The following is a 56767-nucleotide window of genomic DNA, read 5'->3' as shown; positions in this document are numbered from 1 at the left end:
GATTCCGGACGCGTCCAGCTACTTTGCTTGATTTCGAAGATCCTTGACGTATTGCTTGAAAGTGGATGCGCCGGCGTCCGGGTTCCTTGGCCTGAAGTCGGTGCCCAGATCAGGATGGTTTGGATCGCGGATTACAACGGTTCTGTCTTATGGTCAATGTATGCAGTTCGCTCGTCCGGTAAGGCAATGGCTCTTTCGTCGGTCTCCTGGGCTGCTTGAATTACGCCGTCAATGAACTGAGGAAGGTTCTCCGCTCCGATATCAATTTCCTCGAAATCTTCGGCGTGTTTGTCTTGAGCATGCCCGTTTCCGATAGTCTCTCCCAAGGTGGGAGTTGCCCCTCTCCACTGCCTTCGGACAAGCACGGCATGACCTTGGCTGCGATATAGGCAGTGGTGAAGTATAGAATGGATAGGAGCCGTGTTGAGGGCGGCGGGCTGGTGAGGAGGGGCCAAGAAGGGCCGCTGGAGGGTGACACGCAGGCTGTGCGCCGGGCTGGAGCAGAGGCTGTGCCAACCCCTCGGGGCACATGCCGCCCAAGCGGCCCATTCAGACGGCAGGCCGCAGGGGCGTGGGCTTCCAGGTGACTGTGGGTGCTTGGGCTCAACACCACGCGCTCTGGGGTGGACGCTGTGCCGGGGCCAGCTTCGCAGGCCGGGAGGGCAATGCCAGGTGCTCCAGAATGGCGCGCCCCCACCGGGGGCCATCAGGTATGCCAGCACCCGGCTGCGGCCTCCACACCAAGAGCAGTCGAAGGCATCCAGCGCGAACGTCCGGCGCAGCAGGCCCACCCAATCCAATCGCGGCGTGCGCTCCCTCGTCGACTCCACCGTCGCAGCCTAAATCAAGGATCGTGATTCTCGAACGGCTCCCTACGACAGGCTGCTCGCTCGCTACCGTGCCGACCGGCACCAGTACCTAGAATCCCCCTCGGAGAGGCTGTCTCCGCTGGGGCTCGGGGAGCTAACTGCCCGGAACCACTACAGAGCTTGGCTGATCGAGAATCGTGAACTTTGGTTTAGACCGGGCTCTCCTCCTCCAGCCCCAGCTCCGCCCCCCGCTTGAGGGAGCAGAAATGGCCGCACTTTCGCTCCTGGAGCGAAGATGCCGTGGAACCTTGTGAGGTTTGTCCGAGGCGGAGGCCCCAGCGACGCCAGACGACGGAGGAGGTCCAGCCCGGTGAAGAAGAGGAGCGTGGTGCCATCGGGCAGCGGATGCGTCATCCGATACGCGAGGCGGCCATCCTCCATCCGCGACAGTCGCTCCAGCGCCAGCGCGCCACGCGCCCCATCGCGGCACAGCCGCTCCAACCCCTGCCTTCGTTGGCATGGAGGTGCGCTTGCGTGGGAGGGCGGCAACGCCTCGAAGCGCAGGCCGTCCTCCCCTGGCAAGAAGACGCCGTCCGGCACCAGCGAGTGGAAGTGCGGCGTCACCTGCAAGGCCGAGCCGAAGAACTGGATGAAAGAGACGGCCCCGACCTGCCCATGACGGATGCCCTGCCTCCGCGCTCGCCGACGTTGTAGGGCGAACACCGCGCGCAGGAAGACGGTGAGGACGTCCGACGAGAAGGCGACGAGCAGTTCGTCCTTACAACGCTCGCAGCGCACCCGCGCGAAGCCGTGTGCCAGGACTCCGCATTCCAGGAGTGGCGGGGACACTACCGCTGGGGCGTGGTCTGCACGCCTCTGCAGTGCGCCGTGCTTTTCCGCTTTTCCTCGGGCTAGGCTGCCCATGCAGCTTGCTTAGGAAAGGTGGTTTCGCATGCGTGGTTCACTGAAGCGGTTCGCGCTTCACGGTGCCGTGTTGCTGGCCGTCGCAGGGCTCACGGGCTGTGGCGTGGTGGACGAAGAAGGCGCGGCGTCCGACAGCGTGAGCGAAGCGGCGGCGCTCAATACGGGGTGCTGCACGGCGCTGCCGGGGACGACCCAGGCCTTCTGTGACTCGATTCCCCAGACGCCGGGGCGCTGTAATGAAGTCAACCAGGGCAGCTCCTGCATCTGGACGTGCACGGGCTGCTGCCAGGCGCTTCCGGGGACGGCGCAGAGCTTCTGCGACTCGATTCCCCAGACGGAAGGGCGCTGCAACGAGGTGTGGGGCGGCACGGCCTGTACCTGGACCTGCTGAGTCGCCGCGCAGCACCACATCCACCGCCGCGCCAGTGTCCGGGCGGCGGTGGATGCAGGCCTCACGCGGCTACTGCGGCTTGGGCGCCGCGACCTTCTTCGCCGGGGGCTGGTACTTCATGCCCAGGGCGTTGAACACGAACGAGTACACGTCCACTTCCTCCTCGATGCGCGCGTTCAGCGGCGTGCCGGCGCCGTGGCCCGTCTCCGCGTTGGCGCGCAGCAGGATGGGGTTCTTCGCCTTGGTGGCCTCCTGCATCCGGGCCACCATCTTCCGCGAGTGGAACGGGTCAACGCGCGGATCGTTCGCGCCGGACGTGAAGAGCACGGAGGGGTAGGCCGTGCCGTCCTTCACGTTGTGGAGCGGCGAGTACGCGTGCAGCGCCTTGAACTGCTCCGGGTTCTTCACGGTGCCGTACTCGGTGATGTTGAACTGCCCGTTGGGCGTCAGCTCCACCCGGAGCATGTCGTAGATGCCCACGCGCGCCACGACGGCGCCGTACATCTCCGGGTGCTGGGTGACGGCCGCGCCCATCAGGAGGCCGCCGTTGCTGCCTCCCTGGATGGCCAGCTTCTTCGGCTGCGTGTACTTCTGGTCCACCAGCAGCTTCGCGACGGCGTAGAAGTCGTCGAAGACGTTCTGCTTGTTCGTGAGCGAGCCCTCGGCGTGCCACTTCTCACCGAACTCCGAGCCGCCGCGCAGGTTGGCCACCGCGAACACGCCGCCCTGTTCCAGCCAGAAACCGGCCAGCGTGTTGTAGCTCGGGCTGATGGAGATGTTGAAGCCGCCGTAGCCCGTCAGCAGCGCCGGGTTGTTGCCGTTGAGCCTGGTGCCCTTCTTCTTGAGGATGCTGACGGGAACCTTGGTGCCGTCCTTGGACGTGGCGAACGCGCGCACCACCTCCACGTCGCTCAGGTCCAGCGGCGACGTGCGGGCCAGCGCCGTCTTCTTCACCGTGTTGTCCTTCGCCGAGTACCGGTACCAGGCCATTGGCTGGGTGAAGCTGGTGTTGATGAAGAGCACGTCGTCATCGCCCTGGCTCACGAGCCCGCCCACGGAGGACACGGGCAGGGTGGGCACCATCCCCAGCGCCTTGCCCTTCAGGTCCACCATGCGCAGCTGCGAAGGCCCGCCGAGCTGCTCGCTCACGTAGAGCCGCGACTTCGTGGGGAAGAAGCCCTGGATGCTGGCCTCGCCCTCCGGCACCACCACCGTGGCCTTGTCCAGCGTGGGCGTGGCCAGCGGCAGCCGAAGCACCTTGCCGCGCGGCGCGTCCTTGCGGCTGAGCAGGTACAGGGCGCCGTCGTGGCCGAAGCGCGCGCGGATGACCTTGTCCTCGAACTTCGACACCTGCGACCACTTCCCGGCGGCGTCGCGCAGGTACACCATGTACTCGCCGCCGTCGCCGTTGGCCACGACGGCGGAGATGTGCTGGCCGTCGTGAGACGTGTCCAGCTCCGTCATCGCGATGCGCGGGAAGTCCTTGCCCAGCACATACGTGTCCTTCTCCGTGGGCGTGCCGAGCTGGTGGAAGTAGACCTGTTGGAAGAAGTCGCGGTCCACCTCGGGACGCTCATCGCCGCGCGGGTAGCGCGTGTAGAAGTAGCCCTTGCCGTCCGCCGTCCACGTCAGGCTGCCACCCGCGGTGCCACCATTCACGCGGGGCACGGTCTCATTCGGCAGCGGCTTGCCGGTGGCCACGTCATAGACGGTGACGTCACCGCTCTCGGTGCCGTTCTTCGACATCGACACGGCGACCTTCTTGCCGTCCAGCGTGGGGACGTACCAGTCGATGGTGGTGTGGCCCGAGGGGTCCACCACCATGGGGTCCACCAGCACGCGCTCCTTGGACGTGTCATCCACCGAGCCGAGCACGACCAGGAAGGCCTGCTGCTTGGGCGGCTGGGCCTTCATGGCGAACAACGTGCCGCCGGCCTCGTGCAGCCCGCCGTAGCCAGGGGACTTCCAGCTCAGCAGCTCGGAGACGCGCTGGCGGATGGCCTCGCGTCCGGGCAGCTTGTCCAGGAGGGCGCGGGTGTACGCATTCTGCGCGTCGTTCCACTGCTTCACCTGCGCGTCGGACGAGTCCTCCAGCCACTGGTACGGGTCCTTCACCGCCGTGCCGTGGTAGGTATCCACCGTCTCCTTCTTCGGCGACGCGGGCGCCTTGGTGGCGGCCTTGCGGGGCGCCGTCGCGGCCGGCGCGGGGGCGGGGGCGGCTGGCGCAGCCAGCGGCAGGGTCAGCACCGCCGCCGTCAATGCGGTCTTCAGCTTCACGGTTCACCTCGGGGTTGGAAAACGCGCACGCAGCCTGCCACGTCCCTTGGGACGGGAAACGGCTTCGTTGCGTTGGGAATGCCGCCGTGCGCCGGGTGTTCGCCCGCACCTCCGCCGTGCAATCGTTGGGAATGAGACGGTGCGTCCTGGCCGTCAGCGCAGCGGCAGTGTGACCAGCCCCGCGGCGAACCGGTCGAACGCCTCATTGGCGGGCAGGGCGGTGCCGTCGTCCATGTTCCCCAGCATCAGCGCGAAGACGACGCGTGGGTGCTGTGCGTCGCCCGGCCGGTCCACCACCCCCACGAAGCACCGCTGACCGGACAGCGTGCCCGTCTTCGCGCGGATGTGGCCCGCGGTGTCGGCGGTGACGGGGCGGGCGGCGAGCGTGCCGTCCTGGCCGGCCACGGGCAGGCTGTCCAGCAGCGCGGTGCCGTAGGCTTCACGCAGGCTGGTGAAGATGACGCGCACCAGTCCCCGCGCGGTGGCCAGGTTGTACCGGGACAGGCCACTGCCATCCACCGGGCGCAAGTCTCGCGAGGGGATGCCTCGGCGGGTCAGCTCCTCCGTCAGCGCGGTGCGCAGGGCGCCATAGCTCTCCGTGCCCGTGAGCTCGCGCGCGAAGCGCAGGCCCAGGCGCTCCGCGTACAGGTTGAGGGATTCCTTGTTCGTCACCTTCACCAACTCGGACAGCGGCGGGCTGACCAGGGTGACCAGGGGCGCGGGCACGGCGGGTTGCCGTGGCGTGGGCGCCTCCAGCGTCACGGGCAGCCGGGGGATGCCGCGCGCGAGCAGGGCCGCCTCCACGCAGGCGGAGAAGAGCTGCTCGGGTTCGTCCACCGACAGCCTCACCGCGGCGGAGCGGGGGCAGGTGTCCGCGGTGGAGCGCCACAGGCAGCGCACGCCGGGCCCGCCACGCTGGCGCACGCAGGCCAGTGAGGGGCGCTCCGCGTTCGTGTCCACGCCCACCACGGCCGTCAGCGTCGCGAAGGCGGGGGTCACCTGGAGGGTGGGGGGCTGCGCGCAGTCCGCGCCCGCGGCCCGGGACAGCGCCACGTCCACCACGTTCTCCCGGAAGACGAAGGCCGTTGGCGCCGCGCTGTAGGCATAGGCGGCGTCATCCCAGGCCCAGCCGGGGCCAAAGGGGAACTCCGCCTCCTTCGCGCCGCGCACGCGCACCTGCCCGCGCCACTGGCGGATGCCGCGCGCCTGGAGGGCGTCCGCCACCTGCTCACACGCCAGCGCCGTCTCGGGGAAGCGCCACGAGCCCAGGGACGGGTCCCCCGTGGGGTCCACCACGATGTCGCCCAGGAAGAGGCCGCCATCCAGCGTGCCCTCCAGGGCCACCGGCGTCTGGAAGCGGAAGTCCGCGCCCAGCGCGGAGAGGACCGACGCGGTGGAGACGACCTTGAGCGTGGAGGCGGGCAGGAGCCGGACGTGCTCGCGGTGGGTGAAGAGCGGCTCGCCCGTCTGTGCGTCCACCACGTAGGCGCTGGCCAGGGCGCCTTCGGCCTCCAGGGTGTCGAAGAGCGCGCGGGCCAGGGAGGGAAGGGTGTCGCCCTCGGGTCGCGTCTCGCGGAAGCAGCCGGAGAGCACCAGGGGGGCCACGAGCAGCAGCGAGACGGACAGGACGCGGCGCATGTCGCCCGCCACGCTACCGCCGTGGGGCGGACCTGTCATTGGGCCGGGGACAGGCCGCCTGGAAAGGGAGCGCGGCCACGAGGAAGGCGCCGTCAGCCACACCGAGTGCCTTGACGGCACGGCGCGCGCACCCCATCCTGCCGCGCCCCATGCCTGTCCTTCGTGGTGCTGTCACGCTGTCGCGCTTCCGGGTCGAACCGGCGAAGGAAGCGCCTTCGGATGTCAAACGCTGGCTGACGCGCGGCCTCAAGGCGCACGCGTTCGAGCCCATCGACCGCCGCTCCGAAGAAGAGCGCGCCGTCGGCTTCGTGGAGCTGGAGAACGAGGAGTCCAGCGAGTTCTCCGCCGGCCGTCTCTACTATGGCGAGTACGCCCTGTTCGCCTTCCGCATCGACACCATCAAGGTGCCGGCCGCGGCGCTCAAGGCGGAGCTGGCGAAGTGGGCCGCCGCCTTCGAGAAGGAGAATGGCCGCCCGCCCAGCCGCGGCGAGAAGACGCAGAGCCGCGGTGAGATCCGCCAGATGCTCCGCAACCGCGCCACGCCCCGCACGTCGACGGTGGACGTGAGCTGGAACCTGAAGACGCAGCAGGTGCAGATCTGGTCCGCGTCGCGCAAGGTGGTGGACGAAATCACCGTCGCGCTGGAGGGCGGGCTGAACGTGAAGTTCTTCGGCATGACGCCGTCGGCCATGGCGCAGACGGCGGGCATCGATGAGTCCCTGCTGGGGCCCACCACGGAGCTGATTGGCATGGACCTGCCGGCGACGGCGGGGGAGGTGGCACATGGCGAGGCGTGACGAGGCGCGGGCCGAAGCGGCCTTCATGCGCGGTGATGTCGGCGTGGACGGCGGCGCCACCGAGGAGACGAAGGACGAGGCCGAAGTCGAAAAGGGCAAAGCGCAAGATCAGCTGCTGCGTGGCCGCGCCTATCTGGGCCGCGAGTTCCTCACGTGGCTCCTGTGGCGCACCGAGGCCGGCGGGCCGCTCGTCGAGGTGGAGGGTGAAGGCGTCAGCGTCCTCTTCATGGGTCGCGTGGTGCTGCGCGGCGTGTCCGGTGAGGTGACGGAGATGAGCGCCAAGGGCACCCTGGCGCCGTACTCCGAGCAGGTGAAGCACTCGCTGGACCGCGGGTTGCTGGTGGCCCAGGCCCGCCTGCGCTTCACCCAGGGCGAGAGGGAGTTCGAGGCCACGGTGGACTCCGAGTTCCTCGACATCCGCGCGGGCAAGCTGCCGGCGCTGATGAGCGAGGAGGAAGATGACCAGCTCTCCGAGCGGCTCTTCCTGATGGAGCAGCTGGCCGCCATGGTGGACGCGCTGGTGCAGGACTACCTGTCGGTGCGCGCCAGCAAGGGTTGGAGCAAGACGGTCGTCCCCGCGATGAAGGAGTGGATGCGCGGCGACGAGCAGGGCGCGGACGCGCTCGCCAAGGCCGCTCGCGCCCGGGGCCGTGACGCTCGCACGGCGCGGAGCTGAGCGGGCCGTCTAGCGTGTCGCCGGGTCCGGATGCGGTGGTGTCCTTCGCCGCATCCAGGCCAGCGCCAGGCCGGGCAGCAGCACCATGCCCGCGAAGAGCAGCAGGAACGACTCCAGCCGCGCGGCGCTGGCGCCCAGCGCGGCATAGGTCACCGACACGCCCAGGTTGGCCAGGGCGCTCACGGTGAGGAACGTCCGGGGGCGCATGCGGCTGGTTCCCGCGAAGAGCACGGACGTCTCCGCCAGCACCGGCACCGCGCGGAAGGCGAGCAGGAACCAGGGCCCCATCCGTTCGGCGGCGCGGGTCAGCCGGCCCAGCTCGGCGTCACCCGCCATGCGCCGCAGCGCCGCCGTTCCGGCTCGCGCGCCCAGGCCATAGCCCACCACACTGCCCGCCATCATCCCCAGCCAGGATGTGGCCGCGCCGACCCAGAACCCCAGCAGTCCCCCTGCGGCGGTGCCCACCAGGCTGGAGGGCACCGGCAGCACGGCATCACCGGCCAGCAGTCCCCCGAGCAGCAGCGCCACCTGCCAGGAGGGTGGCCGCGTGGCCAGGAAGTGTCCGGACGCCGCCTCCAGGCTGTCCCCGAACCAGGCGAAGGGCACCAGGATGGAGGCCAGCAGCAGCCCGCTGAAGGCCGCCCAGCCCATGACGGCGCGACCGGACAGCCGGCCTTCGCCCACCGCCGTCAGGCCCGGCGTGGGCTCAGCCATCCGCGATGGGGAGCCGGGACGCGGCGGCCATCAGGGATGTCTCGCGCTCAGCGGCCAGCGAGCCTTCCTCGGTGAATGCGATGCCCACCACCGCGCGCACACGGCCTGTCGCATCGAGCACCGGAATCGCCACCGCCGCGCGCGCGTCCACCGCCTTCGCGCCCGGCTTGATGTCGCTGGACGTGTCCTCCTTCAGGTTGCACGTCTGCACGGGTTGCTTGCGCACCTGGGCGAGCCCCGCCATCCCCTTGCCGTGTGGCACGTGCTGGACGGCCGCCATCAACGGCGGCGGGATGTTGAGGGCCGCCACGAGGAAGAGGTCGTCTCCCTGCTGAAGGTGGACGGTGCCCGCGGTGGCTCCGTGCTCGCTGGCGAACGACTCCAGCCAGGACTGATAGGACGCGCTCTTTTCGTTCATGGCGCGCAAAACTGTGCGCCCCGGCTTCGCCCGCAGTCAACGCGCCCGGGCCTCGAGTCGACGTTCGAACCCATCCTCCGCGAGACTGTTCAGCCCACGTCACTCTTGTGTACTGGAGGGCAACGCGTCCTCCCACCCGTGCAGGATGAGGCGCGATGCTCCGCTGGGAGGACGCAGGTCGATGAAGCCGCGCTCGCTCCGCTTCTATCTCGGGTTGCTCGCGCTCGGCCTGCTGGTGCCGCTCGTGCTCTTCGCGGCGGGGGCGGTGAACCGCTTCGCGGCGTCGCAGCGCGAAGCCCGGGCCCAGGGCATGCGCGAGACGGCCCGCGCGCTGGCGCTCGTCGTGGAGCGCGAGCTGGGCCAGTCCATCCGGGCGCTGGAGGTGCTGTCGCATTCGGCCCCGCTGGTGCAAGGCGACCTGAAGACCTTCCATTCCACCTGTCAGGCCGTGGTGGCGTCCCAGGCACAGTGGGGCTCGCTCTCCCTGCTGGATGTGGAGGGCCGGCCGATGTTCACCACGGACCAGCCCTTCGGAGCCGACCTGACGGCGCTCGTGGATGAGCGGCCCTACGTGCGCGAGGTCGTGAAGACGGGGCGCGTGGTCATCTCCGACTTTCCCTACCAGCGCTTCCAGGGGCTGCCCACCGTGGTGGTGGCGATGCCGGTGCGACGCCAGGGCGTGCTCACGGGCGTGCTGGTGGCGACGTATGCCATGCAGCACTTCGACAAGCTCTGGGATGAACAGCGTGTCCCGGGGAATTGGGTGGGCACGCTGGTGGACGAGGAGGGCGTCATCCTCTCGCGCAGCCGGGGCCGCGCCCGGTTCGTCGGAACGAAGGCCCGGCCCGAATACATCGCGAACATCCGCGCGAGCCGCGAGGGTTTCTTCGCGTCGCAGACGGTGGATGGGATGAAGTCGTTCGCGGCCTTCGCGCGTTTGCAGGTGGTGCCTTGGACGGTGTCGTTCGCGGGGCCTCGCGAGGTGTTCACCGCGTCGGTGAACCAGTCCCTGGCCGCGCTGCTCATCGCCGGGCTGGGGTGCTGTGTCATCGCCACCGCCTGGGCCGCCTGGGTGAGCCGCCGCATGACGCGTCCGCTCCGCGCCCTGGCCCGCGCGGCCCGGGAGCGTCCGGACTCGGCGGATGCCTTCACCAACGTCGGGCCCACGGGCATCACGGAACTGGAGGACCTGCGGGCGACGCTCGCGCTCACCGCGGCCATGGTGATGGAGCGCGAGGACGCGCTGCGGACGAAGATGACGGAGGCCGAGGCGGCCAACCTCGCCAAGGACCAGTTCCTGGCCATGCTGGGCCATGAGCTGCGCAACCCGCTGTCCGCCATCACCAGCGGCGTGAAGGTGCTGTCGGTGACGGAGGACGCGGCCAGCCGCGAGCGGGCGCGCGCCCTGGTGGAGCGGCAGGCCTTCCACCTGGCGCGGCTGGTGGATGACCTGCTCGATGTGGAGCGGGTGAGCAGTGGCCGCATCCAGCTCCAGAAGCGGACCATGGACTTGTCGGAGTGCGTGCGGCGCGCCGTCGCGGCGCTGGAGTCCTCCGGACGGACGCAGGCGCACCAGGTGGAGGTAGAGACCCCGCGGGCCTGGCTGGAGGGGGACGCGAGCCGCCTGGAGCAGGTCGTGACGAACCTCGTGTCCAACGCGCTCAAGTACACGCCGCCCGGCGGTCGCATCCGCGTGGTGACGCGAGAGGAGCCCGGCCACGTGTTGCTGGAGGTGTCCGACACCGGGGATGGCCTGTCACCGGAGCTCCAGGAGCGCGTGTTCGAGCTCTTCTTCCAGGCGGAGCGCACCCTGGACCGCGCGCAGGGAGGCCTGGGCATTGGCCTCACGTTGGTGAAGCGGTTGGTGGAGCTGCATGGCGGCTCCGTGTGCGCGCAGAGTGATGGGCTGAAGAAGGGCAGCACCTTCACGGTGCGGCTGCCGCGCGGCCACGTTGAACAGGTGCCTCGGCCTCAAGACGCTCCCATGGCGCCGGCCCCCGGACGCCACGTGTTACTGGTGGATGACCACGCCGACAGCCGGCAACTCGTCCGCGAGTTGCTCGAACTGGACGGGCACACCGTCAGCGAAGCGGAGGACGGTCCCTCGGGGCTCGCGCGGGCGCGCGAGCTGCGTCCCGAGGTCGTGTTGCTGGACATCGGCCTGCCCGGGCTCGACGGCTACGAGGTGGCCCGGGCGCTCCGCTCGACGGACGAGGGCCTCGAGCTGATGCTCATCGCCGTGACGGGCTACGGCCTGGAAGAGGACCGGCGCCGCGCGCTGGATGCGGGCTTCGACGAGCACCTGGTGAAGCCGGTGGACTTCACGCGTCTGCGTGAGTTGCTGCTGCCGAGGAAACGAACCGTGCCGGCTCACTCCACGTAGCCGGGACAGTTCTGGACCGCGGGCTGGCACAGCTGCAACACGCGCGCTGGGGCCGTGAAGGTCTGCTCCCGGGCCTGGAGGTAACAACCCGCGGGGTCTTCGTCGGGCGCGGCGAACTGACACAGTTGGACGGCCTGGCTTTGCGTGAGGGAGCCTTCATCCTGGGCGCGCACGAAGCAATCGGCGGGCGTGGATGACCGAGCGCCGCGGCAGAGCTGCGTGGCCAGGGAGTCGTCGAGTCCGCCGTCGGTCGCGCGCTGGTAGCAGGACACCTGGGGCACGACGTCCTGGGCGGCCGTGGCCGCTGGCACTCCCACGAGGCCGAGCACGGCGGTGAGCGCAGCGCCCGTGAACGGACGAAAGAATCGGGATGTCGTCCCACTGCCTGTCTTCATGAGGCCTCCTTTCTGAGCAATCTAGGGGCTTCCGCGCGGTGGGGCCGGCCCACGCACGGCCGTCCGCCCCAGGACAGCGCGACGAGGGAAGGGGTCGTTCCGCCGTCTGCCTTTGTCGGCGGGATTGTCAGGTGACGCGTCGTGTCCGGGGCCAGACGTCCCTCGAACGATGCCCAGGCCCACTTCACGACGACTGCCACCCACGCGGTCCGGCATCCAGCAGAGTCCGCCTCGGATGTGAGGTCCCGTCCCTGGCGTCTCGCCCCGTCGCGAACCACCACAGCATCGCCATGAAACAACGACGAACGTCTGTCCTGATGCTGCTGGGCGTGGTGGCGCTTGCTATGAGCCTGCTCGGCATCTCGCTCGCATGTCCTGGCGCTTCGGGTGACGGTGCCGGTCGCCCAGGGGATGAAGTTGAAATCACCGACCCCTCACCGGATGGGGGACCGGGTACGGACGGAGACGGGAGCGCTCCGATGGCGCCAGATGGTGGGAGCCCGGGGGCCCAGGCGCCCTTCGGGCTGGACGCGCGCCCCGCGAACCCTACGTGCGTAGCGCCTCCCCGGCCCCCGGACCCCGCGGGGGCCACCATCTCGCGCGCGTTCCCGGAGCTGAGCTTCACCCAGCCCTTGTTCGCCCTCCAGGCGCCGGGGGACAGCCGCCGCATCTACGTGGTGGAGCGAGGGGGGAGGGTGCGCGTGTTCGACAAGGACGCCACGCCGCCCGTCAGCTCCGTGTTCGTCGACATCTCCGGGCAGGTGAACGTGGAGCATGACGAGACGGGCTTGCTCGGGATGGCCTTCCACCCGGCGTTCGCCACCAATGGCCAGGTGTTCCTCTCCTATGTCGGAAACAGCGCCATGGGCGGTCTACGCTCGTTCATCGTCCGCTACCGCAGCCCGGATGGTGGGGCCACCCTGGACCCGGCGAGCGCGGAGGTCGTGCTCGAACAGGACCAGCCCTTCTCCTTCCACAACGGCGGCCACCTCGCGTTCGGACCGGATGGCTTCCTCTACTTCGCCTTCGGTGACGGTGGCGGACGCGTGGACCCGAAGCAGACGGCCCAGAATCCGGAGCTCCTGCTGGGGAAGATGCTGCGGCTCGACGTGGACAGCGCGCGGCCCTATGCCATTCCGCCCACCAACCCCTACGCCACCGCCGGCGGGCGGAAGGAAATCTACGCCACCGGCTTCCGCAACCCGTGGCGCTGGAGCTTCGACCGGAGCACCGGCGCGCTCTGGCTGGGCGACGTGGGCGAAAAGCTCCTCGAGGAAATCAACCGCGTCGAGCTGGGAGGCAACTACGGCTGGAGCATCCTGGAGGGAACCGAGTGCGCGCGCGGTAGCGGCTGCAGCACCACCGGGTTGACGCCGCCCGTGGCCGTCTATGGCCGCGCAGAAGGCGTCTCCGTCACCGGCGGCTACGTGTACCGCGGCACTGCCGTACCGGCGCTCGCGGGCAAGTACATCTTTGGCGACTTCGGCTCGGGCCGCATCTGGACGCTGCCGGGTGACGCCCTTCCCGGCGCAGCCGCGGCGCCCCAATTGCTCGTCACCACGGCGCTCAGCATCTCCTCGTTCGCCGAGCTCAACGACGGCGAGCTGCTGGTGGTGGACTTCGCGGGCGGAGGACTGCACCGCATCCACGCGTCTCTGCCCCCCGCGCCGGGTGGCGAGGCGTTCCCCACGCTGCTGTCCGCCACGGGCTGCGCGGACCCGACGAACCCGAACCTCCCCTCGGCGGGCCTCATCCCGTACGGCGTGAATGCCCCACTGTGGTCGGACGGCGCGGGGAAGGAGCGGTTCATCGGTGTGCCAGACGGGGCGGTGATGACGGTGGGGCCAGAGGGCGTGCTGGACGCGCCCCCCGGCACCGTGACGGTGAAGACGTTCCTCCTGGGCGGGAAGCGCGTGGAGACGCGCCTCTTCATGCGCCACCCGGACGGCATCTGGGCGGGCTACACGTACGAGTGGAATGAGGCGGGTACCGACGCGACGTTGCTGGAGACGGGCAAGGTGAAGACGGTGGGGGCACAGACGTGGACGTACCCCAGCCGGGGTGAATGCATGCAGTGTCACACCGCCGCCGCGGGCTTCGTGCTGGGCCTGGAGGTCGCGCAGCTCAACGGGGATTTCACATACCCGGGCGGGCGCGTCGCGTCGCAGCTCCGGACCCTGGAGCACATTGGCGTGCTGAAATTACCGGCCCCGGTGGAGCAGCTGCCCCGGATGCCTGCCTACGCCGGACCGGAGCCCGTGGAGACGCGCGCACGGGCCTACCTGCACGCCAACTGCGCCGTCTGTCACCGGCCCAATGGCCTGGGCCGCGGCGAGTTGGATCTGCGCTACTCCACGCCGCTCGCCGCAACGAAGATTTGTGGTGTGGCGCCAGAGCACGGTGAGCTGGGCGTGGCCGGAGCGATGCTGGTCGCGCCGGGAGACCCGTCGAAGTCGGTCCTGTCGCGGCGCATGCACTCGCTGTCGACGGCACGCATGCCGCCGCTGGCCAGCGCGGTGAAGGACGCCGAGGGCACGGGGCTCGTGGACGCGTGGATTACGTCCCTGCCCGCGTGTCCCGCGGGGCCCTGAGGCCTCGCGGGACGGGGGCGCCAGCATCGGTGAGGCTGGCGCCTCAGGTGGGCTGCTGGACGGTGCCGGGAGCGGGCTTGCCGTCCTTCAACCCTGGTGTCCGCACGTCGTAGTGCGCCACCACGGGTTGGTGGTCGGAGGACTCGGTGCTGCGGTCCACCTCGAAGAGGCGGGGGACCAGTCCAGGGCTGGCGTAGAGGTTGTCGAAGCGCTTGCCCGTCGCGGGCACCACGCCATTCTCATCCGGCAGCGAGGTGAGGGTGGCGCTGTCCGCGATGTCCTGGAGCCGCAGCCATTGCTCGCTGCCGCGTTGCACCCGGCCGGAGCGCAGCTCGGCGCACGCCTGCTTCGGCGTCATGAGCGAGCCATCCGGCAGGCGCACCTGTGCGGTGGTGGCATGGGCGATGGTCTCCGGCAGGCTCTGCTCCAGCACGTGGAGCTCGTGGCGCAACCGCGGGTCGGCGATGTTGCCCACCCCTTCGTCCCCCACGCTGGCGTGGGGCTCGCCGTAGCGCACCTCATATTCCTCCACCGTGTCGGTGTCGTCGTACGTCCTGAGGTGGGCCATCAGCCAGGAGCCGCCTGTCTTGATGGCGGTGTTGGCGTTGAAGTCCCCCAGCACCACCGCGTGCATGACCTCACGGTGCTGCAGCAACGCGTTGAGCTGGCGGAGGTTGCGGGCGTTGATGCCGGAGTCGCCCAGGGTGTGGTGCACGTTGTAGAGCACCACCGGGTGACCCTCCACCTCCAGGCGCACGTACAGCGCGCCCCGGTCCTCGGGAAGCTCGCAGGGGTCTCCGCCACGCCGCATGATGGCCGCGTCCCGCTCCGCGTCGGGCGTGGCGTACGTGAAGTGCGCCGCGTCCACCAGCGGGTGCCGCGTGAGGAAGGCCTTTCCGTTCACCAGCCGCGCGCCGGGGCCGCCGTCATGTCCCTGATACGCCAGGTGGAATCCATAGCGCTCCGCCAGGAGCACGGCGGTGGGGATGTTGGCCTCCTGCAGGCCCAGGACGTCCGGCAGCCGTCCGCGGGCCTCCAGGTTGTCGAAGTAGTCCAGCAGCGCCTGACGGCGCTGCCCACCGAGCAGGATGTTGTACGTCATCACCGTGAGCCCTGGCCCGCGCGGCGAGCGCACCGTGGGGTTGCGGACCACCAGCGTGCGGCCGTCGCCCAGCGCTCGCTCCGTATTGGGCAGGGACACGGCGGTGAAGTCCGGAAGCGTTACGGTGGTCTCCCGGCGCGGAAGGGCGCCCTCGGGCCCGTGCGCAATCCGGCCAATCAGGGGGCCGACCCCCGGCAGGTGCTCCAGCATCTCCGGAACCTTCATCGGGGCTCCTTCCGCGGGAGCGGCTGCGCGGGTTGAGGGCGGAAGGTGTCTTCGTGAAAGGCAACTGGCGCCACAGGTCCTCCTCGATGCCCTCAAGGTCTGTGCTCGCCCTCCCCATGACCAGGGGGCTCCCATGGGATGGAGGGCTGGCCGGGCTGCTCCGTTCGGGTGGGGGGCGGCTAGGCTTCCGGGCGCGCCGTCCCGGGCTTGGCGACCGAGGAAGCCCAGTCGCACTTGTGGTTGAATACCGGACATGCGGCGATTGGTGTTCCTGGCGGTGATGGCTCCTCTCCTGGTGGCGTGTGCCACGACCCGCCAGGTGGTGCCCCGAAGCACCTCCTGTGAGAAGGGCAGTCTGTGGGCGTGCAACGAATGGGGAGAGCAGCTCCTCCAGGACGGAGACCGGAGCCAGGCGGAGATGGCCTTCTCCAAGGCGTGTGACGGTGGCTCGACGCAGGGGTGCCTGGCCCTGGGGCGCCTGCGCATGGCGGACGGCAACCTCGCGGGCGCCGAGGCGCCGTTCGTCACGGTGTACGAGACGGACAGTGAGGAGGGCGCCCTGGCGCTCGCGGACCTCTACGACGCGCGCGGTGGCGAGGCCCACGCTCGGGCAGCGGCCAGGCTCCGGAGGGAGGCACCGGCGCTGGACAAACCGGCCTTCGACTTCGCCATGCAGTACCGGGTGGGGGCCTGGCGGCCGACGGCGGACCTCGCCCTCAACATCCAGCCCATGGTCTTCCTGGAACGGCGACTCAACATCGGCTCGAACCTGGCCTACACGAGCCGGGGCGTCTCCGAGTTCAACGGCTTCGTCGGCTACCAGCACTTCGTCAATGCCTGGGTGGTGCCCTACGGCCGGTTGATGATGGGCACGGCGACGCGCGCATCACGCGACCCGGGCTTCAACGTCGGCGCGGAGGTGGGCACGCGGCTGGCCCTGGGGTACTTCGGCCACGTCAACGTCGCGGCAGGCATGTCCCGGGCGAGCGGCAACTACATGTCCGTGGGCGTGGGCCTCAACGGCCTCTTCGTGCTGCTGATGCTGCTGCACCTCCCTTGACGTTTCAGCGCGTGGGCCGCCCGAGCACGTACGTGATGGCGGCCTTGCCCGGGGCCTTCGCCTCGCCCACCTCCCAGGTGTAGCCCTCGCGCGCCAGGGTCTCCGTCATCCGCCGGAGCTCCTCGGGCTGATGTGCCCTCAGCGCGGACACCAGTCCGTCCCAGAAGATGATGAGCGGCGCCACCGGCACCACGTAGGTGAGCAGCAGCCGCAGCGGCGTCAGCGGCTTCACCATGGGCGTGAAGAGCAGCACCAGCAGGGGCACCAGCAACATGGACAGGATGGCCGGGGGCGTGCGGCGCACCGTCTCGAACGCGGCGATGGGAACGCCGCGGGCCTGGGCGTCCTCGAGCACCGCGCGGGCCTCGTCGGGCCGGAAGTGGTGCAGGGCGTTGAAGAGCGTCCGCATGCCCCGCAGGTCCGCTGGAACCTGGAGCGCGTCCACCGAGCGTTCCAGGTACTGCGCGCCCTCTGCCCGCGCCCGCTCGGCGGCCTGGGCGTTGGGGAACTTGTCGGTGAGGACCACGCGCGCGTCGATGCCGTGCTTCTCCGCGAGCAGCTGGCGCAGGCGGGGCAGGGGGCCTCGGCCGCCGGAGGCCAGGTCCACCAGGTCCGGGCCCTGCGCCGCGTTCAGCCCACGCGCCAGGATTTCCGCCGCCGCGTCGAAGATGCCCAGGCGCGTGCTGATGGTGTGGAGGTAGTCGGTCGTCAAGTCCCTCAGCGCGTCGGGGACCCAGGTCTGGTCCGTGAACTCGAAGAGGTGCAGCCGCGGGAGCAGCGAAGGGGTGTCGTCCATCATCCAAGCGTGCAGGCCCCCCGCCGCCCGCGCACTGACGGATGGCGACAGAACGGCTTGCTGGCCGCGCCAACGCGCCGTTAGCGTCCCGTTCGTGGCGCAGCCGCCTCCGTCCTCATCCTCCGAGCCATCCCTGTCCGCGCGCATGGCGCGGCAGGCGCTCCGGCTCGCGGAGACGCTGGGCCTGCCGGTGGAGGCGCTCTGCCGGGAGGCGGGCTTCCGGATGGAGGACCTGGACGACCCGGAGCTGCGAATCCCCTACGCAGCGTTGGACGGCCTCCTGGAGCGGGCGGCGGAGCTGTCCGGGGACGCCAACCTGGGGCTGCACATCGCCCGCGTGGACGTGGTGGACCTGGATGACCCGGCCACCTTCGTCGTACTCACCTGCGCGACGCTGCGGGAAGCCATGGAGCGGGGCTGCCGCTACCAGCGCGTCTGGGGAGACGGAGAGCGCTTCCTGATGGAGGAGACGGCGCACGGCGTGCGCATGCGCTTCACGCCCGTGGGCGCGTCCCGGCCCGCGCACCGGCACCTGGTGGACGCGGCGCTGGTGCAGTTCGCCACCGGCGTGAGGGCCTTCACGGGCGTGGACGTCCGGCCGCTCGTCGTGCGCTTCACCCACACCGCGCCCGCGGACCTCCGCGAGCACGAGGCGCTCTTCGGGTGTCTCTTGGAGTTCGGCGCGCCCTTCAACGCCATCGAGTTCTCCCACGAGGACGCCCAGCGGCCCTTCATCCACGCGAACGCGTTGCTCAACGCCATGTTCCAACGGCAGGCCCAGCGCGCGTTGGAGCGGCTGCCGGACGTGTCCACGACCACCGAGCGCGTCCGGCAGCAGGTCCGGCGCGAGCTGGCCGGCGGGGACTTCTCCTTCGTGGCCGTTGCCAGGGCCCTTCGGCAGCCGCCGCGGACGCTCCAGCGGCGGCTCGCGGGCGAGGGGCAAAGCTACGCGGCCATCGTCGAAGCCCTGCGCCGCGAGCTGTCCGAGTCCTACCTCCAGCGCCGCATGTCCATCGCCGAGGTGTCCTTCCTCCTCGGCTACGCGGACCCGGTGGCCTTTCACCGCGCCTTCAAGCGCTGGTGGGGCGTGAGCCCGGAGGGCTTCCGGAGGGAGCGGCTCCAGGCTCCACGCTGAGCCTGGACCGCTGTCCATCCATCCGGGCGGCGTCTCAGGCCGCCTCGCGCCCGCCCTCCGCCGCCGCGCGCGCCCGCCGCTTCTGGATGGCGAGGAACAGCGCTTCGTGCGTGGCGGGGGAGGCCAGCTCCACCTCGCCACCGGCCTGACCGAACGCGGCCACCGCCTCACGCAGGGCCTCGCGCGCGGACATGGCCAGCATCAGGGGGGGCTCGCCCACGGCCTTGCTGCCGTGGATGGTGTTGTGCTGGTGCGCCCGCTCCAGCAGCCGCACCCGGAAGTCGATGGGCGCGTCGCTGAAGGCCGGCACCGCGTAGGTGCTGGCGGAGTGCGTGAGCAGCCGGCCATTCCCGTCCCAGCGAAGCTCCTCGCCGGTGAGCCAGCCCAGGCCCTGGACGAAGCCGCCTTCAATCTGCCCGCGGTCCACGCCGGGGTTGAGCGAATCGCCCACGTCCTCCAGCAGGTCCACGCGCAGCACGCGCTTGACGCCCGTGTGGCCGTCCACCTCCACCTCGCACACCGCCGCGCCGTAGGCGAAGTAGAGGAAGGGGCGTCCGCGGCCCTTGGCCTTGTCGTAGCCGATGCCCGGCGTCTGGTAGTAGCCCGTCGAGGACAGGCTCACCCGGGACAGGTACGCCGCCTCCACTACGTCCGCGAAGGGCAGGGAGAGCTCGGGCTCACCGCGCAGGCCCACCTTGCCGTCGCTGAACAGCAGTGCGTCCGGCGTCACGCTTCGCCCGTGTCGGTCCGACAGCAGGCGCATGGCCACCGGGGCCAGCCGCTCCCGCAGGGTGACGCAGGCCACCCGCATGGCGGCGCCGTTCAGGTCGGAGCCGCTGGAGGCCGCGGTGGCGGAGGTGTTGGGCACCTTGTCCGTCGCCGTCTTCGCCATCCGCACGGCGTCCGCCGTGACGCCCAGCTCGCGCATGACCACGCCCAGCACCTTGGTGTGCAGGCCCTGGCCCATCTCCGTGCCGCCGTGGGACACCATGACCGAGCCGTCCCGGTACACGTGCACCAACGCGCCGGCCTGATTGAGGAAGGTGGCGGTGAAGGAGATGCCGAACTTCATCGGGGTGATGGCCAGGCCCCGCTTGATGAAGGGGGACTGGGCGTTGAACGCCGCGACGTCGCGTTGCCGGCGCTCGAACTCCGACGACTTCTTGAGCTCCTCCCAGACGCGGAGGATTCGCTCGTCCTCCAGCTCCTGGCCGTAGTGCGTGGTGTTCGTCTCTCCGGTGCCGCGGTAGAGGTTGCGCTCGCGGACCTCGTCCGCCGGCAGCCCCACGGCCCGGGCCACGCGGGCCAGGACCTCCTCCGTCACCAGCATGCCCTGTGGACCCCCGAAGCCGCGGAAGGCGGTGTTGGAGACGAGGTGGGTCTTCGCCACCTGCCCGGAGTACGCCAGCGCCGGCACGTAGTACGCGTTGTCCAGGTGGAACAGCGCGCGGTCCAGGATGGACTCGGACAGGTCCAGGGACCAGCCACCGTTGGATACCAGCTGGACGCGCAGGGCCAGCAGCCGCCCCTGGTCGTCGAAGCCCACCTCGTAGGCGGCATGGAACGGGTGGCGCTTGCCCGTCACCGCCATGTCCACGTCGCGGTCCAGCATCCACCGCACCGAGCGCCCCGTGTGCCACGCGGCCAGCGCGACGAACGCGGCGGGCGCGTTGCCCTGTGTCTCCTTGCCGCCGAAGCCGCCGCCCATGCGGGGGGACTGCACCACCACGCGGCTGCGCGGCAGGTGCAGCACGTGGGAGATGATGGCCTGCACCTCGGACGGGTGCTGGGTGGAGGACACGACGGTGATGTCGCCGTCGTCACCGCGTTCGGCGAAGGCGGCCTGCGTCTCCAGGTAGAAATGCTCCTGCCCGCCAATGGCCAGCGTGCCCGACAGGCGGTGGGGGCTGCTGTCCAGCGCGGCGTCCACGTCGCCCCGGCGGATGACGTGCGGCTCGGTGTGGTAGCTGCTCCGCGCCATGGCGTCCTCCACCGTGAGGATGGCGGGCAGGGGCTCGTACTCCACCTCCACGGCGCGGGCGCCCGCGCGGCAGGCCTCCACGGACTCGCCCACGACCAGCGCGACAATCTGCCCGTGGAAGAGCACCTCGCGGTCCGCCAGCAGCGGCTCGTCGTGGCGGATGGGGCCGGTGTCGTTCATGCCGGGGATGTCCTCGGCCATGAGCACCTTCACCACGCCGGGCACCTTGCGCGCCGCGGTGGGATCTCTCTTGAGGATGCGGGCGTGCGCATGGGGCGAGCACACCGGCCAGACCTCCAGCATGGGCCGCTTCTGCGCCATGTCGTCCACGTACCGCGCGCTGCCCGTCACGTGACCCAGCGCGCTCTCGTGCCGCAGCGCGCGTCCCGCGTCCGCGGGGGCCTGGACCTCCCCCGCGTCGAAGCCCGGCGCGGCGTCCAGGGCCGGGCTGTGCGAGCCGGAGAAGAACTTCTCCAGCAGGCCCGCCACCAGTCCTCGGCGGTACTCCGCGCTGCCGCGCAGGTCGCTGATGGGCGTGATTTCTTCCGCGAGCACGGGCAGCACGCGCGCCAACGTCTCGGCCGTCCAGGGCTGCCCGGTGAGCACCGCCTCCGCGCGGCGCGCACGCACCGGCGTGGCCGCGACGCCGCCGTAGCCCAGGCGCGCCAGCTTCACCACGCCGCCCGCGTCCAGCTCCACGCGGAAGCCCGCGGCGACGATGCTGATGTCCAGCTCGCGCCGCTTGGACACCTTGAAGGAGTCGGAGAGCCGCCGGCCGCCCTCGGGCACGGCGGCGTGGGGGATGAGGATGTGGCGGACGACCTCGTCCGGTTGGAGCGCCGTCTTCCGGTAGGCGAGGAAGAAGTCGGACAACGCCACCGTGCGCTCGCCCCGCACCGAGCCCAGGACGAGCGAGGCATCCAGGGCGAGCAACACCGGCGCCATGTCGCCAATGGGCGACGCGGTCACCAGGTTGCCCGCCAGCGTGGCGCGCTGGCGAATCTGCCGGGAGGCGAAGACGTTGAGCATCTTCTTCACCTCGGGCAGCTCGTCACCCAGGGCCTCTTCCAGTGCCACCAGTGAGGCCGCGCCGCCCACGTACCAGCCATCCTCCCCACGGCGGACCGCGCGCAGGGATTCCACGCCCTCGGTGGAGATGAGGAAGGGGTAGCGGCGGGACTTCTTGGTGATGTCCACGCCCAATTCAGTGGCGCCCGCCACCAGGTGGGCCTCCGGGTGCTTCGCGCGCAGGTCGAGCAACTCCTCCCACGACGTGGGGCGCAGGAAGGTCTGTCCACCGGCCTCGTAGCGCAGCGGGGACAGGGGCTCGGCGGGACCTCCGAGCGGCGCGGAGGGGATCGCCGTGGCGGGCGCCGGTCCTTCGTCGCGCTGGGCCAGCGCCTCCATCATCGCGTCGCGAATGGGGCGGTAGCCGGTGCACCGACAGATGTTGCCACAGAGCTGGTCCGCCACGGCTGACGGGGTACAGACGTCCTTGCGGGAGTACGCCTCCGCCATGGAGACGATGAAGCCCGGCGTGCAGAAGCCACACTGTGAACCGTAGTGCTTCACCATGGCCTGCTGCACCGGGTGGGGCTTCTCGCAGCTTCCCACGCCTTCCACCGTCACCAGCTCACGGCCGGCCACCATGGGCACCAGGGCGATGCAGGCGTTGAAGGCGCGCAGGCACCGGTTGCCCTGGGCGTCCCGGTCCACCAGGGCCACGGTGCACGCGCCGCAGTCGCCCTCGGCGCAGCCCTGCTTGGTGCCGGTGAGGCCGCGGGCACGCAGGAAGTCGAGCAGCGTGGTGTTGGGGGAGACGCCATCGACGCGGACCGTCGCGCCATTGAGCTGGAACTCGAACATAGTGCTCATTCTCCTGACGAGCCCCCGCGCAGGCGGGGCGGCTCCGAGGGCGGGGCCTCGGCGGTAGTTTCGGTGTCTGCGCCCTGGTGATGGAGCTGAAGGAGTCCGGCGGCGATGCTCACCGCGACTTCCTGGGGCGACTTGCCGCCAATCTCCAGCCCGATGGGGCAGCGCACGCGGGCCAGCTGCGCCGCCGTCGCGCCCCGGGCCTCCAGGCGCTGACGGAAGCGGGCCCACTTGGTGTTGCTTCCAATGAGGCCCACGTAGCGCGCGGGCTTCTCCAAGGCGAAGGCGATGATGTCCTGGTCCAGGTCATGCCGGTGCGTCATCACCGCGATGTACGTGCGGCGCGCGTCCCAGACGGCGCGCGAGGCGAAGACGTCCCACGGCTCCTCGTGGCGGATGACCGAGGCGGGGATGCGCTCGCCGTGGACCCATTCGGGGCGCTCGTCGACGAGGTGGACCTGGAAGGGGGTGCCGTCCAACGTGCGGCACAGGGCCTGACCCACGTGGCCGGCGCCGAAGAGGTACAGGCGCGGGCCGTGGTTCACCGGCTCCATGAAGACGTCCACCACGCCGCCACAGCATTGGCCGAGCTTCGAGCCCAGCGGATACCGGTGCGCACGGGGTTCCCCTTTCTCCAGGCAGGCGCGGGCGTCCGCGAGGACGAGCTGCTCCAGGTGGCCACCGCCCACGGTGCCGTGGAACGTCCCGTCCGCGCGGACGAGCAGCTTCGCGCCAGGCTTGGCGGGGGTACTTCCCTGACACACCGTCACGGTCGCCACGGTGAACGGAACATCGTCCCGCGACCACTCCGCCAGCTGGCGGATCCAATCCCACATTGTCCCGCAGAGTCTGCCACAGGCCGGGCCGCTCACGTCACGTCCATGAAACGGAGTCCGGCTCAAAACGCGTAGCGCACCTGGCAGTCGGGCAGGCGGCGGGCCCGCATTTCCTTGAATTCAGCGACCAGGTGGCCCTTGAGTCCGGTGCGATAGCGCACGTTGTGGCCACCGGCCGCTGTTGTGCGGCGACGGGGAAGTGCTCACTGCTCGCGCAGGGAGAAACTCCAGGCCACCTCACGCTGCAGGTAGGGCCGCTGAGACTCGAGCTCCGCGACATACGTCCCGGATGATGGGGCCGTGAAGGTGTGGTCCCCCGTTTCCCACTCGTACGCCAGGGCGACCTGCGCGCCAAGGGGATCAAGGATCCGGATGGTCGTTCTGTCGCCGCTCGCGACGTAGGTTCGGCTCGCCTCCAACTCGAAGGAAAGGACGTCCACGTCCGAGCCCAACTCGAAGACGCCGGCCGCGTTCACGGGAACTGCCTGTGGCGTGGCGTGTTCGGCGTCGTCGCCGTGGTCATCCGTGCTCGCCTGGTCCAACTTGAACGTGAAATCGTAGGGGGGATTGAAACTCGAGCTGACGATGAACGTGACGAGCCCCGAAGCCGACGTATGGACGTGCCACATGCCTTCCTCGATCTTCAGCATGTAGAGGCGGGCGCCGGACGTGCGCGTCGTCAGCGTACATTCCCGGGTGCAGGACAGCAGGTAGAACACATCCGGGTCGAGCGGAACCGAGATGGCGTCCAGGTCCGTCTCCTTGTGGATGAGCCCGGTGACGGTTTCCCCCACGGCAGCGAGGGTGGCCGTCTGGGGGGTAGCGCCATGGTCATCCGTCCCCAGGTCGTCGACCCGCACCTCGATGTCGCTCCCCCAGGATGAATTCGGCAGCAGATGCACGTAGTACGTCCCTGTCGACGCCGCTTCATGGACGATTCGGTTCCACTGGGTCTCCGCCAGCGTCTTGCCGTCCGCGTCCGTGAGCCTGAAGCGCCGCTCATAGACGGCGGGGTGGAAGCGGATGTCGTAGATGTGTCCCGCGGTGGCGAAGAATGAGAAGACGTCCACGTCGTTGGGGCCATGGAGTCGTACGGCCACGGGGATGCCCGCCGCCAGCGGAGTCGCCCCTGAATCGCATTGGCGTGGTCATCCCGGCCCAGGTCGTCCAACTGGCACTGGGTGGCCAAGGTCGCGTCGAAGGTGCTGTAGACCCGGACGAACCAGGTGCTCGCGACCGGGCTCAGCTGGCCCGCGCTGACGCGTGACGAGTTCCTCGTCACCCCGCCATTCACCGCGGCGCCCTCGCCATCCATCAGGTGCACCGAGACGTTCTCGCGCTCGCAGGAGAACCGGAAGCCCTGGTTCGGTTCGGTGCGGAAGGTGAAGACATCCGCGTCGTCCTGGAACTCGATCGCGAGCGGGAAGGGGGTGTTCGTCAGCGCGAGCGGCGTTGCCGTGGCGAGCGTATCGCCGTGCGCATCCCGGCCCAGGTCCTCCAATCGGTAGGCATACGTCCCCGACGCACCGCTTCCTTCCGCAGCGGCCACGGTGATGAATCGAGGGGCCTCCTCCGTGGAGACGAACTCCACCCGGGTGCCTTCAGACGTCGTGACGGCCCGCGTTCTCACCTCACGCCCCGAGGCCTCCACGAGGCGCACGTCCACGGGGGCCAGGGTGCCCGCCCGGACGACGATGCGATAGCCATGGCCTGCCGCGGTGGGCATGGCGAAGACATCCCGGTCCGCCTTCGCTCGGAAGGGCGGGTTGATGATGCCCTCTTGGAATTCCACCGAGGGGGCCAACGCCGTGGCCGTTTCCGGGGTGTCGCCATGGTCGTCCGACTGCCGGTAACCGACGATGGCGCAGGTGAGGCCCGCGGCCTGCTCCCAGGCGCTGCAACGGCAGACGGGGGCGCTGTTTTCGGCGACGCAGCGCCCCGCGCTGCATTCCACGTCGGCACAGACGCGTGCGTCCTCTTCGGCGGAGGGGCCACCACAGGCGGCGAAGAGGCCAACGGCCACCAGCGCGAGCAGGGGCGAGAGGTTGTCGGAGCGATTTCGGGGCACTGGGAAGCCTTGGATTGACGGCGGTCGAGTGACTGTAATAACCGAACGCGTGCCCATGCAAACGCTCTCTCGTCCCGCCGCGACGACACTGGTCTTGCTGTCTTTCCTGGTGTCTTGGCCGGCCTTCGCGGAGGTGGAGCCGGAGCGGGACCCGGGCTTTCCTCGCTGGCTCGCCCTCTCCGCGCGAGGGGGCTACCTCATGCCTGGCGGGCGCATGGACGGCGCCGCCGAGCCGCTCTACTTGTATGAGATTTACAAGGGGCTCTTCGCGGCCATCGTGGAGCCCACCATCCGGATCGGCTCGCGCATCGAGGTCGGGCCCTGGGCCCAGTTCTCCCATGCGCAGATGCGCATTCGCTGCTCGGCTGAACGGACGTGCAAAGGCAGCAACCTGCGCTTCGGCCTCCAGGGGAACTACCACTGGAACCCATCGGGACCCATTGACCTCTGGTCGGGGGTGGCACTCGGCTACGATACGAGCTCGTTCTCGGTGCCCCCGGCGGAAGTCACCTACTCAGGGCCTGACGTCACGCTGCAGGCCGGGTTCGACAGGAACTTCGGCGGGAACTTCTGGGCCGGGCTCTTCGTCACCGGCACAGGGGGGCAGTACGACAAGCTGGATGTGCGGCTGCTCAACGGCTCGGGAAGCGAAACCCTCCGCGAGCGCGCCTTCCATCTTTGGATTGGCTTTGGTTTCCGGGTGAGGGTGGCTGCTCCTCACCCGGCGGTCACGAATTGACGTCGCCGAGTCGAGCCCGTCATGCCGTCGCGGGCGCGGGCGGCGTGTTGTCGGACGCGGCGCGCCGCATGGGCTGAGTCTTCCCGTACGTCAAAGAGCGCCACGCCCACTCCACCGGGCCGAAGCGGAAGCGTGACAGCCACAGGTGGCTCCACAGCACCTGGACGCAGAAGACGCCCACGCAGATGACGACACACGCGAAGGGGCCCTGCTTGCCCACCTGTCCCAGGCCATAGCCGTAGAAGATGAGCAGGCTGATGACTGTCTGCGACAGGTAGTTCGTCAGCGCCATGCGTCCCGCGGGCGCGAGCAGTCCCAGCGCTCGCTGCCACGTGGCGCGCTGGAAGAGCAGGGTGATGCCCGCCAGATACACGCCCGCGAGCCCCACCTGTGCCAGGTTGCGCAGCGGCGCCAGCACCAGGGGCAGCCACACGGGCATCGTCTCCGGCGTGAGCACCTTCTTCTGCATGAGCACCGTCACCACCACGCCGGGCACGGAGCCCACCACCGCGGCCACCAGCCCCCAGCCGAGCAGGCGGCGAAAGAAACCCAAGTGCGAGGGGACGTCCTGGAAGATGCCGCGCCGTCCCGCCCAGAGCCCGAGCGCGAAGCGGCCCAGACAGGTCAGCAGCCCGGCCAGCATCATCGTGAAGAACTCATCGCGGTAGAACCCGGCGCTGGTCTTCGTCACGTCCCACCAGCTTCCCCCGGTGATGGCCGTCAGCATCCGTGCGTGGATGGCGGAGGTCTTCTCGCGGGCCGCGGCCATGACCGCGGCACCGGCCTCGGGTGAGTCCGCCAGGAGCTGCGGCAGCCGCCAGAGGAGGTTCATGAGCAGCGGCCACACCAGGACGAGCACCGCCGCGATGATGAGCAGCGTCCGCTCCGAACGCCGCCGCAGGAGCAGCAGGCAGAAGCCCATCAGCGCATAGGAGGAAAGGATGTCGCCGTACCAGAGCAGGAACAGGTGCAGGACACCCACCACCAGCAAGACTGTCAGCCGCCTCGAATAGAGCGGGACGAAGCCGCCACCTCGCGCCTCGGCCCGGCCGAGCTGCACCGCGAAACCCAGGCCGAAGAGGAAGGCGAAGAGGGTGATGAACTTCCCGGAGACCAGCACCTCGAAGGCATACCGGGTGATGGTGTCCACGAGCGAGGCATTGGCGATGGACGCCTCGAATTGTTCCCGGGACAGGAAGACCCTGCCGCTGAACCACATCTGCACGTTGGAGATGAGAATGCCGAAGAGCGCGAAGCCACGCAGCGCGTCGATCAACTCCAGGCGTTCACCGGCCTCGACCGGACGGGCTTCGGTGCGCGGTGCGGAGGCAGCGGAGGAAGGGGCGGTGGGCATGATGGATGAACAACGTCATACCGCCACCTCGATTGCGAATTCCTCCGCTATTGATGCGCGTCTTTTCGCGTCCCAGAAGCGTACGCGAAAAGACATTCATATCCCACAGGCGGACAGGGATTGGGTTACACGCCGATACGCGGGCACACATCCTTCACGATGCAGTCGTCGCATTTCGGCTTCTTTGCGGTGCAGGTGTAACGCCCATGGAGGACGGTGGCGGGGCCGAAGAAGGTCCACTGCTCCTGGGGCACCAGCTTCATCAGGTCTTCCTCAATCGCCTCGGGTTTGTCTTTCTTCGTCAGGCCCAGGCGCTGGCTGACGCGCGCCACGTGGGTGTCGACGATGATGCCGGAGGGGAGATTGAAGGCGGTGTTGAGGACGACGTTGGCCGTCTTCCGCGCCACGCCCGGGAGCGTCACCAGTTCGTCGATGGTGCGGGGGACCTCTCCGCCGAACTTGTCGAGGAGCGCGCGGCTCATGGCCTGCACGGACTTCGTCTTCTGCTTGAAGAAGCCGGTGGGCTTGAGGTCCTCCTCCAGCGCGGCGGTGTCCGCGTCGGCGAAGGCCCGTGGACCCGGGTACTTGGGGAAGACAGTGGCGGTGACGCGGTTGACGCGCTCGTCGGTGCACTGCGCGGCCAGGATGGTGGCGACGAGCAGCTCGAAAGGCGTGGACCAGTTGAGTTCGTAGCGCGCATCCGGATGGGCTTCCCGGAGGCGCTCGAGGAAGAGGGCGGCTTTCTCGGCGGGATTCATGGTGGTGTGAGTGACCACCACCCTACTCGGAGCGTCTGACATGCGCCACGAGCGTTTGGGCGCCGCCCAGCAGCGCCGGGCAAGGCTCGCGAATTGGCGGCAGGAGATTCGGTCTCCTGCCGTATTCGCAAATCTCAGCACGCTCGGCACTTCTCGCGCCCAGGGCGCTTGGAGGTCCTCCGCCCCACGGATACCTGAGACACCGCGGGATGCGACGTCGCGCGCTATTGCTCGACCAACAGGTCGATGAAGCGCCGCACCTTGGCTGGCAGGTGACGCTTGCTCGGGTAGAACGCCATGATCCGGACGACCTCCGTCTCGCATGACGGCAGCAGCGCCTTGAGACGTCCACGCGCCAGGTCTTCGTCGACCAGAAAGCTGGGAAGAAAAGCGATGCCCAGTCCCGCGACAGCCGCGTCCCGGATGGCCTCTCCGCTGTCGAGCCGCAGGCGGCTTCGACCCTCCACCGTCACATAGGAGCCACCCTTCGGGCGCAGTCGCCAGCGCTGTCGTCGCGCGCGGCTGCTGAAGAGCAGGCAATCATGCGTCGCGAGCTCCTCCAATGTCTGGGGTTCGCCGCGCACGGCCAGGTACGAGGGGGCGGCGCAGACGAACACCCGATGTTGCGCCACGAGCCGGGACACCAGTCGTGTATCGGTGCTGGTGACATTGATGCGCACGGCCAGGTCGTAACCCTCCTCGATGATGTCCGCGACGCGATCGGTGAAGCTCACCTCCACCTGCACGTCGGGCCAGGTCTGCAGATACTTCTTCAGCGCGGGAAGGACATGCAGTCTGCCGAATGCGTCGGGCACGGTGATTCGCAAGACGCCCCGGGGCGTGCCCGTGCGATCTCCGACGCTGGCTTCCGCTTCATCCAAAGCCGCCAGGACTTGTTGGCAATGCTCATGGAAGACACGGCCATCGTCGGTGAGACTCAGGTGGCGTGTCGTGCGATTGAGCAGACGCACCCCCAGGCGGGATTCCAGCCGGGCCAGGGCCTTGCCAGCCGCCGAGCGCGTCAGCCCGATGGCCCGGCCACCGCTGACGAAACTGCCCGCATCCACGACGGCAATGAAGGCGAAGATCTCATCCAGATGGGCGCGTTTCATGGCGACCTCTCGATTGTAGCCCTCCCGTCGCTGGAGTGGGGAACGCCGTTCGTCAGTGGGCTCGGTATACGCGTCCGGCAATCGCTCCTTTCCTCAACCTCACCCATGGGAGAGCACCCGTGCCTGTCACCCTGATGAACCCCGAAGGAATGATGAAGCCTGACGTGTACCGACAGGTGGCGGTCGCCACCGGCAGCAGGCAGGTGCACATCGCAGGGCAGGTCGCGTACGACGCGGAGGGGCAGCTCGTCGCACGAGGAGACCTGGCTGGGCAGGTCGCGCAGGCCTACCGCAACGTCGCCATCGCTCTCGCGGCGGCCGGGGCGACGTTCAACGACGTCGTTCGGCTGACGATCTACGTGGTCGACTGGAAGCACGAGCGGATGCCGGACTTCCTGGCCGGCATCGAGCAGGTCTCCAAGGAGTTGAACATCGTGCCGGCGCCAGCCTCGCTGATTGGCGTCGCCGCGCTCTTCGAGCCGGGCGTCCTCGTCGAGATTGAAGCCACGGCGGTCGTGGACTGACCCACGCAGTCCCCCGCCTCGGGCGTCCCACGGTCGATGACGCGGCGGGCGCTCGATGGCGGGACTGCATCCACGACTGGCGGTGCACGACGCGACGGTCAATGGCTCGCGGCCGATGAGGGCGGCCATTGCCCGGGGCGTCGTCGCCTCCGGAGGTCACCCGCCCCGGGGCGCCAGTTGCTGAAGCAGCCGCACTGTCTCCGGCGCCGCCAGTGAGGGCGCATACGCCGTGAGCGCGACCCCGGACACCACGCGGGTGATGTTGTGGTCCACCTTGCCGGGCTGGGACCAGACGGCTCCGGGAGGCGCGGTGATATACGCGGAGAAGGTGTGGTGGCCGGTGCCGGGCCGTTCGCCAATGACGTGGATGAGGCCCCGGTGCCGGGCCGCGTCCTCCAGGCCCGCGTACAGCGCTTCGCCCACGCGGTACCCCGCGCGCACGCGACCGGACGTGAGCACCAGATGCTCTGGAGCAGGCTGGTACCCCGCGGCAATCAGCGCCGCGCGGAGTGTCTCCAGATAGGGCGCGAGCTGTCCCTCGTCCATGATGGCCAGCGCGTTGAGCCCGTCGGACACCATCAACTGCACGTCATACCGTCCCGCATGGCGTGCCCTCATCGCGCGCACCGCCTCCAGGGACGCGGCGTCGAGCTGCTCGCCCGTCTCCGGGTGGAGGATGTACTCCGTCCGGTCTTGCGACTTCGACACCAGCCGCACGCCCTCTGGCACTGCGGTGATGAAGGCGGGCGTCAGCTCCGTCCACAGGCTCTCCTTCGAGTCCGCGTAGACCCGGCGCAACTCCGCGTCCAGCGCGGGCTCCAGGTCCCACGGGTGCGTGCCGTACCCACGCGCCATGGGCACGCCGCGCGCACGAATCGCCGACAGCTGCTGCTCCGCGTCCGCCCGGATGTCCGCCTCCGGCCGGCTGTCGCCCTTCGCGCGCAGGTACTGGAGATAGACCCAGACCGGGTCACCGAAGTGGCGAGTGGGCTTGCCCTCCGCGTCGATGACGCCCAGGCGCTGGAAGAAGGCCCACATCCGGTCATCCACCTTGTAGCCGAACTGCTCGCGGATGCGTACGTGGTCCTGGAACCCGGTGGTGAGGTAGCCCAGCATCGGGTCGTTCTTCGTGGGCAGCGCCATGAGGTACGCCGGATTCGCCGGCATGATGCGCTCGATGCACCAGTCCAGGTCGTCCAGTGACACGTCCATGTGCAGCGTGGAGCAGATGTCCAGGCCAATGGTGAGCCCGTGCAGCTTGCCCATCGCGATGTCTTCCAGGCAGCAGCGCACCAACTGCTCACGGGTGCGGAACACCTCCGGGCCGATGAAGCCCGCGACGTCGTTGAGGTGCACCCATGGCGCCGCGCCCTGCCGCGCCCGGGACACACGTTGGGACAGGGCCCTCGCGAAGCCGTACTTGCGCGACTCGTGGAGGACCATGTCGTAGCCGTGGCCATGGCCGTTGGTGAAGTCCGCGCCCTGGCCTGTCTCGAAGTAGAGCCCGAAAGGCCCGGTACGCTCGTCCGCGTAGGCGAGCATCTTCTCCACGGAGATGTCGAAGGTCGCGTTGGCGCTGTCGCTGCCAGCGATGCTCTGGAACCAGACGCCCGTGGTGCCGGGCTGCCGCCGCTCCACCTCCGCCTGCACGTCGATATGGGACAGCACGCAGTGGGGCAGTACGTCCGTCAGTCCGAAGGTCACCAGCACCTCGAGCAGGGCTGACTCGATGGCGGCCACGGACTCCGGCGTGGAGGACACCGGGTTGCATCCCAGCACCACGTCACCCACCGCGTATGAGAAGCCGTCGAACACCTGCCAGCGGATGTCATCCACGTTGTCGGTGGGCGAGTTGGGCTGGATGCGCGCCCCCATGTAGCCCCGCGCGCCCACCTTGCTGCCTGGTAGCGGGTTGAACACCTTGCTTCCCAGCGCGATGAGCTCCGCGTCACTCATCAGCTTGACGACGCAGCCAATGGCATCGCTGCCCAGCCCGGGGCCGATGGCATGAATGGCCGCCTCGTCGGACTCCAGCAGGAACTTCCTCAGCCGTCCCAACGTCCAGTCCGCCGTCAGCGCCGCCGCCTGCGAGTCCTCGGCCTCCAGGCTCAGTGCGTACAACGCATCCTGGTGCAAAGGGTGTCGCCGCACGTCCGCCAGCCGCGTGTGCCCCAGGAGCCTGCGCGCATTCGCACGCGAGTTCTCATCCGCGGCGGCGACGCCCACGAGCGCGTCGCCCTCCTTGAAGGTGTTGGCCGCGCCCAGCACCTGCTTGTAGAGCGTGTCGTCGAAGCCGCCCCGGAGCCGCTGGACGTAGCCGAAGACGTCCTCGCCCGACTTCACGTCGGGGATGTAGACGCCTTCCGGCGTGGGGGTGGACGTCGGTTTTCTCCGGCAGCCCAGAACGGAGGCGGCCGCGCCTCCCACCATCGCGGTCAGCACTGCGCGTCGGTGCAGCAGGAACCTCGGGTCCAGGTGCATGGTTCTCCCTCGCTCAGGACGTGCATGGCGGAAGGGAACACCCCTCTTCCCGCCGCGCACAAGCAGGGCCCGGGTGCTGCCGCGTGTCGCTGTAGGGCACCCGACGGAGCGCTCAGGCCAGGGTCTGAGAACTTCCGCGAGGTTCGGACAGATGGCGCCCGTGCGGGCTGCGCGCGCATCCCTGGACGGGCGCTGCCGCTGCGCCTAGGGTCCGCGCGCATCCACTTCTCTCCCCCGAGTGAGAACACCATGGTCTCGGACATCTTCAATCCGGCGCGCTGGAAGGCCGTCGAGGGCTTCAAGTTCAAGGACATCACCTTCCACCGCGCGGTGGACCAGGGCACGGTCCGCATCGCGTTCAACCGCCCGGAGGTCCGCAACGCCTTCCGGCCCCGCACCGTGGATGAGCTGTCCCGCGCGCTGGAGGCCACGCGCTTCATGACGGACGTGGGGTGCGTGCTCATCACGGGCAACGGGCCGTCGCCCAAGGATGGCGGCTGGGCCTTCTGCTCCGGTGGTGACCAGCGCATCCGCGGCAAGGACGGCTACCAGTACGAGGGCGAGGAGGGTGAGTCCGACCCCGCGCGCCTGGGCCGCCTCCACATCCTGGAGGTCCAGCGGCAGATTCGCTTCCTGCCCAAGGCCGTCATCGCCGTGGTTCCGGGCTGGGCCGTGGGCGGCGGGCACAGCCTCCACGTCGTCTGTGACATGACCATCGCCAGCAAGGAGCACGCGGTGTTCAAGCAGACGGACGCGGACGTGGCGTCGTTCGACGCCGGCTACGGTTCGGCGCTGCTGGCGCGGCAGATTGGTCAGAAGCGGGCGCGGGAGATCTTCTTCGTGGGCGCCAACTACTCGGCGGAGGAGGCCTTCCAGATGGGCATGGTCAACGCCGTGGTGCCCCATGCGCAGCTGGAGGAGTTCGCGCTGGAGTGGGCGGCGGAGATCAACACGAAGAGCCCCACGGCCATCAAGATGTTGAAGTACGCGTTCAACCTGCCCGACGACGGACTGGTGGGCCAGCAGCTCTTCGCAGGCGAGGCCACGCGCCTGGCCTACGGCACCGACGAGGCGCAGGAAGGCCGCGACGCCTTCGTCCAGAAGCGCAAGCGCGACTTCAAGCGCTTCCCCTGGTCGTACTGAAACCGCGGACGCCGAGGCGGCGCGGACGCCCTGGGAATACCCATCCAGGGTGATGGTCGGTGGAAGGGGCCTCGTGTTCTAGGCCTCTTCCATGCCGAAGACGAACCTCTCCGCGTCCCTCCTCATCGTGCTCGCGAGCCTGGCAATGGGCTGCTCCAGCAGTGCCACGGGCGCAGTCAACCGCCGCGAAGCCTCCACGCCCGCCACGACGTGTCTCGACACCATCTCGTGTTGCCTCCAGCGTCATCCGGCGCAACCTGAGTTGTGCGGTCTCTCGGCCTCGGAAGCCGTCGTGTACCTGGCGGAAATCCAGGCCGTGGCGAAGGAGCGCGAGGCGAGCCGGGACGACGGCGCGAAGGCGGGATGGAAGCGGCGCTGCGTGGACACCCATGCCCGGTGCAAGGACGCGGGGCGGGGACGGTGGGCGGGAGACTGCTACGCCTGTTTCGTCCGCTGCGAGCGCGAGCGGGAATGGCCCTACGACCGCTGCCACCGGCGATAGCGCCGTCACGCCGGCATCAGGCGCCGCCCACGATGTCCAGGATGACGGCGTAGTGCACGCCCGCCGCGGCCACGACGAGCAGGTGGAAGATTTCGTGGTAGCCGAAGACGGTGGGAATCGGGTCGGGCCAGCGGCGCGCATAGATGACCGCGCCCACGGCGTAGAGCACCCCGCCCAGCACGAGCCACGCGACGCGCCCGGAGCCAATCACCTCGGGGAGCCGCAGCATCACCGGCGTGGCCACGGCGCCCAGGGCGACGTAGAGCGCGGAGCGCAGCCCTCGCGAGGTGTGCACGCCCAGGAGCGTGAGGCTCGCGCCCGTCAGCGCGGCGATCCACATCAACCAGAGCAGGTACAGGCTGGTGTCACCCGTGGTGTCCAGCGTGGCCATGGGCGTGAATGAGCCCGCGATGAGGATGTAGATGGCCGCGTGGTCGAAGCGCTGGATGCGCCGGTACGCGTCCATGCCCCAGGTGAAGCGGTGGTAGGTGGCGCTCACGCCGAACATCAGCACCAGGCTGCCACCGAACACGAGGTCGGCCAGGTACTGGGGGCCGCGCACTGGCATCAGCGCCAGTTGGATGCACCCGAGCAGCGCCGCCACGAAGGCCACGGCGTGGGAGACACCTCGGAGCCGGGGCTTGACGCTCTCGATGAGGAGCAGGGTGTCGGTGCCATCTGGAGACGCCATGACCTGCTCGTAATCATCGCAGGTCACCCTCGCGTCAGCGCGCGGGACATCCCGTCCAGCTTCTGACGCCCGGAGCGCCCGAGCGTCCAGCGGAATACGGCCGCGGGTGCGAACCGGAAGACACCACCGCCGGTTCGCAGCCAGGCAGACGCCCCGCGTCAGAACGCCGGCTTCATCACCACGGACTCCGCCGAGCGCGTCACCGGGCCATGGAACACGGCCTCGATGTTGTTCCCATCCGGGTCCAGGACGAACGCGCCGTAATAGCCGGGGTGGTAGTTGCGCTCACCCGGCGCCCCGTTGTCCCGGCCGCCCGCGGCGAGCGCCGCTGCGTGGAACCGGTGGACGGTCTCCCGGTCCTTCGCCTGGAAGGCCAGATGGACGCCGCGCTCGGAGCGGGGCGTCCCGGGGGCCACCCGGTCGACGAACAGCTCGTCGGCGGAGAAGTGGTGGGGACTCTCGCTGAAGAAGGGCACGCCCAACACGTCCAGCACCGCGCGATAGAATCGCTTGCTGGCATCGAGGTCCTGGACGCGCAGATGGACGTGATCGAACAGCCGGCCCTTGTGGAACTCCATGTGGCTCCTTCACGGTGATATGGCGCACGGACGTCGAGCGGTGCGCGGGGAGGCGCGAGGCTGACATGAAACCTCACATGCTGACCTTCTTTTGCGAGTTGGAGGCGGAGCCACTGCGTGAGCTATTCGCCACTCCTGGCGTCGTGGAGGACCTGGCGGCGCTGGAGGCCGGGGTGAGCCTGGGCCTGCTCGACCTGGGGCCGGAGCGGGCCCAGGTGGTCCAGCGGCTGAACCGGATGGGGATTCCCGTCACGGCGTGGCTGCTGCTGCCCACCGATGAAGGCTACTGGTTTCATGCGGGCAACGTGGCGCAGGCCACGGCGCGCTACGAGGCCTTCCAGGCATGGACGGCCGAGCACCACCTGGCGTGGGAGGGCGTGGGGCTGGACATCGAGCCGGACATCCGCGAGCTGCGGCGGTGGATGGAAGGCGGGTGGCGGCAGTTGGGCGAAATCCTGCCCAGGCTCGTGCAGGGGCGCCGCGTCCGGGACGCGAGGGCAGGGTACGCGCGGCTGATGGAGCGCATCCGCGCGGACGGCTACCGGGTGGATGCCTACCAGTTCCCCATCATCGTGGACGAGCGGGAGTCGCGCTCCACGCTGGTGCAGCGGCTGGCGGGGGTGCTCGATCTGCCGGCGGACCGTGAGGTCCTCATGCTCTACACCAGCTTCCTGCGGCCCCATGGCCCCTCCGTGCTCTGGAGCTACGGGCCCGGAAGTCAGTCCCTGGCGGTGGGCATCACCGGCGGGGGCGTGGAGCTGCCCGGCGCCTTCGCCGCGAAGCCCCTGGATTGGACGGAGTTCTCGCGCGACCTGCGTCTGGCGGTGCGCTGGACGCATGACCTCCACGTCTTCAGCCTGGAGGGCTGCGTCCAACAGGGCTTCCTGAACCGGCTCCGCACCTTCGACTGGGATGCGCCCGTCACCCCGCCAGCGACCGCGGCGCGCCGGGTGGACGCCGTGCGGCGCGCGGCCCGGCTACTGCTCCGCACGAGCGCCTGGGTCCTTCGCTGAGGGACGGACGGGCGGACAGCGCGGTAGCCGCCGTGCGTCATCGCCGTGTCGTGGAGTATCGCGATTGACGCTCGGGGAGGGCGGGGGTGTCATGCGCCCCGGCCACCTCTACCCGTCGCCCGGTGTCCCTGCCGGGCTGGGAGCCTCATGTCCTCCTTACGCATGACGTCCAAGCTGCTTGGCGCGCTGCTGCTGTCCGCGAGCACGCTTCACGCGGCACCCTCCTGGGCCGCCGCGCCCGCCTCCACGCCCGTCGCCGTGCCCAACGGGAACTTCGAGATTGCGGGCGGCTCCGGCTCGCTCCCCGCCTTCTGGAAGTCCCGAGGGCAGGGGAAGGCATCCGGCAGCGCCGCGGCGAAGGTGGAGGGCGCTCGGGGCCTGGCCATCGAGAACCCGGTGGGCGGCGCCGAGACCACGGTGGAGTCCGAGGCGATGAAGCTCCAGGTGGGCCAGCTCTATCGGCTCAGCGCCTGGGTGCGCACGCGCGGCGTCCAGACGGACCCGCAGGCGCGCTACCCCACGGCGCACGGCGCCTGCCTGTCGATGAAGAGCTTCCCCTTCACCAACTGCTCACCCGCGCCCGCAGCGGAAGCGGGAGGCCGCGCGTCGGTGCTCTTCTTCGCCACCCAGTCCTCGGACCGGGTGCAGCTCCACCTGGGCCGCAACGGCAAGGCCACGGGCACCGCCTGGTTCGACGACGTCCGCATCGAGAAGGTGGACGACATCACCGCCTACATTCCGCTGGAGTCGGTGCGCTGGGCCGGCAAGGGCTTCCGCTATGACGAGGGCGGGTGGATCTACGTCCACATCGAGGGCGAGCCCTACGAGCGGGGCCACCAGTTCGGCCAGTTGGTGCCGCAGGAAATCGTCCGCTACATGGAGAAGCTCGGCATCGAGAAGGACAAGACGGACGCCTCCAAGGGGTGGAACCACCAGCGGCTGCTCGCGGACGCGCTCTTCCTGCGCAAGTACGACGCGGAGTTCCTGGAGGAGATGAAGGGCATCGCGGACGGCGCCAACAAGGCGGGCGCGAAGTTCAAGGACCGCGAGCTGGACCTGCTGGACATCGTCACGCTCAACTCCGCCGTGGACGCGGGGCAGCTCGCCGAGGCGAACCGGGCCACGGGCACGCCGCTCACCGGCCGCACCTTCCTCAAGGCGGAGGAGGACGCGGAGCGGGCGGGGAAGGGGGACCACTGCTCCTCCTTCGTGGCCACCAGGTCCGCCACCCCGGATGGCCGCGCCATCATGGGACAGATTTTCATGTGGGGCGGCTACACGGGCGTGCACTGGGACGTGGTGCTGGACGTGAAGCCCACCAAGGGCCACCGCTTCGTGATGCAGACCTTCCCGGGTGGCATCCACAGCGGCTCGGACTGGTACGTCAATGCCGCCGGCATCGTCATTGGCGAGACGACGGTGGGTCAGTCGCCGTTCGACATGAATGGCACGCCCCAGAGCAACCGCATCCGCAAGGCCGCGCAGTACGCGTCGTCCATCGACGACGTCGCCCGCATCATGAAGGACGGCAACAACGGCCTCTATACCAACGACTGGACGTTGGCGGACACGAAGACGGACGAGGGCGCGTGCCTGCTGCTGGGGACGAAGAAGACGCGCCTGTGGCGCACCGGCGGCAAGGGGCAGGCCGGGGACACGCCGGGCAATCTCAAGGACTTCATCTGGGCCAACAACAACAACCGGGATTTGGAGGTGCGCAAGGAGTACGTGCCCAACCCGGACAACGCTCCGGTGGATCTGTCCTTCAACACCTGGAACCGCGACATCGCCTTCTGGGAGTACTACGCGAAGTACGGCAAGAAGGGCTTCGACCTGGACACCGCCATCCGGATGATGGCCTCCAGCCCCATCAACCGGCCCCACGCGTGTGATGGCAAGGTCACCACGTCGGAGATGGCCCAGAAGCTGATGTTCCTGGCCCACTACGGCAAGACGACGCTGCGCGAGAAGATGGTGGGCGGCCGGTGGATTCCCGATCTGCCCGGCGCCACGCCGCACCTGTCGCTGGGCTACACGGCCTTCAGCCCCGTCTTCGTCGCGGAGAAGCTGGGGGCCGCGCGCAAGGGGTGGACGCCTCCCGCGGAGCCGGCCGCCCTCAAGCGCGACGTGTCGAAGGTGAAGGACGCGTTCGTCTTCGGCAGGCCCCTGCTGTGGGCCAACACCGTGTTCCCCGCGACGGACGGAGAGAACTGGCTGGTCAGCGGCACCGCCGCGTATTGGAAGCTGCTCAAGGACCTGCCGGCGGACGGAGACACGTCCGACAAGGCCTTCGAGTACCAGCGCAACGCACTGGCAGACCTCAACGCGCGCTACCTCTTCACCACCTCGCGCGAGGCGGACGTGGTGCCGGCCTCCGCGAAGACGGACTACGGCCGCTACGGCACCTACATGCTGCCGCGCATCAAGGGCACCTTCCTGCTGCACCAGCTCCGGTTGCTGCTGGGCAACGCCCACTTCTCCAAGGCGATGAACGCCCTGCATGGCCGCTACGCCAACAAGAACGTCACCACCGCGGACTTCAAGCGCGCGGTGCTGGAGGCCACCGGCAGGGACGTGGGCCTCTTCGTGTCGCAGTGGGTGGAGCAGACCGGACTGCCGCAGCCGCGCATCCGAGCCAGCGCCGCGCAGGTGAAGGACGGCTACGAGGTGACGCTGAAGGTGGAGCAGCCCGGCTCGCGCCCCTGGCACTTCGTTGCGATGGTGGAGGTGCGCACCGCGAAGGGCGCCACGCTGGAGCGCGTGGAGGTGAAGGGCCTCAACGAGACGTTCACCTTCCGCACGGCGGAGCCGCCCGTCCGCGTGGTGTTCAACGCCGGCAATGACATCCCGGTGCCGCGCGAGCACCACCAGACGCTGTCGAACCAGCTCGACGCCTGGGAGAAGCTGCTCCTGGTGCACGGCACGGCGCGCCAGACGGAGTCCATGCGCACGCTGGCGCTGGGCTACCGGGAGGTGCTGGCGGACGCGTTCGTGGAGTACCTGATGCCCATCAAGCCGGACGCCGAGGTGACGGACGCGGAGCTGGCGGACCGGGACTTGGTCCTCTTCGGCGGCGCGGAGGACAACGCGCTGCTGGCGCGGCTGGCGGCCGAGAAGAAGCTCCCCGTGGAGCTGGGGCGGCGCTACTTCCGCTGGCAGGGCAAGACGTACGGCCGCCCGGATGATGGCCTGGCCGTCGCGCTGCCGAACCCGTGGAATCCGAAGCGGTCGATGTACCTGTTCGTGTCCAACAGTGGACTTCAGCTCTGGCACATGACGCGCGCCTACCAGCGCGGCCTGCCGGGCTGGGCCCTGTACCGGGGCGCCGAGGTGAGCGCCAAGGGCTTCCACGACGTGGACGCACTGGCCCAGGACGTCGCGGTGACGCCCGTCGCCCCGCCCGCCGCGCCAGCGCCCACGCCCACGCCTGTACCGGCGCCGGTGCTGGGCCAGCCGCAGCGTTAGCGCACGCTGCGAGGGGCCCCACCGCGCGAAAGGTGCGGGTGGGGCCCGCTCCATGGAATAGGGGACGGGCCCGGGTGTTTTTCCTGCCTGCCCGGAGGGACGACGACCCTCCGCGTCTGGCAGCATTCGCCGCCCCTCACTTCCTCACGGAGCCGCATTGAGCCCCCTGAAGACCTTCTCCCGCCGTGCCTGGGCCCGCAGCGCCTTGGGCACCCTGCTCCTCACCGGTTGTGCCACCACGCAGCAGCCGGCCCCCTCCGATGACGCGCCTCCTCCGGCCGTGCCCGCCGCCCAGGCCGCTTCTGCGGAAGCCGTCCGTTCGCTGGGCGTGGAGCTGAAGCACCTGGACCGCGATGTCCGGCCGCAGGACGACTTCTACGCCTTCGTCAACGGCAACTGGCTGAAGACGACGTCCATCCCCGCGGACCGCGCGCGCTACGGTACCTTCATCGAGCTGGCGGACAAGGCCGAGCTGGCCATGCGCGCCATCATCGAGGAGTCCGCCGCGGCGAAGGAGCGCCACCCCGGCTCCACCGCACAGAAGGTGGGGGACCTCTACAACAGCTTCATGGACACCCAGCACATCGAGTCGCTGGGCCTGAAGCCGGTGAGCGACGAGCTGGCGCGCGTGAAGGCCGTGAAGCGCGCGGACGCGCTGCCGGAGCTGTTCGCGTCGCTGCTGCGTGAAGGCGTGCCGGTGCCGTTCGGCATCTTCGTGGGCCAGGACCAGAAGCAGGCCACGCGTTACATCGTCTACGCCACGCAGCTGGGCCTGGGCCTGCCGGACCGGGACTACTACACCAAGCAGGAGCCGCGCTTCGTCGAGGTCCGCGCCGCGTACGTGGCCTACATCGAGAAGCTGCTCACGCTGGCCGGTGAGAAGAACGCGAAGAAGGCCGCCCAGGACGTGATGGCGTTCGAGACGGCGCTGGCCGCGAAGCAGTGGGACCGGGCACGCAACCGCGATCGGGAGAAGACGTACAACCCCAAGACGGTCGCGGAGCTGGACGCGCTGACGCCGGGCTTCTCCTGGGGCCGCTTCCTCACGGCGTCCGGTGCGGAGGCCACGCCCTCCGTCATCGTCCGCCAGCCGGACTACCTGGAGGCCCTGGGCGGGCTGCTGAAGTCCACGCCGCTGCCGGTCATCAAGCAGTACCTGGCGCTGAAGGTGCTGGACACCCGCGCGCCGCTGCTCAGCAGTGCCTTCGAGCAGGCGCACTTCGAGTTCCGCGGCAAGACGCTCCAGGGACTGGAGGAGAACCGGCCGCGTTGGAAGCGCGGCGTGGCCCAGGTGAACGAGGTCGTCGGCGAGGCCGTGGGCCAGCTCTACGTGGAGCGCCACTTCAGCCCCGACTCCAAGAAGCGCATGCAGGAGCTGGTGGCCAACCTGCGCGAAGCCTTCCGCAAGGGCATCGACGGACTGGACTGGATGAGCCCCGCCACCAAGGCGCAGGCCCAGGCCAAGCTGGAGAAGTTCGGCGTGAAGATTGGCTACCCGGACAAGTGGCGGGATTACTCGTCGTTGGACATCGTCGCCGGTGATTTGGTGGGCAACGTCCGCCGGGGCGAGCTGTTCGATCACCAGCGCGCGGTGGGCAAGCTGGGCAAGCCCATCGACCGCGAGGAGTGGGGCATGACGCCGCAGACGGTGAATGCCTACTACAGCTCCACGATGAACGAGATTGTCTTCCCGGCCGCCATCCTCCAGCCGCCGTTCTTCAATCCGGAGGCGGACGACGCGACGAACTACGGCGCCATCGGCGGCGTCATCGGCCACGAGTTCAGCCACGGCTTCGACGACCAGGGCAGCCGCTCCGACGGCGACGGCAACCTGCGTGACTGGTGGACGCCCGAGGACAAGTCGGGCTTCGAGCAGCGCACCAACATGCTGGTGAATCAGTACAACGGCTTCAGCCCGCTGGAGGCCATGAACGTCAACGGCAAGCTCACGCTGGGCGAGAACATCGGCGACCTGAGCGGCCTCACCGTGGCGTACCAGGCCTACAAGCTGTCCACCCAGGGCAAGACGCCGCCCGTCATCGACGGCTTCTCCGGCGACCAGCGTTTCTTCCTGGGCTGGGGGCAGATCTGGCGCGGCCTGTACCGGGACGATGCCATGCGGCAGATGCTGCTGACCGACACCCACTCGCCGCCGCGGTACCGCGTCAACGGCGTGGTGCGGAACATGCCGGAGTTCTACGAGGCCTTCGGCGTGAAGGAGGGGGACGCCACCTGGCTGCCGCCCGAGCAGCGCGTCAAGATCTGGTAGCCCCGCGGTACGGTCCGGTGGACAGCGGCCACGGGCTGTCTAGGCTGGAGGCGTGAACGCTCTCGCCGTCCGGCTCGTCTGTGGCCTGCTGTTCTCCGTGTTGGTGTTGGGGGCCATCGTGAAGCCCCCTGACAACTTCAGTCAGGGGCTGGGAATGCTGCTCCCTGCCACCATGCTGTTGGGCGTGGCCCTCAAGGGGCCGCGGCGCTCCATCATCCCGAAGCGCCGCGCCTCCGCCACGGCGGCTCCCAAGGACGGGGAGCCGCCTCGGCCCTGAACGTCAAGGGCGGGTGGCTCCCGTTCAGGCCTTCTTCGCCGCCGACGGCTTGTTGATGTTGGCGAAGAAGTCGTTGCCCTTGTCGTCCACGACGATGAAGGCCGGGAAGTCCACCACTTCAATCTTCCAGACGGCTTCCATGCCCAGCTCGGCGTACTCGAGCACCTCCACCTTGGTGATGCAGTCCTTGGCCAGCCGAGCCGCCGGGCCGCCGATGGAGCCCAGATAGAAGCCACCGTGCTTCTTGCAGGCCTCGGTGACGGCGGGGGAGCGGTTGCCCTTGGCCAGCATCACGAAGCTGCCGCCCGCGGCCTGGAACTGGTCCACATACGCGTCCATGCGGCCGGCCGTCGTCGGGCCGAAGGAGCCCGAGGCATAGCCTTCCGGCGTCTTCGCCGGGCCCGCGTAGTAGACCATGTAGTCCTTGAGGTACTGGGGCATGCCGTTGCCGGCGTCCAGCACCTCCTTGATTTTCGCGTGGGCGATGTCGCGCGCCACCACCAGGGGGCCGCTGAGCGACAGGCGCGTCTTGATGGGGTAGCGCGACAGCTCCGCGCGAATCTCGCTCATGGGGCGGTTGAGGTCGATCTTCACCACCTCGCCGCCCAGCTCCCCGTCCGTCGTCTCCGGCAGGTACTTCGCCGGGTCGGCCTCCAACTGCTCCAGGAAGATGCCGTCCCGGGTGATCTTCCCCAGGATCTGCCGGTCCGCCGAGCACGACACCGCGATGGCCACCGGGCAGGACGCGCCGTGGCGGGGCAGGCGGATGACGCGCACGTCGTGGCAGAAGTACTTGCCGCCGAACTGCGCGCCAATGCCGGTGCGCTGCGTGAGCTTGAGGATCTCCTGCTCCAGCGCCACGTCGCGGAAGCCGCGGCCCAGCTTGTTGCCCTCGGTGGGGAGCGAATCCAGGTAGCGCGCGGAGGCGTACTTGGCCGTCTTCAGCGCGTATTCGGCGGAGGTGCCGCCAATGACGATGGCCAGGTGGTACGGCGGACAGGCCGCGGTGCCCAGCGAGCGGATCTTCGCGTCCACGAAGTTCAGGAGGCTCTGCGGGTTGAGCAGCGCCTTCGTCTCCTGGAACAGGTAGCTCTTGTTGGCGGAGCCGCCGCCCTTCGCCATGAAGAGGAACTTGTAGGCGTCACCGTCCGTCGCGTAGAGCTCGATCTGCGCGGGCAGGTTGTTGCCGGTGTTGACCTCCTTGTACATGTCCAGCGGCGCCATCTGCGAGTAGCGCAGGTTCGACGTCTGGTATGTCTCGAACACGCCGCGGGAGATGGCCTCCTCGTCATTGCCGCCGGTGATGACGTACTGGCCCTTCTTGCCCATGACGATGGCGGTGCCCGTGTCCTGGCAGGAGGGCAGCACGCCGCCGGCCGCGATGTTGGCGTTCTTCAGCAGCTCCAGCGCCACGAAGCGGTCGTTGGACGACGCCTCGGGGTCCTCGAGGATGTGGGAGAGCTGCTTCAGGTGCCCGGGGCGCAGCAGGTGCGCGATGTCGCGCATGGCCTCGCGGGTGAGCAGGGTGAGCGCCTCGGGCGCGACCTGGAGGAAGGTGCGTCCGCCGGCTTCGAAGGTGGAGACGTGGTCCTTGGAGAGCAGCCGGTATGGCGTCTCGTCCTTGCCCAGCGGCAGCATGTCCTGGAACTGGAAGTCGGTCATACCCGTAGGCGTAGCGCTGATGCGGCCCTCGTGGGTAGCTGGAACTCGTGGCGCGAGAAAACCTCCCAGCATGGGAGCTACAAGTCCCTTCACTCCAGATACAGCCTGATACATGGACAGAGGAGGGATGGTGGGCGAGGGTCGGCTGGTCGTCAGCTTGGGTGGCGGACAACTCGCGGAGCCGCCAGGTTGTGCGATGCTGTGAGCCCCCGTGGCCGCCATCTCCGTTCAAGTTCCCCTTCTGGTTTTCATGGCCCTGCTCGCCACCTCCGCGGGCGCGGCGGAGCCGTCCGCCGTGGAGCAGCGGGCGCGCGAGGACCTGGACCGTCAGCTCCAGGAGATGGTGAAGACGCCGCCGCCGGAGATCGTCATCTCCTTCGAGGGCCTGCCCGGAGCGGGCACGTCGCGCGGCTACAAGCTGGTGGAGGCGGACTTCCTCGTCAACGGCCAGCCCCTGGCCATCCCCGGCCTGGACAAGCTCAACGGCCCCGGGCTGCACCGGCTCGCGGTGCTCACGGTGGAGGAGGGCTCCTACACGCTCGTCTCGCACGTCACCTACGCCAACGAGTCCTGGAACCTCTTCAGCGAGGAGAGCGGCTTCCTCTGGAAGCTGACGGCGTCGGTGACGGTGCAGGTGCAGCGCGGACTGCGGGCGCGGGTGCGGGTGCTGCCCGCCATCAACCCCACCGCGCCGGACCCCCGGCTGAAGCTGAAGCTGTCTCATGACGTGAAGGCGGAGATGACGGCCGCCATGGCGGACGTGGCCATTCCCGACGTGCCGGATGCGGGTGCGCCCGTGGCCGGGGTGGCGCAGGCTCCCGCGAAGCCGACCCCGCCCCCCGTGACGACCCCCATCTCGCCGACGCCGCCCGTCGCCGCGCCCGTGAAGACGGTGGAGGCGCCCGAGCAAGGGCCGGTGGCGCCCGCGAAGCTGCTGCTGAAGGTGCTCGCGGGGAAGCGGCCCGCCGCGGCCACCGTGTACGTGAAGTCCGCCACCGGGGCGCCGCAGCGGGTGATGGTGGACCGCAAGGCGCGCAAGCCGGTGGAGGTCATGCTGCCGCCCGGAGAGTACCGGCTGGACGTCCTGTCCCAGGGCTACCTGGCGCAGACGCGAAAGGTGACGCTCTCCCGGGAGGCGGTGCCTACGGTGTCCTTCGCCCTGGTGAAGGCACCGGTGTCGAAGTCCCAGAAGGTCCGCCTGAAGAAGGAGGTCGTGGAGCTGCCGCGCATGCCGCGCTTCGCGGAGAAGCAGGCCGCGCCACGCAAGGGAACGACCGCGGGACTGGCCCTGCTGATGGACATGTTCGTGCGGGACGAGAAGCTCCGGCTTCGCATTGAAGGGCACACCGACAACCGCGAACGCCCCGCGGCGGCTGCCCGCAAGGCGCTGTCCGAAGCCCGCGCCGCAGCCGTGGCCAAGGCCCTGGTCGACGCGGGACTGGACGCGTCGCGCATCGAAACGGTGGGCCTGGGTGACACCCGGCCCAAGGCGCCGAACCTGCTGCCTCGCGGGCGCGAGCTGAACCGCCGCGTGGAGTTCGTGCTGCTGCGCAAGGAGTAGGGGGCTGAATAGCGCCGCGGTGCATGCGTCTGTCCTCATGAACACGACGGCGGGCCCTGAGCTCACGAGGACGCACCCCATGAACCGCATCGCATCCGCGCTGGTCGCAGCCCTTCTCCTCACTGGCAGTGCGCAGGCCCAGGGTTACGGCCCCCGTCCCACGCGCGTGGAGCGGAGCGAGCTGCGCGATGACCGCCGCGACCTGGAGGACCTGCGCAACCTCCTGGCCCGCTTCGACGCCGCGTGGCGCAGCCGGAGCGAACGGCAGATGGCGAACGTGGAGTTCAGTCTGCGCAAGCTCCTCCGTGCCGAACTGGCGGAGAGCGAGCGGGAGCTGTCCAAGGACTGGGCGCAGGCGCGGCGGACCCGGCGGGATGCGCGCGTGGCCCAGTGGGGCGGCCCCCGGGCGACCATGTGGGGTCGCGCCTCCGCGGCCGACGCCCGGAACGACCTGCGCGCCGAGCACGCCGCGCTGCGGACCCGGAAGGCCATCGCCCGCGAGCTCGATGAAATCGAGGGCCTGCGGCAGCCCGGAGCCCTGAGCTACAAGCGCACGCTCATCCTGGAGCTCATCCAGGTGGCGGAGCGGGAGCTGAACCAGACCCGGCGGGAAGTCCGTGACGACCGGCGTCCCCACGGCCGGCGCCACTGAGCGCCCGCCGCGAGACCCCGCCCGCCAGGTCCGGCGGCGGGGTTACTCCGCCTTCTTTGGCGCGGTGGCGGAGCCCACCACGCGGCGCATCGGGTACAGCTCACCCGGGGTGATGGCGCTCAAGTCCCGCCGCGCCGCTGGAAAAGAGTGAGCCCGAGCAGGGTGTCCTCCTGCCCGGGCTCGGGGTGCTGCCATGGATGAGACCCGCACGTTTAAGTTCCTGCCTGCGGTTGAGACCTCGGGTCCTGCGATTGAACGACCGCCGCGTAAGGGAAAATGGAGCGGCGGGCTGGAATTGCACCAGCATCACGAGGGAGGGGGCGGGAACGGTTGATCGGGCCTGCGACAGCGAATGCTGAGTCTGGAGTGAGAATTTGAGTTTGGGGTGCTTCGCGCGCTCGTGATGCCGCCTGCCTCTACCGTGATTGGGCTACCCCGCCGCAGGTGGTGTTGAATGGCGGGGGCAGGGCTCGAACCTGCACTGGGGGACGGCCGGAGAACGCTCGGCGTGAGGTTGCTGCTGAGTTTGAGTCTGGACTCCAAAAGGTCTGCGGCTGTGATTCTAGCCGAACAGGTAGCCGAGGAGGGCCTCGCCGGCCTTCATTTCCTCCACCTCGACGGCGTTCGCCTCTTCGCGGGCGAACTTGACGGCCTGCTGCAATTTCTCCACGCGCTCCAGCAGGTCATTCATGCGCGTGGCGGGGAGCGCCCCCGAGAACTTCACCGTCTTCCAGTAACCGACGACGATGTCCTCGTAATAGACCTCCACCTGGGCCGGGTGCTTCTCGGTGGCCTCGGACTTCACGTGGTTGCGGGGGACCTTCTTCGTCTTCGCCGTCTGCACGGGCTCGGTGGCCCACAGGCCCTGCGCCGGGTCGGGAACCCACGACTCCGACGGGTCCAGCGTGGGCAGCTTCTTCACGAAGGTGTGAAGGTCCACCAGCTGCTTCTCCAGGAAGAGCAGATACGTGGCGGGAACACCCTTGAGCAGGACCCGGCCATCCACGCGCACGTCCGCCTTCGCGTGACAGTTGGTGAGGTCCTTGGTGGCGGTGACGTCGAAGAGCCGGGTGAGAATCTCTTGCGCCTTCTTGAGGACGTCTTGCGTTCGTACCTGCACGCGGGTGGACTCGGGGGGGAAGCGCTCACCCTCCTCGTCGCGGGGCTGATACGTGCGGGAGATGCCGCTGAGCAACTGCGGCTTCTGGAGGTCGTGATGGGCCTGGGTCAGCTCTTGCTGGGAGCGGTTCTTGACGCCCTTCTCGACGGCGATGATCTGGTTCAGCTTCGGCATGACGGTACTTCCGATATTTCTGAAGAGTGGGTTGTCGCCCTCGACGCAGCATGGCGTCTCGCCCTGACATGCAATGGGGGATTCAGGCCTTTCGGGGAGTTCAAGAGGGCAGCGAGCCGCCGGGAGTACGCTCCGTCCGCAGTTGGCCCGGTGAGCCGGACGCCCGGGCCTCGTCCGTCGCAGTGTGTGCGTCCATGGGGGTGAGCCCTCATTCATGACGTCAGCACAGCGCCGCGCCCGGAAGGTCGCGCGGAAGGAGACACGCGTCATGACGGAGCAAGAGGCCTATGTGAAGCAGATGGACGCGGAGAAGCGGAGGCTCGACGCCCGGATTGCCGAAACGGAGGCGCAGGCAGACGTCCGCCAGGCGAGCGACGAGCTCAAGGACATGTCCGGCATTCGCCGCGTCTTCGACCAGTTCCGCATCAAGCTGGAGGAGCTGAGCAAGCGGCAGACGCAGAACTTCGACCAGGGCAAGGCCGAACTCCGGAAGTCCTACGACGACACCAACCAGGCCGTCATCGAGATGGACGCCAAGATGGCGCTCGTCCGTGCCGGCTACGAGCGCAAGCGTGAGGCGGAGCTTCGAGCGCTTGGCGCACAGGTGGATGGTTGGGAGGCGTCCGCCGCGCAGTCCCGGGCCGAGGACTCACGGCTCACGCGGCAGGAACTCCAGTTCATCCGTCGCTCGCTCCAGGACACGGAGTCCGCGCTGCGCCGACTGATGAGCAGCCATGGTGAGAACTGGTCGAAGCTGAAGAAGGACTTCGAGGACTCGTGGCGAGAGCTGCGGGAGCGCTCCGACAAGATTCGGGAGGGCGCGGACGTGCAGCCGTCCTCTCACGCCTGAACCTGGACGGTACGAGGTCCGGACCGGGTGAGGTCCGGCCTCGCTCCGGGATTGCGTTAAGTCTTCCTGCGAACGTACTCCCAAGCTTCGATGAGCCTGCGCGTTTCTTCCTGCGCCAGGGCCTGCAGCTTGGGGCCGAGCTGCGCGACCTTGTCCGGATGATACTGGGCCACCAGTGACAGGTAGGCTCGCCGTGCATCCGTGAGCGGGGTGCCGGGCGTGATTCCCAGCACCTCCCAGGCAGACGCCACCGGTTCCGGTTCAGGCGCGCGGGGCGCTTCGGTGCGAGGCTCCGGTTCAGGCTCAGGCTCCTCGTCAGCCGTGTCGTCCGCGTCGTCGGCGTCCTCGGCGGTGTCCTCGGCCTCCGCTTCTTCCTCCTCCTCGGGAGGCTCGGCGGGAGGCGCGGGCCGGTCGAAGCCCACGCCGCAGGTGGTGCAGAGGAGCCGCTCCTGGGGCTCGCCGGAGGGGGATGGAACCACGCGTGTGTCGAAGCAGTCCCCACATACGATGTTGCGGCACGACTCGCAGCGCGCGGCGGAGGGGGCATCGTCCAGGTCCTGGCCGCACCGGAGACAGTCGTCTGGCAGGGGGGCCTCTTCGCCACACCGCACGCAGTGGGCCCACGCGCGGTCCAGGCGGTGCTCGCACTCCGTGCACTCCAGGTCGCCACCGCTCGCGGGCTCCCAGTGCTTCGTTTCTCCGCACCACGGGCAGTAGGGCATCAGCCACGCCAGCTTCCCGGTGCAGTCATCCGCGTCGCAGTCGAACTCGAGCCGGTAGCCCTGGGCCACGGGCTCGGGCGCGTTGGCCTCGTCGAAGGACTCGCCACATGCCCAGCAGTGATTGAAGAGCGGGTGTGAGGGTGCCTCGCACGCCACGCAGACGGGGTTGCCGTGCTCGGCCTTCCATTCGACTTCGTCGCCGCAGCCGGGGCAGAAGCCCATGGCCTGCGTGACGTCCGGGTGCTGGCAGGATGACCTCGCCGCGTGGGCGGCCCGCTCGCGTTGTCCAGGCGGGGCGGGGAACGGAGGCTTGATGCCCCGCTCCGTCAGGTGCTCCCACCAGCAGGCGCGGCAGATACGGCCCCGGGCCTTCCGGTTCTCGTGGCCGGGCGCCACCGGGCGTTGCCGGAAGTCACCGGCCTCCAGGACCTGCGTGCTCAGGCACACCTGGCAGACCGTGTCGCCGCAAACCTCGCAGCTTCCCGCGAGGCGGCGGACGCCCAGGCCCAGGATGCCGGCGGTCAGCACCTCCCTGCAGCACGGGCAGGCTCGCATGGACTTCTCTCGCGGGATGGCCGGGCCGGGTGGGGCTCGGGTTGCGGGTGGGCCTCACGCATGCCCCATCCGGCCGGCCAGGTCCAGCGCGCTTGCTGACAGCCCTGTTCGGTGAACCCAGGGAAAAGAGGATGGCGGTGGGTTGGGGGAAAAGCCGGGGGAGTGGCTTTCGAAGCCGCGTGGACGCGCTTAATCCAGGCTATATCCAGGGTTTGGGACGTCTTCGCGACGCGCCCGTGCCCTCTACACCAGGACGAACCACGTGGCCGGAAGCAGCCTCCTCACCCTGATTGATGACATTGCCAGCCTGCTGGACGACATCGCGGCGATGACGAAGGTCGCGACCCGAAAGACCGCTGGCGTGCTGGGGGATGACCTCGCCCTCAATGCCCAGCAGGTCTCCGGCGTCAGCGCCGACCGCGAACTGCCCGTCGTCTGGGCCGTCGCCAAGGGCTCGATGGTCAACAAGGCGATTCTGGTGCCCGCGGCGCTGGCCATCAGCGCGCTGGCGCCCTGGGCCATCACCCCGCTGCTGATGCTGGGTGGCGCCTTCCTGTGCTTCGAGGGCTTCGAGAAGGTGGCCCACAAGTTCCTGCACGGCAAGGAGGAGCAGGCGGCGCAGAAGCAGGAACGCATCAATGCAGTGGCGGACCCGTCGGTGGACCTGGTCGCCATGGAGAAGGACAAGATCAAGGGCGCCATCCGCACCGACTTCATCTTGTCCGCCGAAATCGTCGTCATCTCGCTCGGAACGCTCACCGCCGCGACCTTCGGGATGCAGGTCGCCGTGCTGACGGGCATCGCCCTCCTCATGACGGTGGGCGTGTACGGCCTGGTCGCGGGCATCGTGAAGCTCGACGACGCGGGGCTCTACCTGATGAAGGCGGAGGGCGGGATCAAGCGGAGCCTGGGCCGGGGCATCCTGGCCACCGCGCCGTACCTGATGAAGGGGCTCGGCATCGTGGGCACGGCCGCCATGTTCATGGTGGGCGGCGGCATCCTCACGCACGGCATCGCGCCCCTGCATCACTTCATCGAGCACGCGACCGCCGCGGTTGCGGCGGTGCCAGGCGTTGGCGGACTGCTGGGCGCGCTCGTGCCGTCTCTGATGAACGCGGTGGCCGGCATCATCGCGGGTGGCCTCATCGTTCTGCTGGTGACGGGCGCCACGCGGGCGTTCCAGTCCGTGCGGGCCAAGCCGAGCTGAGCCAGTTTGCCCCTGCGTGCCTGAGTGTTCCGGGCACGCAGGCGGCGCTTCACGCGTTGGACGTCATGCCGTTTCGTCCACCTTCACCACGAGCTTGCCGAAGTTGCGGCCTTCCAGCAGCCCGACGAAGGCCTCGGGCGCATGGTCGAGCCCGTTGACGATGTCTTCGCGGTAGCGCACGCGTCCCTCGCGCACCCATGCGCTCATGTCCCGGTAGAAATCCGGGAGCTGGCTGACGAACTCCGTCTGGATGAAGCCTCGCAGCGTCAGGCTCTTGGAGAGCACGTCGCGCATGACGAGGGGCAGGCGGTTCGGGCCCTCGAAGGGACCCGTGCTGTTGTACCAGGCGATGAGGCCGCAGACGGGGACTCGCGCGAACGGATTGAGGAGCGGGAAGACGGCGTCCCAGACAGCGCCGCCCACGTTCTCGAAGTACACGTCCACGCCCTTGGGGCAGGCTTCCTTCAAACGCTCGGCGAAGTCCGGAGCGCGGTGGTCCACGACGGCGTCGAAGCCGAGCTCGTCACGCACGTACGCGCACTTCTCCGGTCCGCCCGCGATGCCCACCGCGCGCGCCCCCTTGATTCTGGCCAACTGCCCCACCGTCGCGCCAACAGGACCGCTGGCCGCGGCGACGACCACCGTCTCACCGGGCTGAGGCCGTCCAATCGTGAAGAGGCCCGAGTAGGCGGTGAATCCCGGCATGCCGAGCACGCCCAGCGCGGTGGAGACTGGGGCGGCGGCCGGGTCGAGCTTGCGCAGACCTTCACCCTTGGACAGCGAGTAGGTCTGCCAGCCCGAGTAGGAGAGGACGATGTCGCCTTCCGCGTAGCCCGGGTGTCGGGAGCGGACGACGCGGGCGACGGTGCCGCCGACGATGACCTCGCCCAGGTCCAGTGGGCGGGCGTAGGACTTCGCGGTGCTCATCCGGCCTCGCATGTACGGGTCCAGCGACAGGTACTGGACCTTCAGCAGGAGCTCACCTTCGCCGGGCTCCGGTACGGAGACGTCCTCGATGCGGAAGTTCTCCCGTGTGGGCCGGCCTTCGGGCCGGGATGCGAGCACGATTCGTCGGTTGGTCAGGTCCCTCAACGGATTCCTCCCTGGCAAGTGCGGCTTCCCTAATGAGCGTGCCGTGGAGCGTCAATCGAAGTGACCGAAGTGACGTGCCCATACCGGTCAAGCGCGTGAGCGCTGCGCATGGTGCCCGGCTGGCTGGAATTCTCGCGGCGCCCCTTGCATGAGCAGCCTGTACGGGGGAAGACGGATGGATGTCATGGAATCCTCGCGTCATGAATTCCGACCCACGAGGGCGGGAGCCGTCAGACGTCCTACGTGAGCTTCGGCGGCAACTGGGGCCTGGAATCGGGCGCCGCATCCTGTTCGCGGTGTTTGGCCTGTTCCTGCTGGTGGGGCTGATGACCAGCTACGCCCAGGTGGAGCCGGACGAAGTGGGCGTCATCCTCCGGCTGGGGCGCTTCGTGGGAACGGTGGAGCCGGGCCCGCATTTCCGGATGCCCTTCTGGGTGGACCGCATCGTGAAGGTCCCGGTGCAGCGTCAGCTCAAGGCGGAGTTCGGTTTCCGCACGGAGGCCTCCCGCTCGCGCGTGGGCTCTGCCTATGCGGCGGAGACATCGGACACGAAGCGCGAGTCACTCATGCTCACCGGTGACCTCAACGTCGCGGTGGTGGAGTGGATCGTCCAGTACAAGATCAAGGACCCGTACAAGTACCTCTTCAAGGTGAAGAACGTGGAGGGCATGCTCCGGGACATCTCCGAGGCCTCGATGCGGGCCGTCGTGGGAGACCACTCGGTGAATGAGGTCCTCACCACGGGCCGCCAGGCGGTGGCCACCCAGGCCAAGCTGTTGCTCCAGGACCTGGCGGACCGCTACGAAACGGGCGTGGACATCCAGCAGGTGGTCCTCCAGGACGTGAACCCGCCCGACCCGGTGAAGCCGTCCTTCAACGAGGTGAACCAGGCCATCCAGGAGAAGGAGCGCGTCATCAACGAGGCCTATGCCGAGCTGAACCGCGTCATCCCCCGCGCGAAGGGCGAGGCCGAGGAGGCGCTGCGCAGCGCCGAGGGCTATGCCATTGAACGTGTGAACCGCGCCAAGGGTGAAGCGGACCGCTTCGCTCGCGTCTACGAGGAGTACCGCAAGGCGCCGGACGTCACCCGCCGCCGCATGTACCTGGAGACCGTGAGCCAGGTGCTCCGGAGCGCCGGGCAGAAGGTCGTCTTGGACGAGTCCGTCAAGGGGCTCACGCCGCTGTTGAACATGCAGGCGACCGACCCCGCGGTGTCCGGGAGCGCGAGCCAGACGGAGGGCCGCCGATGAGCCGCCTTGTCATTCCCCTTGGCGTATTGGCCATCCTGGCCGTGGTGCTGGGCTTCTCCGCGACCTACACCCTGAGCGAGCACGAGCAGGCCGTCATCACCCGGTTCGGCGAGCCGAAGGGCGCGTCCGTCGTGGACCCGGGGCTCCACTTCAAGATGCCCTTTGTCGACACGGTGAACCGCTTTGACAAGCGGTGGCTGGATTGGCGCGGTGACCCGAACCAGATTCCCACCAAGGACAAGAAGTACATCTGGGTGGACACCTTTGGTCGCTGGCGCATCGTGGACCCGCTGCGCTTCTTCCAGCGCCTGCGGGATGAGCGCAACGCGCAGTCCCGGCTCGACGACATCATCGACGGTGAGACGCGCAACACCATCGCGTCCTTCGCGCTGATCGAGGCGGTCCGCTCCACCAACCGTCCCTTCGAGGACGACGAGTACACCGCCGAGACGGAGCGGGCGGAGTCGCTGGAGCAGGTCGCCCAGGGCCGGGACAAGCTCACTCGCCAGATCCGGCTGCGGGCCGCGGAGATCGTCAAGGAGTTCGGGGTGGAGCTGGTCGACGTGCAGATCCGTCGCATCAACTACGTGGACGAGGTCCAGGTGAAGGTGTTCGAGCGGATGATCTCCGAGCGCAAGCGCATCGCCGAGCGCTCCCGCTCGGAGGGCATGGGCCGCGCGGCGGAGGTCCGGGGCCAGCGTGAGCGTGACTTGAAGGAGATCCGCTCGGCGGCCTACCGCAAGGCCCAGGACGTCACTGGCGCGGCGGACGCCGAGGCGACGAAGATCTACGCGGAGGCCTTCGGCCGGGACCCGGAGTTCTACCAGTTCATGCGGACGCTGGAGGCCTACCCGGACGTCGTGGACAGCTCCACGTCGCTGTTCCTGGGCGGCGAGTCCGAGTTCTACCGGTACCTGCGCAGCAGCTCCAAGAAGTAGGCGGGAAGGGCGGGGCGTCAACGGCATCCTGGCCGCTGATGCCCCGCTTCCGTGCCGTACTTGCGGTGATTCGTTCCGCCGCGAGCGAGGTGGAGGACTGGCCTCACTCCGCAGGTGGCTGAGTGCATCTCTCCAAGCACCGCATCCGGCTGCCTGGTTGGCTTGGGCCATGAGGCGGCTGCTCCATCAAGGCGTTCACTCCCTCTGTTGCTCTGCGCCCGTTGGAGGGAGCGGTGCGGTGTCGGCGCTGTGGTGGAAGGAATCTCTGGGGCGCTGCTTCGTTCAGTGGCGCGATGCACGGGTCCTTGAAATGCAACGACGCACGCGACGCCGCGGCGGAGGCGCCTGGCGCCAGAGACGGCGTCTGGCAGCCAGGCTCCCTTCAACGGCTGCGCATCGCGCCGCCGTGGGCGCTTCTCCTGCTCACGTTTCTTACGGGATGCCCGCTCGCGGCGAACTACACCGATGAGGGCGGCCCCCGGTACAGCGGCGACCATCGGGAGCCGGGTACCGTCGCCTCCGAGGCGCCCGCTTCCATCACCGTGGTGACGTTCAACCTGTCCTTCGCCGAAAAGGTCACCGAGGCCATCACCGCGCTCTCGAGGCCTCCGCTCGCGGGGGCGGATGTCATCGCGATGCAGGAGATGGACGCAGCGTCCGTCGACCGCATCGCAAGTGAGCTGGGGTTGGCCTACGTCTACTACCCTGCCTCCGTGCAGGTGGACGACGACGACTTCGGGAACGCGCTGTTGAGCCGGTGGCCCATCGTCGCGGACCGGAAAGTCCACCTTCCTCATGACGACCCGTACCATCAGCGCCGCCGCATCGCGGTCCTTGCGACGTTGGACATCGGTGGGACGCTGGTTCAAACGGCCTCCGTGCACAACGCCACGCCCATCGTCGGGCTTGGTGGGCGGCTGGACCAGGCGGAGACCATCATCGACGCGATGGAGGGGACGGGACCCGTGCAGGTCATCGCCGGTGATTTCAATACCTCGGACCCGGGAAGCCTGAGGCAGATGGTGAAGCTGTTTTCAGAGCGGGACTTCCAATGGGCTTCGGAAGGCGTGGGAGACACGGTGGACTCCGTGATTGGCGGCCTCCCGCTCGACTTCGTCTTCGCCCAGGGGCTCGCTCCGCTGGAGCGCGGCGTGGACCGGCGCCCAGCGGGGAGCGACCACCATCCCGTCTGGGTGCGGTTCGCATGGCCCCCATGATGCGAGGCTTCGGCACACGGGCACTCTGGGTGGGCGGGGCGCTCGTTCTTGCTTCTGGCTGTCTGAGCGGTGCGCGGAACATCCGCGCCGCGACAACCCCCGTTGGGACGACAGAGGTCGGCGTTTCATTGAACGCGCTGGCCTTCGAGCGTGGGCGGGAACAGGCGTACCTCCCCAGCCCCGAGCTCACCTTCCGCAAGGGCGCTGGCGAGAACTGGGATTGGGGCGGCCGCCTCACGTTGCTGGGCCTGGAGCTTGGAACTCGGCACCGGCTCATCGAGCAGTCCCGGTGGACGTGGTCCGTCGCTCCGAGCGCGGGAATCTGGTACGTGCCTGTCACCAACAACTACACGGAGCCCGTCAATCTCCGGCTTGGCGCACAGACGCTGCTCGACTATCGGCTGAGCCGCGCGTGGACCCTGACCGGTGGCGCATCGTTGACAGGTGCCTTCGCGGGACCGCTCACCGCCTTTCAAGGGCGGTTCAATGGATCGAACCTGCTGCTCTCACCAGGGGGCTCCCTGGGGATCGGGTTTCGCTTGAGCCCCTCCTTCGAAGTGCGAGCAGAGGGGGGCCTCGAGTTTCCCCTGGGCCTGAGCGGTGGGCGCCGCCCGCCCACCGGTCATGCCGGGCTGACGTTCCGCTGGAGCCGTGCCGACCGCCGATGACGGTTTACGCACCACCAGGGGCTCCCGGAGAGACCCTGGTGGACCGCGATTCAACTCACTGCATGTTGGTGACGACCTGCGTCTGACACGTGACCGGGTCGATGGACGACTGGGTCTCGTCGACAGTGCAGAGGGCGCCGCCGTAGGTACCGAAGAAGACCTGCGCGCCGCAGGTGCCGGCGTTGTCCGTGACTTCCACGCGCCAGACACAGGTCTTCGAGCCAGCGGGATTCACCGGGTCGACCGTGTAGTAGTACTGCTGGACAACCGTCGGGGCGGGGGCGGGGGCGCCGACCTGGAACCCACCATAGGTGCCGGGGGGGACGGGGTGGGTGTTCCAGGTGCCATTGTACGTGCCCGTCAGGATCTGGATGCCCAGGGTGAGGTCGACGCCGGCCTGGTTGGAGACAAAGAAGTCCTCAACGGCAGGGCCGATAGACTCCACCGAGGGGCCCTTCCGCACGGGGAGCTGCACCGCGCCCTCACGGACGCTGACGTACTCACTGCGCTGGGTGAGGAAGTCGGGGAAGTCGAGTTCGATCTGTCCGGCGAAAGCGATCGACGGGGTGAGAGACAGCAGCGAGCCAGCCAGGAAACGCTTCACGTTCCTCGTCATGGACTACTCCTGTGTTGTTTGTGCGGGGTTGGCCGAAGCCGATTTCTTACTAGCACTGGTCTTGAATTTAATTCAAATTCAAACGAGAAAGACTAGCAATTCAGCAAGTGTGGATGATTGCGCCCTGGGCGTGGCGCACGTCATCGGGATGTCAGGCTAAGAGCTTCTAACAAATGTGAGGGTAGAGGCTGCGCAGGAGGATGACGCAGCAACTGAGGACGAGGAAGCCGAAGTGAACGTCGGCCCTGCGCTCGTCGCGGACGCGGAGTCGGCGGAACTGGTTCTTCCAGGCCTGCGTGCGCTCCGCCACCCAGCGGTGCCGGCCCAGCCGCTCCTTGGACTCCACTCCAGGACGAGCAATACGTGGGGCGATTCCGCGCCTGCGCAGCCCTCGCCGGTTCTTCTTGGAGGCGTAGGCCTTGTCACCATGAGCCTTCATCGGTCGAAAGCGTCGCTGTCCCGAGGGAGTCTTCACCGGAGGTATTGAGT

General features: G+C 68.8%; 47 protein-coding genes. 24 read left to right on the top strand and 23 right to left on the bottom strand.

Features of this window, described 5'->3' with window-relative positions; translation table 11 throughout:
* Window positions 1-980 precede the first annotated feature (980 nt).
* Entirely contained in the window at window positions 981-1733 is a 753-nt protein-coding gene (locus BLU09_RS33540) for a transposase (RefSeq protein WP_090494867.1), read from the bottom strand.
* 28 nt (window positions 1734-1761) lie between these two features.
* Here BLU09_RS33540 and BLU09_RS33535 point away from each other — a divergent pair, with 28 nt between their 5' ends.
* A complete protein-coding gene (locus tag BLU09_RS33535) occupies window positions 1762-2124 on the top strand; it encodes a hypothetical protein (RefSeq protein WP_244172264.1) in 363 nt (120 codons plus the stop codon).
* Window positions 2125-2193: 69 nt separating this feature from the next.
* On the opposite strand, the gene BLU09_RS33530 is transcribed toward BLU09_RS33535, so the two are convergent.
* Window positions 2194-4401, bottom strand: coding sequence for a prolyl oligopeptidase family serine peptidase (locus tag BLU09_RS33530; protein ID WP_090494864.1), 2208 nt, complete (start codon window positions 4399-4401; stop codon window positions 2194-2196).
* 153 nt (window positions 4402-4554) lie between these two features.
* Window positions 4555-6039 (bottom strand): D-alanyl-D-alanine carboxypeptidase/D-alanyl-D-alanine endopeptidase, encoded by a 1485-nt coding sequence (gene dacB, locus BLU09_RS33525; protein ID WP_090494862.1) that lies wholly within the window; start codon window positions 6037-6039, stop codon window positions 4555-4557.
* Between the two features lie 149 nt (window positions 6040-6188).
* Here dacB and rdgC point away from each other — a divergent pair, with 149 nt between their 5' ends.
* Window positions 6189-6836: a recombination-associated protein RdgC gene (gene rdgC, locus BLU09_RS33520; RefSeq protein ID WP_090494988.1), complete on the top strand. Its 648-nt coding sequence runs from the start codon at window positions 6189-6191 to the stop codon at window positions 6834-6836.
* A complete protein-coding gene (locus BLU09_RS33515; protein ID WP_090494860.1) occupies window positions 6823-7512 on the top strand; it encodes a hypothetical protein in 690 nt (229 codons plus the stop codon). The genes rdgC and BLU09_RS33515 overlap by 14 nt, the downstream gene beginning before the upstream one ends.
* Before the next feature lie 9 nt (window positions 7513-7521).
* Here the strand turns inward: BLU09_RS33515 and BLU09_RS33510 are convergent, their stop codons facing one another.
* Both BLU09_RS33510 and BLU09_RS33505 read right to left on the bottom strand, forming a co-directional pair.
* Window positions 7522-8226 carry a TVP38/TMEM64 family protein gene (locus BLU09_RS33510; protein ID WP_090494858.1) on the bottom strand — a complete coding sequence of 235 codons (705 nt, stop codon included), beginning with the start codon at window positions 8224-8226 and terminating at the stop codon, window positions 7522-7524.
* Window positions 8219-8644, bottom strand: coding sequence for a GAF domain-containing protein (locus BLU09_RS33505; protein WP_186817883.1), 426 nt, complete (start codon window positions 8642-8644; stop codon window positions 8219-8221). Before BLU09_RS33505 ends, BLU09_RS33510 begins: the two co-directional genes overlap by 8 nt.
* Window positions 8645-8825: 181 nt before the next feature.
* Between BLU09_RS33505 and BLU09_RS33500 the strand changes: the two genes are divergently transcribed.
* The gene (locus BLU09_RS33500) at window positions 8826-11027 is read left to right on the top strand and encodes a hybrid sensor histidine kinase/response regulator (protein WP_090494852.1); all 2202 of its coding nucleotides are present in this window, start codon (window positions 8826-8828) and stop codon (window positions 11025-11027) included.
* Here the strand turns inward: BLU09_RS33500 and BLU09_RS33495 are convergent.
* Entirely contained in the window at window positions 11015-11422 is a 408-nt protein-coding gene (locus BLU09_RS33495; protein WP_090494849.1) for a hypothetical protein, read from the bottom strand. The genes BLU09_RS33500 and BLU09_RS33495 overlap by 13 nt on opposite strands.
* Before the next feature lie 290 nt (window positions 11423-11712).
* On the opposite strand from BLU09_RS33495, the gene BLU09_RS33490 reads away from it, so the two are divergent.
* The gene (locus BLU09_RS33490) at window positions 11713-14013 is read left to right on the top strand and encodes an SO2930 family diheme c-type cytochrome (RefSeq protein ID WP_244172263.1); all 2301 of its coding nucleotides are present in this window, start codon (window positions 11713-11715) and stop codon (window positions 14011-14013) included.
* 43 nt (window positions 14014-14056) lie between these two features.
* On the opposite strand, the gene BLU09_RS33485 is transcribed toward BLU09_RS33490, so the two are convergent.
* Entirely contained in the window at window positions 14057-15340 is a 1284-nt protein-coding gene (locus BLU09_RS33485; protein WP_090494842.1) for an endonuclease/exonuclease/phosphatase family protein, read from the bottom strand.
* A gap of 253 nt (window positions 15341-15593) precedes the next feature.
* On the opposite strand from BLU09_RS33485, the gene BLU09_RS33480 reads away from it, so the two are divergent.
* Window positions 15594-16400: a hypothetical protein gene (locus BLU09_RS33480; RefSeq protein ID WP_090494840.1), complete on the top strand. Its 807-nt coding sequence runs from the start codon at window positions 15594-15596 to the stop codon at window positions 16398-16400.
* 4 nt (window positions 16401-16404) lie between these two features.
* Here the strand turns inward: BLU09_RS33480 and BLU09_RS33475 are convergent, their stop codons facing one another.
* The gene (locus BLU09_RS33475; protein ID WP_244172262.1) at window positions 16405-17199 is read right to left on the bottom strand and encodes a hypothetical protein; all 795 of its coding nucleotides are present in this window, start codon (window positions 17197-17199) and stop codon (window positions 16405-16407) included.
* Between the two features lie 91 nt (window positions 17200-17290).
* Here BLU09_RS33475 and BLU09_RS33470 point away from each other — a divergent pair, with 91 nt between their 5' ends.
* On the top strand, window positions 17291-18331 hold the full coding sequence (locus BLU09_RS33470) for an AraC family transcriptional regulator (protein WP_244172261.1): 1041 nt from the start codon (window positions 17291-17293) through the stop codon (window positions 18329-18331).
* Between the two features lie 34 nt (window positions 18332-18365).
* On the opposite strand, the gene xdhB is transcribed toward BLU09_RS33470, so the two are convergent.
* The 3 genes from xdhB to BLU09_RS39635 all read right to left on the bottom strand — a co-directional run bounded on the left by xdhB (window position 18366) and on the right by BLU09_RS39635 (window position 24120).
* A complete protein-coding gene (gene xdhB, locus BLU09_RS33465) occupies window positions 18366-22187 on the bottom strand; it encodes a xanthine dehydrogenase molybdopterin binding subunit (RefSeq protein ID WP_090494832.1) in 3822 nt (1273 codons plus the stop codon).
* Entirely contained in the window at window positions 22184-23020 is an 837-nt protein-coding gene (xdhC, locus tag BLU09_RS33460; RefSeq protein ID WP_090494830.1) for a xanthine dehydrogenase accessory protein XdhC, read from the bottom strand. The genes xdhB and xdhC overlap by 4 nt, the downstream gene beginning before the upstream one ends.
* 203 nt (window positions 23021-23223) lie before the next feature.
* Window positions 23224-24120: a hypothetical protein gene (locus tag BLU09_RS39635; protein ID WP_244172258.1), complete on the bottom strand. Its 897-nt coding sequence runs from the start codon at window positions 24118-24120 to the stop codon at window positions 23224-23226.
* A 1023-nt stretch (window positions 24121-25143) separates the two neighbouring features.
* On the opposite strand from BLU09_RS39635, the gene BLU09_RS33450 reads away from it, so the two are divergent.
* On the top strand, window positions 25144-25827 hold the full coding sequence (locus tag BLU09_RS33450) for a hypothetical protein (protein WP_244172257.1): 684 nt from the start codon (window positions 25144-25146) through the stop codon (window positions 25825-25827).
* 19 nt (window positions 25828-25846) lie between these two features.
* Here the strand turns inward: BLU09_RS33450 and BLU09_RS33445 are convergent, their stop codons facing one another.
* The 3 genes from BLU09_RS33445 to BLU09_RS33435 form a co-directional block, all read right to left on the bottom strand.
* Window positions 25847-27181, bottom strand: coding sequence for a DUF418 domain-containing protein (locus BLU09_RS33445; protein WP_090494826.1), 1335 nt, complete (start codon window positions 27179-27181; stop codon window positions 25847-25849).
* 125 nt (window positions 27182-27306) lie between these two features.
* The gene (gene nth, locus BLU09_RS33440; protein WP_090494987.1) at window positions 27307-27939 is read right to left on the bottom strand and encodes an endonuclease III; all 633 of its coding nucleotides are present in this window, start codon (window positions 27937-27939) and stop codon (window positions 27307-27309) included.
* A 224-nt stretch (window positions 27940-28163) separates the two neighbouring features.
* Window positions 28164-29132, bottom strand: coding sequence for a LysR family transcriptional regulator (locus BLU09_RS33435; RefSeq protein WP_244172256.1), 969 nt, complete (start codon window positions 29130-29132; stop codon window positions 28164-28166).
* Window positions 29133-29170: 38 nt separating this feature from the next.
* Between BLU09_RS33435 and BLU09_RS33430 the strand changes: the two genes are divergently transcribed.
* Window positions 29171-29575 carry a RidA family protein gene (locus BLU09_RS33430; RefSeq protein WP_090494818.1) on the top strand — a complete coding sequence of 135 codons (405 nt, stop codon included), beginning with the start codon at window positions 29171-29173 and terminating at the stop codon, window positions 29573-29575.
* 156 nt (window positions 29576-29731) lie between these two features.
* Here the strand turns inward: BLU09_RS33430 and eutB are convergent, their stop codons facing one another.
* Window positions 29732-32056 (bottom strand): ethanolamine ammonia-lyase subunit EutB, encoded by a 2325-nt coding sequence (gene eutB, locus BLU09_RS33425; protein ID WP_090494815.1) that lies wholly within the window; start codon window positions 32054-32056, stop codon window positions 29732-29734.
* Window positions 32057-32305: 249 nt separating this feature from the next.
* Between eutB and BLU09_RS33420 the strand changes: the two genes are divergently transcribed.
* Both BLU09_RS33420 and BLU09_RS33415 read left to right on the top strand, forming a co-directional pair.
* Complete coding sequence (locus BLU09_RS33420; RefSeq protein ID WP_090494813.1) at window positions 32306-33199, top strand: 1,4-dihydroxy-2-naphthoyl-CoA synthase; 894 nt, start codon at window positions 32306-32308, stop codon at window positions 33197-33199.
* A gap of 91 nt (window positions 33200-33290) precedes the next feature.
* A complete protein-coding gene (locus BLU09_RS33415) occupies window positions 33291-33701 on the top strand; it encodes a hypothetical protein (protein WP_090494811.1) in 411 nt (136 codons plus the stop codon).
* A gap of 16 nt (window positions 33702-33717) precedes the next feature.
* Here BLU09_RS33415 and trhA read toward each other — a convergent pair whose 3' ends face one another.
* Both trhA and BLU09_RS33405 read right to left on the bottom strand, forming a co-directional pair.
* On the bottom strand, window positions 33718-34488 hold the full coding sequence (gene trhA / locus BLU09_RS33410) for a PAQR family membrane homeostasis protein TrhA (RefSeq protein WP_090494809.1): 771 nt from the start codon (window positions 34486-34488) through the stop codon (window positions 33718-33720).
* A 62-nt stretch (window positions 34489-34550) separates the two neighbouring features.
* The gene (locus tag BLU09_RS33405; protein WP_090494807.1) at window positions 34551-34970 is read right to left on the bottom strand and encodes a VOC family protein; all 420 of its coding nucleotides are present in this window, start codon (window positions 34968-34970) and stop codon (window positions 34551-34553) included.
* 14 nt (window positions 34971-34984) lie between these two features.
* Between BLU09_RS33405 and BLU09_RS33400 the strand changes: the two genes are divergently transcribed.
* The 4 genes from BLU09_RS33400 to BLU09_RS33385 all read left to right on the top strand — a co-directional run bounded on the left by BLU09_RS33400 (window position 34985) and on the right by BLU09_RS33385 (window position 41994).
* On the top strand, window positions 34985-35983 hold the full coding sequence (locus BLU09_RS33400) for a hypothetical protein (RefSeq protein ID WP_090494805.1): 999 nt from the start codon (window positions 34985-34987) through the stop codon (window positions 35981-35983).
* Window positions 35984-36130: 147 nt separating this feature from the next.
* Complete coding sequence (locus tag BLU09_RS33395) at window positions 36131-39448, top strand: C45 family autoproteolytic acyltransferase/hydrolase (RefSeq protein ID WP_090494802.1); 3318 nt, start codon at window positions 36131-36133, stop codon at window positions 39446-39448.
* A 157-nt stretch (window positions 39449-39605) separates the two neighbouring features.
* The gene (locus tag BLU09_RS33390; RefSeq protein ID WP_090494799.1) at window positions 39606-41717 is read left to right on the top strand and encodes a M13 family metallopeptidase; all 2112 of its coding nucleotides are present in this window, start codon (window positions 39606-39608) and stop codon (window positions 41715-41717) included.
* Window positions 41718-41769: 52 nt separating this feature from the next.
* Complete coding sequence (locus BLU09_RS33385; RefSeq protein WP_090494796.1) at window positions 41770-41994, top strand: hypothetical protein; 225 nt, start codon at window positions 41770-41772, stop codon at window positions 41992-41994.
* A 24-nt stretch (window positions 41995-42018) separates the two neighbouring features.
* Here BLU09_RS33385 and BLU09_RS33380 read toward each other — a convergent pair whose 3' ends face one another.
* Complete coding sequence (locus tag BLU09_RS33380) at window positions 42019-43656, bottom strand: fumarate hydratase (RefSeq protein ID WP_167371214.1); 1638 nt, start codon at window positions 43654-43656, stop codon at window positions 42019-42021.
* 250 nt (window positions 43657-43906) lie between these two features.
* Here BLU09_RS33380 and BLU09_RS33375 point away from each other — a divergent pair, with 250 nt between their 5' ends.
* The 3 genes from BLU09_RS33375 (at window position 43907) to BLU09_RS38495 (ending at window position 46020) form a co-directional block, all read left to right on the top strand.
* Complete coding sequence (locus BLU09_RS33375; RefSeq protein ID WP_244172254.1) at window positions 43907-45217, top strand: OmpA family protein; 1311 nt, start codon at window positions 43907-43909, stop codon at window positions 45215-45217.
* Window positions 45218-45296: 79 nt separating this feature from the next.
* Entirely contained in the window at window positions 45297-45869 is a 573-nt protein-coding gene (locus tag BLU09_RS33370) for a hypothetical protein (RefSeq protein WP_244172253.1), read from the top strand.
* Entirely contained in the window at window positions 45835-46020 is a 186-nt protein-coding gene (locus BLU09_RS38495; RefSeq protein ID WP_143043244.1) for a hypothetical protein, read from the top strand. The genes BLU09_RS33370 and BLU09_RS38495 overlap by 35 nt, the downstream gene beginning before the upstream one ends.
* A gap of 411 nt (window positions 46021-46431) precedes the next feature.
* Here BLU09_RS38495 and BLU09_RS33365 read toward each other — a convergent pair whose 3' ends face one another.
* Entirely contained in the window at window positions 46432-47163 is a 732-nt protein-coding gene (locus tag BLU09_RS33365) for a DUF7873 family protein (protein WP_090494785.1), read from the bottom strand.
* Between the two features lie 268 nt (window positions 47164-47431).
* Between BLU09_RS33365 and BLU09_RS33360 the strand changes: the two genes are divergently transcribed.
* Entirely contained in the window at window positions 47432-48013 is a 582-nt protein-coding gene (locus tag BLU09_RS33360) for a sll1863 family stress response protein (protein WP_090494782.1), read from the top strand.
* Window positions 48014-48069: 56 nt separating this feature from the next.
* On the opposite strand, the gene BLU09_RS33355 is transcribed toward BLU09_RS33360, so the two are convergent.
* Entirely contained in the window at window positions 48070-49290 is a 1221-nt protein-coding gene (locus BLU09_RS33355; protein WP_244172252.1) for a J domain-containing protein, read from the bottom strand.
* Between the two features lie 262 nt (window positions 49291-49552).
* Between BLU09_RS33355 and BLU09_RS33350 the strand changes: the two genes are divergently transcribed.
* Complete coding sequence (locus tag BLU09_RS33350) at window positions 49553-50497, top strand: DUF808 domain-containing protein (protein WP_090494778.1); 945 nt, start codon at window positions 49553-49555, stop codon at window positions 50495-50497.
* A 63-nt stretch (window positions 50498-50560) separates the two neighbouring features.
* Here the strand turns inward: BLU09_RS33350 and BLU09_RS33345 are convergent, their stop codons facing one another.
* Window positions 50561-51607 carry an NADP-dependent oxidoreductase gene (locus tag BLU09_RS33345; RefSeq protein ID WP_090494776.1) on the bottom strand — a complete coding sequence of 349 codons (1047 nt, stop codon included), beginning with the start codon at window positions 51605-51607 and terminating at the stop codon, window positions 50561-50563.
* A 182-nt stretch (window positions 51608-51789) separates the two neighbouring features.
* Between BLU09_RS33345 and hflK the strand changes: the two genes are divergently transcribed.
* The 4 genes from hflK to BLU09_RS33325 all read left to right on the top strand — a co-directional run bounded on the left by hflK (window position 51790) and on the right by BLU09_RS33325 (window position 55662).
* Window positions 51790-52839: an FtsH protease activity modulator HflK gene (hflK, locus tag BLU09_RS33340; RefSeq protein ID WP_244172251.1), complete on the top strand. Its 1050-nt coding sequence runs from the start codon at window positions 51790-51792 to the stop codon at window positions 52837-52839.
* On the top strand, window positions 52836-53777 hold the full coding sequence (gene hflC, locus BLU09_RS33335) for a protease modulator HflC (RefSeq protein WP_090494773.1): 942 nt from the start codon (window positions 52836-52838) through the stop codon (window positions 53775-53777). Before hflK ends, hflC begins: the two co-directional genes overlap by 4 nt.
* A gap of 305 nt (window positions 53778-54082) precedes the next feature.
* On the top strand, window positions 54083-54994 hold the full coding sequence (locus BLU09_RS33330) for an endonuclease/exonuclease/phosphatase family protein (protein WP_244172250.1): 912 nt from the start codon (window positions 54083-54085) through the stop codon (window positions 54992-54994).
* Window positions 54982-55662 carry a hypothetical protein gene (locus tag BLU09_RS33325; protein WP_244172249.1) on the top strand — a complete coding sequence of 227 codons (681 nt, stop codon included), beginning with the start codon at window positions 54982-54984 and terminating at the stop codon, window positions 55660-55662. The genes BLU09_RS33330 and BLU09_RS33325 overlap by 13 nt, the downstream gene beginning before the upstream one ends.
* A 55-nt stretch (window positions 55663-55717) precedes the next feature.
* Here BLU09_RS33325 and BLU09_RS33320 read toward each other — a convergent pair whose 3' ends face one another.
* Both BLU09_RS33320 and BLU09_RS33315 read right to left on the bottom strand, forming a co-directional pair.
* Complete coding sequence (locus tag BLU09_RS33320) at window positions 55718-56278, bottom strand: hypothetical protein (protein WP_090494768.1); 561 nt, start codon at window positions 56276-56278, stop codon at window positions 55718-55720.
* Window positions 56279-56444: 166 nt separating this feature from the next.
* Window positions 56445-56767: transposase (locus BLU09_RS33315; RefSeq protein ID WP_341865194.1), on the bottom strand; the 323-nt coding region annotated here is incomplete at its 5' end.

Source organism: Myxococcus virescens (assembly GCF_900101905.1).
In the GTDB taxonomy this organism is placed as follows: Bacteria; Myxococcota; Myxococcia; order Myxococcales; family Myxococcaceae; genus Myxococcus; species Myxococcus virescens.
Note: the sequence above shows the minus strand (reverse complement) of the source record. Positions and strands in the feature narration are given on the sequence as shown.

Excerpts from the sequence above, each read along its gene's own strand:
- BLU09_RS33540 (WP_090494867.1), bottom strand. The coding sequence starts at position 1,733 with ATGGGCAGCCTAGCCCGAGGAAAAGCGGAAAAGCACGGCGCACTGCAG.
- BLU09_RS33535 (WP_244172264.1), top strand. The coding sequence starts at position 1,762 with ATGCGTGGTTCACTGAAGCGGTTCGCGCTTCACGGTGCCGTGTTGCTG.
- dacB (WP_090494862.1), bottom strand. The coding sequence starts at position 6,039 with ATGCGCCGCGTCCTGTCCGTCTCGCTGCTGCTCGTGGCCCCCCTGGTG.
- rdgC (WP_090494988.1), top strand. The coding sequence starts at position 6,189 with ATGCCTGTCCTTCGTGGTGCTGTCACGCTGTCGCGCTTCCGGGTCGAA.
- BLU09_RS33515 (WP_090494860.1), top strand. The coding sequence starts at position 6,823 with ATGGCGAGGCGTGACGAGGCGCGGGCCGAAGCGGCCTTCATGCGCGGT.
- BLU09_RS33510 (WP_090494858.1), bottom strand. The coding sequence starts at position 8,226 with ATGGCTGAGCCCACGCCGGGCCTGACGGCGGTGGGCGAAGGCCGGCTG.
- BLU09_RS33505 (WP_186817883.1), bottom strand. The coding sequence starts at position 8,644 with ATGAACGAAAAGAGCGCGTCCTATCAGTCCTGGCTGGAGTCGTTCGCC.
- BLU09_RS33500 (WP_090494852.1), top strand. The coding sequence starts at position 8,826 with ATGAAGCCGCGCTCGCTCCGCTTCTATCTCGGGTTGCTCGCGCTCGGC.
- BLU09_RS33495 (WP_090494849.1), bottom strand. The coding sequence starts at position 11,422 with ATGAAGACAGGCAGTGGGACGACATCCCGATTCTTTCGTCCGTTCACG.
- BLU09_RS33490 (WP_244172263.1), top strand. The coding sequence starts at position 11,713 with ATGAAACAACGACGAACGTCTGTCCTGATGCTGCTGGGCGTGGTGGCG.
- BLU09_RS33485 (WP_090494842.1), bottom strand. The coding sequence starts at position 15,340 with ATGAAGGTTCCGGAGATGCTGGAGCACCTGCCGGGGGTCGGCCCCCTG.
- BLU09_RS33480 (WP_090494840.1), top strand. The coding sequence starts at position 15,594 with ATGCGGCGATTGGTGTTCCTGGCGGTGATGGCTCCTCTCCTGGTGGCG.
- BLU09_RS33475 (WP_244172262.1), bottom strand. The coding sequence starts at position 17,199 with ATGATGGACGACACCCCTTCGCTGCTCCCGCGGCTGCACCTCTTCGAG.
- xdhB (WP_090494832.1), bottom strand. The coding sequence starts at position 22,187 with ATGAGCACTATGTTCGAGTTCCAGCTCAATGGCGCGACGGTCCGCGTC.
- xdhC (WP_090494830.1), bottom strand. The coding sequence starts at position 23,020 with ATGTGGGATTGGATCCGCCAGCTGGCGGAGTGGTCGCGGGACGATGTT.
- BLU09_RS33450 (WP_244172257.1), top strand. The coding sequence starts at position 25,144 with ATGCAAACGCTCTCTCGTCCCGCCGCGACGACACTGGTCTTGCTGTCT.
- BLU09_RS33445 (WP_090494826.1), bottom strand. The coding sequence starts at position 27,181 with ATGCCCACCGCCCCTTCCTCCGCTGCCTCCGCACCGCGCACCGAAGCC.
- nth (WP_090494987.1), bottom strand. The coding sequence starts at position 27,939 with ATGAATCCCGCCGAGAAAGCCGCCCTCTTCCTCGAGCGCCTCCGGGAA.
- eutB (WP_090494815.1), bottom strand. The coding sequence starts at position 32,056 with ATGCACCTGGACCCGAGGTTCCTGCTGCACCGACGCGCAGTGCTGACC.
- BLU09_RS33420 (WP_090494813.1), top strand. The coding sequence starts at position 32,306 with ATGGTCTCGGACATCTTCAATCCGGCGCGCTGGAAGGCCGTCGAGGGC.
- BLU09_RS33415 (WP_090494811.1), top strand. The coding sequence starts at position 33,291 with ATGCCGAAGACGAACCTCTCCGCGTCCCTCCTCATCGTGCTCGCGAGC.
- BLU09_RS33405 (WP_090494807.1), bottom strand. The coding sequence starts at position 34,970 with ATGGAGTTCCACAAGGGCCGGCTGTTCGATCACGTCCATCTGCGCGTC.
- BLU09_RS33395 (WP_090494802.1), top strand. The coding sequence starts at position 36,131 with ATGTCCTCCTTACGCATGACGTCCAAGCTGCTTGGCGCGCTGCTGCTG.
- BLU09_RS33380 (WP_167371214.1), bottom strand. The coding sequence starts at position 43,656 with ATGACCGACTTCCAGTTCCAGGACATGCTGCCGCTGGGCAAGGACGAG.
- BLU09_RS33375 (WP_244172254.1), top strand. The coding sequence starts at position 43,907 with ATGGCCCTGCTCGCCACCTCCGCGGGCGCGGCGGAGCCGTCCGCCGTG.
- BLU09_RS33370 (WP_244172253.1), top strand. The coding sequence starts at position 45,297 with ATGAACCGCATCGCATCCGCGCTGGTCGCAGCCCTTCTCCTCACTGGC.
- BLU09_RS33365 (WP_090494785.1), bottom strand. The coding sequence starts at position 47,163 with ATGCCGAAGCTGAACCAGATCATCGCCGTCGAGAAGGGCGTCAAGAAC.
- BLU09_RS33360 (WP_090494782.1), top strand. The coding sequence starts at position 47,432 with ATGACGGAGCAAGAGGCCTATGTGAAGCAGATGGACGCGGAGAAGCGG.
- BLU09_RS33355 (WP_244172252.1), bottom strand. The coding sequence starts at position 49,290 with ATGCGAGCCTGCCCGTGCTGCAGGGAGGTGCTGACCGCCGGCATCCTG.
- hflK (WP_244172251.1), top strand. The coding sequence starts at position 51,790 with ATGAATTCCGACCCACGAGGGCGGGAGCCGTCAGACGTCCTACGTGAG.
- hflC (WP_090494773.1), top strand. The coding sequence starts at position 52,836 with ATGAGCCGCCTTGTCATTCCCCTTGGCGTATTGGCCATCCTGGCCGTG.
- BLU09_RS33325 (WP_244172249.1), top strand. The coding sequence starts at position 54,982 with ATGGCCCCCATGATGCGAGGCTTCGGCACACGGGCACTCTGGGTGGGC.
- BLU09_RS33320 (WP_090494768.1), bottom strand. The coding sequence starts at position 56,278 with ATGACGAGGAACGTGAAGCGTTTCCTGGCTGGCTCGCTGCTGTCTCTC.